Genomic DNA, 57,671 nt, shown 5'->3' on the forward strand with positions numbered 1-57,671 from the left:
AGTTTTAGAGGATCAGCCAGGGCAGTCCGCCAATGCATTGGAAGCTATCAAAAAAAGAGCAAAAAAAAATGCGACTACAGGTGGTGCATTAAAAAATCTTTTTACTAACATTGTCAATAATCCTCCACCCAGAAAAACAAGCAATTCTCAATCCAAAAAAAGCAATGATTCTGCTGATCTTATCAAAGCTCGCTCTCAAATCTCTGATCTTACACACAGTATCAACCAACTCGATTCAGCGATCCGAAATCTAAGAAGGCAAAATGAAGCTTTAAGATCAGAATTATTACTAACACAACGTTCCAGAGCTGAAATGCAATCTGCCCTCTCTGTCGTTCAAGAAAAGTCCCCTTTTAAAACTGTGTTAGTCATTGTATCTTTACTTTGTGGTTTATTTTTCGGTATTGCAGGTACTGCAGTCGTGAATACCGCCTTTAATCAACCTCATCAACCCGACAATACAATTTACCTTCATTAATGGATTTATTTATGGATACGAACAGCTTTATTCATGATCTGACAGCGATTGTCGGTACACAAGGAATTCTGATTAACCCAAAAGATACAAAAAGCTATAACACTGATTGGCGAGAAATCTTTCGGGGAAATAGTATTGCCGTTATTAGACCACAAAATACCCAAGAAGTAGCAAATATTGTCAAGTTATGTGCACAACGTAACGTCGCAATTATTCCTCAAGGTGGGAATACAAGCCTTGTAGGTGGTGCAACACCTCCAAAGCAAGGTAATCAAATTGTATTAAGCCTTAGTCGTATGAATAAAATTCGCAACATTGATAAAATTGATTCTACGATTACTTTGGAAGCTGGTGTTATCTTAGAAGAAGCACAAAATGCAGCCAAAAATGCTGGGTTATATCTACCCATCGTTATTTCCTCTCAAGGTTCAGCTCAAATTGGCGGTATTATTGCTACAAATGCTGGGGGTAATAATACTCTACGCTATGGAAATACCAGAGAATTTGTATTGGGGTTAGAAGTCGTTACAGCTGATGGACAGATCTTGCATAATTTGCGCAGGCTCAGGAAAGATAATACTGGCTATGCATTAAAACAGATTTTTATTGGTTCTGAAGGAACCTTAGGGATTATTACTGCTGCTGTATTGCATCTTCACCCTTATCCCCGTTCTACTGAAGTAGCTCTATGTGCTGTACCAGATTTAGATCATGCCTTAAAATTATTACATCTGTTTAACAACCATAATCCAGCCGCCTTACAAGCTTTTGAATATATCTCTCAAAAAGGCATGGATTTAGTTTTAAAGCAATTTCCAGAACTAAAATGTCCATTAGAAACAAAAGCACCTGTTTACATCGTAGTAGAATTAGCGCTTCCCGCGCAAGGTAATGGTTTAAGAGAACTCTTTGAAACAGTATTAGAACATGCTTTTGAGGAAGAAATTGTTTTAGATGCTGTGCTAGCAGAAAGTGAAACTCAACGCCAAAGCCTCTGGCGTTTTCGAGAAGAACAAGCAGAATCACAAAAACGCGCTGGCGCAAATATTAAAAATGATGTTTCTGTTCCAATATCTTCTGTTCATGAATTTATTACCCGTGCAACCAAAGCATGCGAAGATCTATGCCCTGGAATACAAGTCGTACCATTTGGGCATCTTGGAGATGGAAACATTCATTTCAATCTTGTTCAACCATCTAATGATAATGGAAATGATTTTATGAGTAAAAGTCATGACCTCATGGACGCGGTATGTGCAGTTGTTTATGATCTTGAAGGATCTTTTTCAGCAGAACATGGCATAGGACAGTTAAAGAACTATATGATGCCCTCTTGGCGCGGTGGTGCTGAACTTGAGCTTATGCAAAAAATCAAACAGAGCCTGGATCCTAGGAACCTTTTGAACCCTGGGAAAATATTTCCAGATACAAGCACATAAACCATAATATTGTCTTAATCTGAACTATATTAATATCGTTCAACTTTAACAATTGATTAGATTATATAAAAAATTACAAAGGCCTTCACTGTTGACTTAATGAAACGCAACAGTGAAATGTCTTTATTTAAGTATGTAATTTACAGTTTTTGTTTTCTTTTTCGACTTAATAATAGTAAAGAAGAAAGATCTAGGGAACAAGGTGGGATAATTTTCATATGCGTTTATTTACTTCCTTGCGTCTCCCTATGTTTGACCGCTACATTTTACATCAATTATTGATCGCGTTAGTGGCCACAACAGGAGGGTTGGCAGCATTAATTTGGCTTACACAATCTTTGCGTTTTGTATCATTGGTTGTGGACCGTGGTTTATCTTTAGGCGTTTTCCTAGAGCTGACAGGGTTACTAGTCCCTTCTTTTGTTGCTGTTATCTTACCCATTACCACTTTTGTCGTTGTTCAATTCATATATAATCGTCTAGCTGGGGACAGAGAAATTATTGTTATGCGGGCTGCTGGCATGTCTTCATTTGCTTTGGCAAAGCCTGGTATAATATGTGCAATAGCTGCAACGATTATATGTTATTTATTAAATATATGGATTGTACCTGCTGCTTATCACTCTTTTCGTAAAAACGAATTTAAAATTCGCAATAAGATGGCTGCTTTTATGTTGCAAGAAGGTGTTTTTACAAGTGTCTCTAATAACTTGACTGTTTATATTCGCTCCAAAGATCATAACGGCGTTCTTAAAGGCATTTTAGTAGAAGATGCTAGGCAACCAGATAATAAGGCTACAATCTTGGCCGAAAGTGGTAATATCGTTATTATTAACGATAAACCTCAAGTTGTCCTCCTTAACGGATCTCGTGAAGTTATTGATAAAAAAACAGGGCGCTTAAATGTATTAAATTTCGAACGTAATACGATTGATCTTTCCTCGAATAAAGAACAAACTGCGCGCCTCAAAGATGCTACCGAAATGTCTTTATATGAATTACTACATCCTGATCAACAAGCAGTATTCGATCGGGATTTTGGCAAGCTGGCAGTCGAAGCTCATCGGCGTTTAACTTCACCATTAACGATTTTATCGTTTACAATGATTGCCTTGGTAAGCGTATTAAAAGGCAATTTTGCTCGATATGGTAATATTTTAAGACCCTTGGGAGCAATTTTTACAATTGTTGGATTAATGTCATTGATTTTAATCGTACAAAATATTGCAACCAGAAATATGGCTGCTATTCCTTTGATATGGGTTATAGCAATTCTACCTGGTATTATCGCTTCATTTATTCTTTTTTTACCCGAGCTTAAAAGCAAAAACAATAATCCTGTCCTTTTATCTTCTACAAAAAAAGGCAGATAAAACATGTTAATTGCTCGTACAATTTCGATTTACATTGCAAAACAATTCAGTTTTGCCTCAGTATCTATGATACTTGCGTTAACCGCACTTGTATCTTTATTTGATTTTATTGATTTATTGCGTCGTGTTGCGACCAAACCACATGTTTCAACCAGTATTGCAACCTCTATTGCTTTATACCATATTCCCAATTTCTGTATGCAAATTCTCCCTTTTGGTATTCTATTGGGTGGGATTATTTGCTTTTGGCGATTAACACGTTCATCAGAATTAATCGTAACTCGCGCAGCTGGGATTTCTGCATGGCAATTTCTAACTGCTCCTGTAGTTTGCGCGTTTATGTTGGGACTATTTTCAATTATGGTAATATCACCAATATCTTCCAACCTATTTCGCAAAGCTGAAATTCTTGATCAAACCTATTTAAATACAAACGGAGGAAAATTAACAACCTTATCCGGTGGGTCTTTATGGGTTCGCCAATCTGATCAAGGGCTGGGCCTGAAAGGTGTTGCAATTTTACATGCTCAAAAGGTGAAAGTGCAGAATAATGTCCTTCATATGGAAGGAATCAGTATTTTCAGACTTGACGATAATGACCATTTACTGGTTCGTATTGAATCGCCTTCGGGATATTTAGAACATCAACATTATTGGGTATTAAATAATGCACGCTCTATTAAACCAGATAAACTGCCTGTCAATTTAGGAACCATTAAATTGCCAACAAATCTGTCATTATCAAATATAGAAGAAAGCTTCTCCTCACCTGATACCTTGTCATTTTGGTCTTTACCAGGGTTCATTCGTTTGCTAAACGAATCTGGATTTTCTTCTATCAGTCATCGCTTGCGTTTCCAAGCACTACTGGCACAACCATTACTGGCCTGTACAATGGCTTTGGTTGCTGCTGGATTTGCAACACGATCAACACGTAGAGGTGGTGTCGCAAGAATGATTGGCTCTGGAGTTGCTGCTGGATTTGCCTTGTTTACAATTTCGAAAATTGCAGAGCAATTTGGTGAATCTGGTGCTTTACCAGCTTTTATGGCAGCTTGGGCACCTACCGCTGCTGGACTTTGTTTAGCAATATCTCTTCTTATTCACTTGGAAGATGGCTGATGCGTAATTACTCTTCACCCGCACTCTTTAAAAAGTTAGCCAGAAAGTTGGCTCGTAAAAACAAACGTAAAACTTTGCTGTTAATCAGTATAGTCAGCGGATCTATTGGCAGCATTGGTTTGCTTGTTGATCAAGATGGTTTTGCTCAACAACAAATTCAAATTGCGACTTCTAATATTGGTAAAAATAGTGGAACACCCTTTTCTGGAAAGGATCCGATTACCTTTCAAGCAGATAACGTATCTTATGACTCCAAAACTGGAGAAGTTACTTGGCAAGGTGATGTACATATTTGGCAAAATGACCATATTTTGCGTGCAGACAAAGTTGTCTATAACCGTACCACGAATATTGCAACAGCCAACGGAAATGTTTCTATGGTTGAACCTGATGGGGAAATCTTATTTACCCAACATGTTCAATTAGGTGAAAATATGCGTGAAGGGGTCATGGATCAAGTTTATGCATTACTCGCGGATAATGGGAAACTAGCTGCTAATGGTGCTCGTCGTACTGGGGGAAAAGTTCACGATTTCAGCAGATCTGTTTATACAGCATGTCCAATTTGTGAAAAAGATCCTAAAAAGGCACCATTTTGGCAATTACGTTCCTATCAAGCCATTCGAGATATGGAAAATCAACGTATTGATTTTTCTGATACTTTTATTGATTTTTTTGGCATTCCTGTTTTTTATATGCCTTTCTTTTCAATCGTCGATCCTTCTGTTAAACGCCAAAGTGGTTTTTTAATCCCCAGTATTAACTTTAGTGGTAAATATATGGGGGCCTATACAACCATCCCTTATTACTGGGCCATGAACAAATGGTCAGACTTAACCTTTAATCCACTTTTTGCTACAAAAACAGGCCCTCAATTAAGCGCTATATATAGAGCCAGGTTTAATCAAGGCATGCTACGTGTTGAAGGTGGTATAGCTGACGATACAATTAACCATCGAAGAAGACAAAGAGAACTAGGCGATTATTCTACCCATAGTAAAGATAATGGTGCACAAGGATATTTATTCTTAAAGACAGAATGGGCGTTAAATCAGAATTGGCGCTATGGCGCTAATCTTAACCTTGCTACATCTTCTTTCTATATGCAAGATTACCGTATTAATGGATACGGGCAAGATACATTAAATTCCGATCTTTATTTAGAAGGTTTTGGTGAGGGCGCTTACTCCAAGGTCACTCTACAAGGCTATCAGGGTATCAATCATTATACTGTTAATAGCTCAGATCTTCCCTTCGTCCTTCCTCGATACACTTACAACTATTTTGGGCAACCTGATGCTTTAGGTGGTCGTTTTTCATTTAATACAACTAATTTTGTTCTCTATCGCTCTAATGGTGTCAGCGATCAAAGAGGTCAAGCATCTCTGAATTGGGATAGACCTTTTGATACTGATATAGGACAAAAGTGGCTTGTGACGCTGCATGTAGATTCAAACATTTACAATGCATCCCATTTATACGAACAACCACTTTATTTAAATGATAAACGTGGCAGGCAATTCTCAGGACAAGCCTTACCAACGTTAGCTGTTAAGATGAACTGGCCATTCCTGAGAGAATTTAAACTTGGTGATACAACAGGTACTCAAGTTATAGAACCTATTGTGCAATTAATTGCAGCACCTCACTCCAAAGGTGGACGCAACTGGAATATGCCTAACGAAGACAGCTTGGCCTATGAATTTTCCGATACAACCCTTTTTGCGCTTAATCGCTTTCAAGGAACTGACCGTTTAGATGGCGGTGCCAGAGCTAATGTTGGCGTTCATGGAAACTGGGCATGGGATGGCCGTCAAGTTGATTTCTTGGTAGGACAAAGCTATCTGGAACATGTAACAAAGAACTTGCCTGAAAATTCTGGTGTTAATCGTCATATGTCTGACGTCGTGGGTCGTTTACGTCTTAGCCCATCACAATACTTCAGCACAACTGGAAGAATGCGTGTAAGTCCATATGATGGAAAAGTTACATATGGTGAAGGCATATTTAACGTAGGTTTCAATCATTTCGGAATTAATGGTGGGTATATTTATGAGCCCATCACACCCTATTACTACTATTGGGGTAATCCTTTTAGCGCTCAAGGTCCATCTAATTTGTTTGATCAAAAAACAAGTGAACTTACATTGGGTGCATCTACGGATTGGAAGAACTGGCATGCATCAGCCTTCGGAAGACGAAGCCTATCCAGAAAAGAAAATGTTGCGATTGGTGGAACTGCTGGTTACAGAAATGACTGCTTTAGCATGGACGTAATCTATCTTAAACAATATACAATGATTAATGGTGAGCAAAATACAGATACAGTTTTATTTATGCTAACCTTTAAAACGCTTGGAACTTTTGGAATCAATGGATGATGTATAAAACACATAGTATCTCCTCTTTTCGCTCTCAATGTAAGTTAAGCCTTTGTCTAGCCATGATTGGAACCTTCCTAAGTTCAACAACCTCTATTGCCATAGCCGCCGAACATAAAAATCACCCATCTTCTTCAGGTGTCAATTCCAAAGCAATGGGTAAGAGTTATTCTATCCCTGATGCACAAGGAGATGCCGAGAGTAAAATTATTGCAATTATTAATGGCCAGCTTTTAACACAAAGAGACGTTAATAACAGAGAGCAATTATTCCAACTCACCGCTGGCATTCGCTTAACGCCTGATGTAATGCAACGCATGCGTCCTCAATTAATCAAGCAATTAATTACCGAGCGTTTACATACACAAGAAATGCTTAGAAGAAATATCAACATAGCTCCTGAACAAATTGCTGAAGCCATTGCTGATATTGAAAAGCGTAATGGCATGCCACCCAATGCGCTTAGGAATCAGCTCTCTTCTGACGGCGTTTCTATGAGCACATTAATTGATCAAATTCGCCTGCAGCTCGGTTGGGGACAAGTTATTCAACAAGAATTAGGCAGCCAAAATCGTATTACTGCTCAAGATGTAGAACAACGTCAAAAGGCATTAAAACAAGAGGTTGGGCAACCTGAATATTTACTTAATGAAATTTTTGTTCCTGTTGAAAATGCTCGTCATCCAGAACAAGAATTACAATTCACTCAAACTATTATTCAACAGTTAAGAAATGGTGCTCCCTTCCCTATTGTTGCAGCACAGTTTTCACAAGCTCAAAGTGCTCTACAAGGTGGTTCATTAGGATGGGTTCAAAAAGATAGTCTTGACCCAGAAGTTGCTACTTTGGCAAATAAAATGCCCGTTGGTGCTATTTCCAACCCCATTAAAGTGGCTGGTGGTTATATTATTGCAATGTTAAGTGGCAAACGAACAATCGGTAATGAAATGGGCACTCTGATGACTATCAGACAAGTTTTCTTGCCGTTCTCTTCTAAGTTGAATCCTAAAAATCCGACACCACAACAAATCAGCGTATTAAAGCAAGTTAATCAAATGCAACAATCTTTACATACGTGTCAACAAGTGGAAGAAGCAAACCAAAAAGCGGGCGGAACACGGCCTTCTGATCCAGGTCCGATGCAACTTGAACGTATGAATCCTGAAATGGGTAATGTTTTACAAGGCTTACAACCAGGGCAAGTCAGTAAACCTTTGGTTTCGATTGATGGTATTGCTCTGATCATGGTTTGCTCGAAAGAGAAGAAGAATATTGCTGATATTTCTGCAAGTGAAATTGCTAATCAACTGTTAAGCCAACGTGTAGAACAAGTTTCCCAACAATTAGATCGCGATTTACACCGTCAAGCAATTATTGAAATGCACACAAATACCAATGAATCTGCACCAAAACCAGCTACCCAGCCTAAAAGAAAGCATAAATAAGTATAATCTTCACGCCAAAAAATCACTGGGACAACATTTTTTACTAGATCCTATGATTAATCAGCAAATTATTGCTTTGGCTGGAGATTTAACCGATAAAAACGTTATAGAAGTTGGCCCTGGCCCTGGTGGACTAACCAGGGCTTTACTGGGAAGTCATGCTCAGAAAATTATCGGTGTTGAAGTTGATCAGCGCGCTTTACAATTACTTCACGAGCTACAAACTTATTACCCCAAACGGTTCACTATCGTTGAGCATGATGCTTTAAAGCTAGATTTAACCACTCTATGTGAAGCACCTCGACAAATTGTAGCCAATCTTCCTTATAATATTGGAACACCGTTATTACTTGGGTGGTTAAGGCAAGGACAGCAATGGAGCCGTTTGACGCTCATGTTCCAACAGGAAGTCGCTGAACGGGTATGTGCGGCTCCTAACACCGAATTTTATGGACGTTTATCCGTCATAGCGCAATGGGTTGCCCAATGTGTAATTGTCAAGCACATTCCCCCTGGCGCCTTTACACCACCTCCTAAAGTGTATTCTGCGGTCATTAATATCATTCCCAAAGCCGAGCAACCTTCAGCAGATCTTTTCAAAGCAATGGAAAAAGTGACAGCAGCAGCTTTTGGTCAACGCCGTAAAATGCTTAAAGGTGCTTTAAAAAACATTGGTGGAGAAGTGTTGCTTTCTGGTGCAAACATTGATGGCACAAGAAGAGCTGAAACGCTAACAATCTTAGAATTTGATCAACTTGCTCGTTTGTACCAACAAATGAATGGCTATGAGTCTAATTTACCTTCAACTTCAAACATATAATCACGTGTCATTGGTAAGGCATCAATACTCGGACTGATTTGCAACTGAAAATTCATGTGATTATGATAATAAAAAGATAACTCGCTTGCTGATAGATAAAAATCAAACATTCTGTAAAACCGTTCATCATACATTTGAATGATTTTTTCTTTTTCTTCTTTTACACGATCATGCCATAATCTTAGCGTTTTTGCGTAGTGAAGTCTTAATATTTCACAATCTGTAACCCATAAACCGCTTTTTTCAACTGAAGCAAAGACCTCGCTGAGCGATGGGGAATATCCACCAGGGAAAATATATTTATTGATCCAAGGATTGGTAGAGCCTGGACCATCAGAACGTCCGATAGAGTGTAAAAGCATTACACCATCAGGTTTTAAAATTTTATTAATATCTTTAAAAAACTCAACATAATAATTTACACCTACATGCTCAAACATACCGACTGAGACAATGCGATCAAACTTTTTTTCAACAAGTCGGTAATCACGTAACTCAAAGCAAACTTTATGCTCTAACCCTGCTTTTTTTGCGCGTTCTTTAGCTGCCTGCAATTGTTCTTGAGAAAGCGTAATTCCTGTTACATGAACATCAAACTCTTTGGCTAGAAATAAAGCCATCCCTCCCCAACCACAGCCAATATCCAGAACTTCTAGACCTGGCTGGTCTAGTTTTAATTTTGCCGCAATGTGCCTCTTTTTCGCTAGTTGTGCTTCATCCAAAGTTTCGTTTCCTGTACGAAAATATGCACAAGAATATTGTCGATCCTCATCTAAAAATAAACTATATAAAGCCCCATTAAGATCATAATGATGGGCAACATTTTTTTGAGAAGTTTTTAAACTATTTAATTGCGACCAAAATCGTTTACCAAATCTTAAAACAGAAGCTATTTTTTCTACATAATGTCCTTCAGCAAGATCATTTTGTAAAATCACATTCAACACATCATAAATAGAACAATTTATCGGTTTAATCGTTTCATCCATATATCCCTCGCCAAAAGCTAGCCCAGGATTTACTAATAAACGTAAACAGGTTTCTTGCGTTAAAATTTCGACTGCTGCGGAATCTTTTGCATTTTGATCACCATATATCTCGCGCCTTTTATCTGGATAAACGACCTCTAAACGACCTTTTTTTATAAGTTTTTTGAATACAGCTTTCAATAAACCAGACATGTTCAAGCTCCTAGGCATTAAGATATTTATAATTGATATCGTAATTGTCCTATTTTTTTTATAAAAAGACAAATAGGTAATGACTTATATGCCAAAAATTTTACATTTGATTATATAAAGCAAAAAAAGGCGAGAGTATAGCTCTCGCCTTTATTCACATTAAGAAAATGTATCGTGCATTTATTCAGCTGATTCAGCTGTTTCTTCTGCTACAGGTGCATTTTCTAACATTTCAGCATTAACATGTTCCACTGATGATGCATCAACGTGTGTTTCTGCAGCATCAACGTGTTGAACCTCGCCTTTTGCTTGACGTTCAGCTTCTTCAACAGAACGAGCAACATTAACTTTTGCATCCAAGTGAACTTCTGGATGAAGTTGTACTTTAACTTGATACAAGCCTAATGCTTTAATCGGATGTGAAATTTCCACTTGTTGACGAGAGAAGGTCACGCCTTCTTTCACAGCAGCCTCGGAAATATCACGAGCAGTTACAGAACCATATAGGTTTCCGCTTTCGCCAGCTTGACGAATAATAACTACTGACAATCCATGTAAACGTTCCAAGAGACGTTCTGCCTCTTCACGACGTTTAACATTGTGTGCTTCTAACTGACTACGTTCTCTTTCGAAACGATCACGATTAGCAGCCGTTGCACGGATTGCTTTACCTTGAGGAAGCAAATAGTTACGAGCAAATCCAGGTTTTACCTTAACGACATCACCCATTTGCCCTAGTTTTTCTACTCTTTGAAGCAGAATAACTTCAGTTGCAGCCATAATCTCTTCTCCCTCAGTCTTGAACGTAAGGCAATAGTGCTAAAAAGCGAGCACGTTTGATTGCCTGTGCCAATTCACGTTGTTTCTTTGCAGAAACTGCAGTGATACGACTTGGAACAATCTTGCCTCTTTCTGAAAGGAAACGAGACAATAAACGGATATCCTTGTAATCAATCTTTGATGCATTTGCAGATGAAAAAGGACATGTTTTACGTCTGCGATGAAAAGGACGACGTCCCCCCACAGCAATACGGCGTGCAGCTGGATTTACTTGAGCTGTTTCTGACATTGATTATGCCTCCACTTCTTCAGCTTGATCAACAGAGATATTACTGTTATCAGAGCTTAAATCGTCTTCTTCTGCATTTTTACGGCCACTATCATAGCGTCCAGATGGTTTAGAAGAGCGACTACTTGAAGAACGGTCAGAACGATCTGAACGGTCTCTGCTATCATCCCCTTTACGAGAAAGAATGGCAGATGGTGCTTCATCAATTTCTTCAATACGCAATGTCATAAATCGAAGAACATCTTCATTTAAATTAAATTGGCGTTCAATTTCTTTGATTGTTGTTGCTTTTGCATCAACACCCAATAGCATATAATGGCCTTTACGATTTTTCTTAACACGGTATGCTAAGTTGCGTAATCCCCAATATTCGCGCTTTTGTACAGAGCCTTCTTCACTTTCGATCAAAGAAGCAACTCCATTAGCGATCTCCTCAACTTGTTGTTGAGTGACATCATTACGTGCAATAAACACGCATTCGTATAATGGCATATTATCTCCCTTCGGCTGACTTCAACCCAATAAAACCAGTAAAATACCGATTATTCTTCCATTTTTTGGGTATAGCCAAGGCATAGCCGTACAACCTTGGCAGGGAAGAACTCTTTTAAAACCACAAATACATAAAGAATGCAAGAGTTTATCTTATTTTCTTCAAAAATTTTTTTGGAATAGGCAGGTTTAAAATATCAGGAATATTCCAAAGTTCTTGCTCTACTTTGAATGGTTCAAAACCAGCCTTTTTATATATCTCTAAAGCCCTAGGATGATCTAAATTACATGTATTAATTCTTACACAACTAGGATCTTTCTGCCAGGCTTTTCGCAATGCCTGATGAAAAAAACTGGTTCCTAACCCTTGCCCAACCAAATGAGGCATTAATCCAAAATAAGCAATATTAACGTTAGATTCTAATGTACAATCCAGCTCAAAAAAACCACAAACAACATTTTCATCATCTTTTAATAAATAAACTTCGATTAAAGGATTAGAAAATAATTGTTCTAGATATTGATCAGAAAGCACTCTGCGCATCCACCAACAACACTCCCTACCAACAGTCCCATAAACATACCTATATAAAGGAATAGGAACAACGGAAAGTTTCTCAACAGAATATCTCACTGGCAGCTCCAATAATGGCTGGATTGGAGGATGGTCCATTCGTAAAAAAGTAATTGAAACCGTTACAGGCGTAGCTGGGCGAATATTATTAAGGGGTGACATAAACTTACCACAAAAAACAGAAAGAGGGCAAAATGCCCTCCCTCCTTATAGTCAAAAAAAAATCGAAAAATCAATTATCATCCAAAAAAGAACGTAATTTGCGACTGCGACTTGGATGTTTTAATTTTCGTAAAGCCTTGGCTTCAATCTGACGAATACGTTCACGAGTCACATTAAATTGTTGCCCAACTTCTTCCAAAGTATGATCCGTATTCATTCCAATCCCAAAGCGCATCCGAAGAACACGTTCCTCTCTTGGGGTAAGGGATGCCAACACACGCGTTGTTGCCTCACGAAGATTGGTTTGAATGGCTGCATCCAGAGGAATAACAGCACTTTTATCTTCAATAAAGTCACCCAGATGGCTATCTTCTTCATCCCCAACAGGTATTTCCAAAGAAATTGGCTCTTTAGCGATTTTTAAAACTTTTCTGACTTTTTCCAAAGGCATACCAAGTTTTTCAGCTAATTCTTCTGGAGTAGGCTCTCTGCCAATTTCATGAAGCATCTGACGAGACGTACGAACTAATTTATTAATCGTTTCAATCATATGCACTGGAATACGAATCGTTCTCGCCTGATCAGCGATAGATCGTGTAATTGCCTGACGTATCCACCATGTTGCATAAGTAGAGAATTTATAACCTCGGCGATATTCAAACTTATCAACCGCCTTCATTAAGCCAATATTGCCTTCTTGAATTAAATCTAAGAATTGTAAGCCACAATTCGTATATTTTTTGGCAATAGAAATAACCAAACGCAAATTCGCTTCAATCATTTCTTTTTTAGCACGTGAAGCATCGCGTTCACCATAAGAAACGGTTGAGAACACGCGACGAAATTCACTAATTGGCAAGCCAACTCTTTGAGAAAGTTCGGCAATTTCATCACGACACTTATTGATATCGTCCTCATAGCGCTCAACAAAAAGTTTCCAATATTTTCCTGGTAAAGCACGAACGGCATCAATCCAATCTGGATTAAGTTCATAACCATGATATTTGGAGAGGAAATCATCACGAGATATTTTACATTTCTCTGCCATACGCAAGAGACCACCCTCTAACGTTGCTAATTTCTTAGAAACTGTTTTTAATTGCTCAACCAAGAATTCAATTTTATTACTTTGCAAATGAACTTGCTGAACTTCGATAATCAGCTTGTTTCTTAACTCTTCATATTCATTTTCAAATTTAGGGGTAAGCTTTTCACCTGCTTGCAATACATCTAAACGTTGAACCTGAAGCTGATAAACTTTTACATAAATTTTTTCAATTTCTTCGAAATGGCTAAAAACTTCATCTTTATATTTTTCTTCTAAGGCTGATAAGGAAAGATTATTTTCTTCGTTGGAATCCTCTCCATTTTCGTCTCCCTCTTCTTCACCTTCATTTTCAACAGTGTCATCAGTAACTACCAAAGACTCTTCCATTTCTGGCAAACCAGTCTGATCATATTCAATCTGTGTAGCTTCTAAATCAACAATGTCTCTAAGTAAAATATCGCCAGCTTGTAATTGCTCATGCCAGCCAATGATTGCCTTAAAAGTAAGTGGACTTTCACAAAGTCCACCAATCATCTGGTTGCGTCCAGCCTCAATTCTTTTAGCAATGGCAATTTCGCCTTCACGTGACAAAAGCTCAACAGCACCCATTTCACGCAAATACATACGAACGGGATCATCAGTTCTTCCTGCCGTGGATTCAACAGAAGCAACAGGACTTTCACTTTCCTCGTCAGATTCAGAAGAATCAGCCTCAGTCTCTGTGGCATCTCCTTCTTCTTCAGCGCTCTCCTCTTCATTTTCTTCGTGTTCAATAATTTGAATACTCATCTCTGAAAAAGCAGCCATAACATCTTCAATTTGCTCTGAAGACATCTTGTCCTGAGGAAGAATAGCATTTAACTCATCAAAAGTAACATATCCTCTTTCTTTACCTTTGCTGATCAATTTTTTTACATCTGCAGACCTGACATCTAGCAAACTCGTGTCATTATCACGATCATTCGCATTTCCATCATTTTTACCTGCTGCTTTTACAACCATGTTTCCGCCTCAAAGAAAAAATAGTTTACTACCTAATAGTTCTATTTTTTTATATTTATAATAACTTGACCAATAATATAGAACATACATTTGTTTGATTCTTTTTCTCGGCTCTTTTAACGCCCATACCATTAAAACCTACAACGGGCTAGCGGAACAACTATGTAGTCGAAAAAATGGAATCATTATTATAGATGATATTTTATTAAAATAAATCAAGACCTAAACCAAAATTATTATGAAACTTTCATCAAAACACTTCATTATACATCAAATTCTCCATGCTTTACCGCATCTAAAGCATTTAATCTGGCAATTAATGTGCGTTGATGAGCTTCATCTGGACATTTAATCCATGCTTGTTGTGCTTGTGTAACTTGCTCCTCTAATTCTTGGAGATTTAACCACCCGTAAAAATGCCACCATTGTTTTTCAAATAATTGAAAGTCAGTAACTTTATCGTAATTATTCTGATTTAACAAGTTTAAATTAGAATTGCTTGTAATTTTTTCTATTAGTTCTATCTTACCAATTTGCTTTAAATACAAATAAATATCTCCATAATCAAGGGGGAAATCCAACAATATTTCTCTGGCCATTGCCAGATCCTCTGGCAAATCTAAACGACATAGTGCTTCTTCAACACTTGGAATAATGCTGGGACAATGAAATAATAGAGCAATTAAAATACACATGCGCTCATATTCGACCTGCGTCTTCTGCAAGACCGGACGAACAATAGACACATTGGCAATTTTTTTTTGTTTTTTCTCAAATGTAGTTTTATTATCAAATCTATCATTCCGAGGATAAAACTGCGCATAAAACTGATCCAAAAGAACTTTGCGATATTCTTTTGCGAGATTTTGGTCTTTAATTTGTTCTGAAATTGAAATCAGACGTGCCCTCAATGCGGCCCTTTGCTCTGGAGAGCGATCTGTCATTGCCTCAACAGATAAATCATATAAAACATTACTTAAATTTTGTTTATGTCGGATAATTTCTAAAAAGGCTTCTGCGCCATTTTTTTGAATATAACTATCTGGATCCTCGCCATCTGGAAGTGAAATAAAATTCAAAGTCTGCTCTGGGGTTAAAATTGGCAGAGCTTCTTCGGCCGCATGCAGCATTGCCCTGCGTCCCGCCCCATCGCCATCAAAGGACAAAACAGGTTGAGCGCTTGCACGCCATAATAAAGCCAATTGGTCTTGCGTTAAAGCCGTTCCTAATGGCGCAACAGCACCATGAAAGCCAGCTTGATAAAGGGCAATAACATCCATATAGCCTTCAACGACTAATATTGTATTATAAAGTGGATCTATCTCTTTACGTGCATAAACCGAAGATAAATTATTTAATCCAAACAATACTCTACGTTTTGAAAATAAAGGTGTTTCTGGGCTGTTCAAGTATTTAGGCTGCCCATCACCAATAATTCGTCCACCAAAAGCAATAACGCGCCCTCTTCGATCACAAATAGGATATATTACCCGATTGAAAAAGAGCTCTCCTCCCCATTGCCCATCAGCTTGCTTTCTCAATAATCCAGCTTCTCCGATCATCTCCAAACTATATTCTTTAGATTTTAAATATTGTATCAGTCCTCCTCGACCATCGCCTGACCAGCAAAGACCAAAATGACGGATCGTTTGCGGTGTAATACCGCGATTTAATAAATAATCTCTAGCAATTTTGGCTTTATTCGTTTGAAATTCAGATAGATAATACTCATGAGTCGACGCCATTAACTCATATAAATTATGCTGCTGTTCTTGGCGTTGTTTTTGTTGTGGGGTTTGCTCTGGAACTTCTAAACCAGCCAAAGAGGCAAGTTCTGTAACAGCTTCATTAAACGTCCGACCTTCGTTTTGCATAACAAAGGAAATGACATCTCCATGAACACCGCAACCATAACAATGAAAATGATCGTCATAAATATAAAATGAAGGCGTCTTTTCCCCATGAAAAGGACAACACGCCTTCCAATGGCGACCTGATCGGGTAACTTTTACTTTTCTTGAAATTATACTATGTAAAGGAATGCGTTGCCGTAATTCCTCAAGAAAACGCTGATCAAACGCCACACATCACCTTAATATATTAAGAAAATTTAGCTTTAATTAATGGACCGACTTTAGAGAAATCTAACACAGCGCCATAATGTTCTTTTAAATAAGCCATGACTTTTCCCATTTCTTTCACAGAAGAAGCTCCTGTTTTTTCAATGGCTTCGTCCACAACTTTTGCAATGGCAGCATCATCTAACTGAGCAGGCAAGAATGTTTCAATGACTTGAATTTCACTTTCCTCTTTTTCTGCCAATTCAGGACGGTCGGCTTGCTTATACATTTCCACTGATTCGCGACGAGATTTAATCATACCTTTTAACATAGAAATGATTTCGTCTTCCCCAACAGCGTCGATCCCTTTTGGACGCGCATTAATATCCAAATCTTTCAATTTAGCACTAATCATTCGCAATGTTGACAGTTTTTCAGCTTCTTTGGCTTTCATCGCCACTTTAAGCTCTTCTTTAAAACGCTCGCGTAAATCCACAATATTTCTCCAATAATAATTAAAAGATTTTATAGCATGACTTTAGTCAGGAATAAAATTCCCACAATAAAAATTTTATAAATGCTCTGGGAATTTTTTTCCCAATGCTTTATATATACTATACGACATTCGTCCAGCAAAGGACATAAGGACATGATGGATATTGATACAATTATTTCTCGCCTTGGGGGGATTGAAAACGCCGCCCGCATTACAAAAGTCAGCACAGAGGCTATTCGCAAATGGAAACAAGCCCGTGCCATTCCATCCAAACATTGGACAACAATTATTCAAGAAACGGGTTTAACATTGTCTGATTTACAACCAAATGAACTTTCCGATTCTACCCCTCATACCTGCCCAACAGGTGCCAATGCCGTTCTCTTACTAGAAGACGGTACTTTTTTATGGGGGATCGGATTTGGGGCATTTTCCTCCAAAGATAATCTTTCTATTGGTGAAATTTGCTTTTCCACCAGCATGACTGGATATCAAGAAACATTGACAGATCCGTCTTTTGCTGGGCAACTCATTACCTTCACCTTTCCTCACATTGGAAATGTTGGCACAAATATTGATGATAACGAAGCCAATAAAATCGTTGCCAAAGGGTTAATTGTTAAACAACCCATTACAGAACCAGCCAATTGGCGGTCAACCAGTTCTTTACAAGAATGGTTGAAACAACATCACGTTTCTGGGATTTGTGGCATTGATACGCGTACTTTAACTTTACGCATTCGTGACCAAGGGCCACAAAATGCGTTATTATATTTCCCAGAAGATGGCATCTTTGATATTCCATTCTTACAAGAACAAGTAAAAGCTTGGCCTGGATTACAAGGTATGGATTTAGCCAAAGAAGTCACTTGTGCAACATCGCATCAATGGAAAAATGGGGTTTGGCATTGGGGTGACGAGACATCACCAAAACCAAGCAAAACATACAACGTGGTTGCGATTGATTATGGAGCCAAACATAATATTTTCCGTAATCTTGTCGAAGTTGGCTGTAACCTTACCGTTGTGCCTGCCACCGCTTCTGCTGAAGAAATCCTTAGCCATAATCCTGATGGCGTTTTCTTATCCAACGGCCCTGCCGATCCTGCAGCAACTGCACATTATACTGTGCCTGTCTTAAAAACATTGCTTGAAAAACGCATTCCTATTTTTGGGATTTGTCTGGGACATCAGCTTTTAGCTCATGCTTTGGGTGGCAAAACCTATAAACTGGATCAAGGACATCGTGGTGCTAATCAACCTGTCAAAGATTTAAAAACAGGTCGCGTAGAAATTACCAGCCAAAATCATGGCTTTGCCGTTGATCCAAAAAGCCTGCCATCGGATGCGCATCCGACTCATATTAATTTATTTGATGGATCAAATGAAGGCATTGCTTCGGACAAATATCCTGCATTTTCTGTGCAATATCATCCAGAAGCCAGCCCTGGCCCTACCGATAGCCATTATTTATTCCAACGCTTTGCGGAATTAATGGACCAACACTCTCCTAACAAAAAACAATAAGGTGTTCCTATGCCTAAACGGACAGACATATCCTCTATTATGATTATTGGTGCTGGACCGATTGTGATCGGTCAGGCATGTGAATTCGATTATTCTGGTGCTCAAGCTTGTAAAGCCTTGAGAGAAGAAGGCTATCGCGTTATTTTGGTTAACTCTAACCCTGCCACGATCATGACTGATCCTGATATGGCTGATGCAACCTATATTGAGCCTATTACGCCAGAAACCGTTGAGAAAATTATTCTTAAAGAAAAACCAGATGCAATCCTTCCAACAATGGGTGGGCAAACCGCTTTAAATACAGCAATGGCACTGGATAAATCAGGGTTCTTACAAAAGCATAATGTTGAGCTCATCGGTGCCAAAGCAGACGTGATTGATCGTGCTGAAGATCGTTTAAAATTCCGTGAAACGATGGAAAAAATCGGCATCGAAAGCCCTCGCAGCACCATTGCCCATACCATTGAAGAAGCCAGAGAAGCATTGAAATTCACAGGGCTTCCCGCTGTTATTCGTCCCTCCTTTACCCTTGGCGGTTCTGGTGGCGGTATTGCTTATAATAAAGATGAGTTTGAACAAATTGTTACCTCTGGTTTGGATGCATCGCCTACAACAGAAGTTCTGATCGAAGAAAGTATTCTTGGTTGGAAAGAATTTGAAATGGAAGTTGTTCGCGACAGTGCGGATAATTGTATCATTATTTGTTCCATTGAAAATATCGACCCTATGGGGATTCACACAGGCGATTCAATCACGGTTGCCCCAGCCCTGACATTAACCGACAAAGAATATCAACGCATGCGCGATGCATCAATTGCATGTTTGCGCGCTATTGGGGTCGATACGGGTGGATCAAACGTTCAGTTCGGGTTAAATCCTGTTGATGGGCGTATGGTTGTTATTGAGATGAATCCTCGTGTGTCTCGCTCTTCTGCACTGGCTTCGAAAGCTACAGGGTTTCCAATTGCAAAAATTGCTGCGAAATTGGCAATCGGCTATACACTAGACGAATTAAAAAACGATATTACCAAAACAACACCGGCCTCTTTTGAGCCTACAATTGATTATGTCGTTGTTAAAATTCCTCGTTTCACCTTTGAAAAATTCCCTGGAACGCCGGCATTACTGAGCACCAGCATGAAGTCTGTTGGTGAGGCTATGGCAATTGGTCGTTCTTTCCCAGAGGCCTTACAAAAAGGTCTACGTTCAATGGAAATTGGGCTTTCTGGGCTTGATCCTGTTGAAGTTCCTGGTGATGGAGATATTGATTCGTTCCGCGGTGCGCTTTCTCAGCCCCGCCCTAATCGTATTTTAATGGCAGCACAAGCTATTCGTGCAGGTATTTCTTTGGAAAGCATTCACGAAGCGTGTCGTTTAGACCCTTGGTTCTTACGTGAGCTTGAAAAAATCATTCATGTTGAAAAAGAGCTTCAAGCCAATGGGCTACCAAATGACACCTATCAACTAAGATCAATCAAAGCGCTTGGCTTCTCTGATAAGCAACTTGCACAATTAACAAATAAAACAGAAGCAGAAATCGCACAGCATCGTGCAAATTTAAAAGTTTTGCCTGTATATAAACGTATTGATACTTGTGCAGGAGAATTTGCCTCTTCTACTTCGTATATGTATTCAACTTATGAAGGCAGCTTTAATACACCTGTTTGTGAAAGCAATCCAACAGACCGTGAAAAAATCATTATTTTAGGTGGTGGGCCCAACCGTATTGGGCAAGGGATTGAATTCGATTATTGCTGTGTTCATGCTTCTTATGCGCTTAGAGAAGCGGGTTACGAAACCATCATGGTTAATTGTAACCCTGAAACAGTATCAACAGATTATGATACTTCTGATCGGTTATATTTTGAGCCTTTGACCAACGAAGATGTTATTTCTTTGATACGTCGTGAGCAAGAAAGCGGGACTGTCAAAGGTTGTATTGTGCAATATGGTGGTCAAACCCCCTTAAAACTTTCAAAAGCCCTTGAAGATGCTGGTATTCCATTACTTGGCACCCCTGCTGATGCAATTGATTTGGCTGAAGACCGTGAACGTTTCCAAGTTTTATTAAAAAAGCTCGGCTTACGCCAACCTTCAAACGGAATTGCACGCAATGGCGAAGAAGCGGAACAGATCGCTGAAGAAATCGGCTATCCTGTAGTTGTACGCCCTTCATACGTCTTGGGTGGACGGGCGATGGAAATCGTTTATGATAAAAACAGTCTGCATCGTTATTTACGTGAAGTCTTACAATCTGCTGGTATTGATGTCAGTTCTGGCCCATTATTAATTGACCAATATCTAAGCGATGCAATAGAAACAGATGTTGATTGTTTATCTGATGGTGAGGATGTTTACGTTGCTGGCGTTATGGAACATATTGAACAAGCAGGTATCCATTCTGGAGACAGTGCATGTTCTATTCCCCCATATACCCTAGCCCCTTCAATCGTAACTGAACTTAAAGCACAGACATCTACCCTAGCCAAGGCTTTAGGCATTGTTGGCTTAATGAATGTCCAATATGCCATTAAGAATAACGAGGTCTTTATTCTTGAGGTAAATCCTCGTGCATCCAGAACGGTTCCTTTTGTTGCCAAAGCAACGGGTGTTCCCGTAGCAAAAATCGGTGCTCGCGTTATGGCTGGCGAGAAATTGAGCTCTTTTGGTCTAACTGAACGTTCTATTTCTGGTCATGTTGCGGTCAAAGAAGCTGTATTCCCCTTCGCTCGTTTTCCCAATGTGGATATTATCTTGGGGCCAGAAATGCGTTCAACAGGTGAGGTTATGGGAATTGATACGTCCTTTGAACGTGCTTTTGCAAAATCTCAATTAGGCGCTGGGGTGACCTTACCTTTATCTGGCAATGTTTTTCTCTCTGTACGTCACAATGATCGTGTTTCTTTACCCTCTATAGGGCGTAAATTAACCGAAATGGGCTTTACAATTCTTGCAACGCGGGGAACTGCTGAGACCTTAAAGCAAGCTGGCATTGAAGCAAAAATTGTCAATAAAGTTCTAGAGGGTCGTCCTCATTGTATTGACGCAATTCTCTCTGGGGAAGTCCAACTGATTATCAATACGGTTCAAGGTGCGCAAGCTACTGCAGACAGTTTTGATATTCGTCATTCTGCATTAACTCATGCTATACCCTATTATACAACCATGGCTGGTGCCATGGCGGCGGTTCATGCAATCTCTGCATTACGTGCAGGACAATTAGATGTAGCACCTTTACAATCTTATTTTAAGCATTAAACTATACTTAGGGAAAAGATATAATATCTTTTCCCTAGATCAAACATCTTATTTATTTCAAGTAATTACAACTTATTTCCTATAATAAAATAAATCATTTCTTATTTGTAATAAATAAAGTATAGAATATATGTATGTTCTATGAGTATTAAAGGAAATTTCTATGTCAACTTTTGATAGAAAAGATCTCTCATATTTTCTAGGTAAACAACTTATGTTTACTTATGATAATGGTTGGAATTATGAACTTTATATAAAAAACGAACAGCTCGTTGATTATCGAATTCATTACGGTATTGTTGGTCAAAAATGGGTTAAAAATCAACCCGTTAGTATCGCTCGCATTGGAGAAGAAATCTGCAAAATTTCATGGACAGAACCAACAGGCATTAATGTAGGGATCGTTATTAATCTACAAGATAACTTCTATCAAGGCACCATCTTTTTCCCTCGTTGGGTTATTAACCACCCAGAAAGATGCAAAGGCTTTCAAAATGATCAAATTGCTCTAATGGAATTTTACCGCGAGGCTGGACCAACCTACCCAATTGAAATTATTGATGAATTTGCCAATATTACTTTCATCAAGGATCGTGGGATAAATAATGAAAGCGTCATTGCATGTGCAGCAAGTGAATTACCTGCAGACTTTCCTCACAATTTAAACTTATAAATATGTTATATCAGGTTACAAAGTAAATTTATGAAGATAGTAAAGAAATAATACTATGTTTATAAATTTGCCTTCCAAAATTCTGGCAAGAATATTTCTTGTACAAGGATTGTCTGTGTATTGCTTTTAAAGCAGGATCGCCTTGCCCACAAATAGGTATGGATATATTCTAAAGAGATAATTTCTTTGGGATAACGGGTTACCTCTATAATAGACCTATTGAAACTTCCTCTATTAAACAACATGGACCCAAGAGGTTGTTTTCCTATATTTTTCAAAGTCTCTGGATCATTTTCTTTTATAGAATCTGATAAAATAATACTGCGTGCATAAACCCATGGGGTATCATTTCCTTTTAAAATAACCTCTCTCACCCATGCTTGTTGTAAAGAGGAAATATTTAAAATTGTATATTCATCCTCTCTTAGAAATTGTTTTTTTTCTGATAATATTTCTAGCGAAAATGCATTCTGGCTTAATTCTATTAATCTTTTTGTTAAAGAACCCTTATCAAACAGCCAATCCTTTTCAACAATAGAAAGTTGATCCTTAATCTCATTATAATTTTGCCAGCATAGTTTGATCATTTTATGCACTCAAAACCTATTTAACAGTGGTAACATAAGTTGGTAAATTCCAAGCTCCACCGGCTTCAATATTACGACAAATTCCACTATTACCATCATATGCTTTAACAAAATTCTTACCATTCCATATCCAAGATTTATGAGACCAACAGTCCCCTATTCCTCTATCTTTACTGCTTGATGAAATTTCATCACCTTCTATAATATCATCAATAGCACCATCCGCCATAGTTGTGATTAGTTTAGGTTGGTAAGGTTCTTGTTGATTAATTATCCAATAACCATAAACTTCATTGTAGGCTCCTCTCGCACATAAACCACTAATTAATAATTGGTTATTTGGTAATATAGCGACCACTTTTGGATCAAATTTATTATATTCACTGTCACCCTTTATCAATAGATCACAAGAATTATAATCTCCTCTTTCCTTATCTGGACCAAGATCCTTACCGTTTGACAGTTTTTGTTTTAGAACATACCAATTAACTTTAGATTGCCATGATTTTGGATCCCCTTTTATTAAAGGCTTCTGAAATATTACAGGCTTTGGTAATGCAGGTAAAACTTTACTCTCAGGTTGGTTTCCTTTTTTAATCAAAGCTGAGCTCGTACCAACACGCCCTTGTACTTCATCCATTTTTAACAAAACTGCAACGGCACCATCTCCAGGCAATACCCATTCTTCATTTTTATCAACAAAAGCAATCTTGGAAGTGCCTTTAAGTGCTAATATTAATATTTGTGTTTGTTCTTTTGTTAAAGAATTTGTGGTTTGCTTATCATTAATATCTTGGATAGATTCTGATCCCAGTTTACCATAGGATTTATCTGCAATTTTTAACGTTACTTTATTGGTAGTTTTAACAGTTTGATCATCTATATCTGCAAACTTAACCAAAGCAGAAACATCCTGCCCTATTCCTGCTTTTCGAACTAACAAAACAGTAACTCGATTTTTTGCATCTTCAACAGAGTATCCAGCTGCACGGCATGTAAGCGTATTATCACAAACGATTTGCCAATCTTTATGCTCAAAAGATATCCCATCCGCATAAGCTGTTGATCCAAGATACAACCAAAAACCGATTATTAAGAAAAAACTTTTACAAAAATTCATTTAGATATGTATCCCTATCAACATCGTAATCATATTATAAATATATTTGACAATCTTTTAGGAATTAATAACATATTTAAAATATCTAAATTTGTTTCTTTAGAAAGCTATTTATTATTACAATTACTTTCGCTATACTACTCTATTGTTCGTTTTTTTAAGGATAGTTAATCTTGCAAAAATTTCCAATGACGGCTCAGGGGCTTCAACGTCTGGAGGAAGAGCTTCGTCGTCTCAAAGATAAGGAACGCCCTGAAATTATTCGTGCAATTGCAGAAGCACGCAGCCATGGTGATTTATCTGAAAACGCAGAATATGATGCGGCTCGTGATCGCCAATCGTTTACAGAAGGACGTATTTTAGAGCTTGAGCAAATTATTTCTTCTGCACAAGTTATTGATCCATCAACTTTATCTGGAAATACCGTTAAATTCGGTGCAAAAATTTTGTTAGTTGATGAAGAAACCGACAAAGAAATTACCTATCAAATCGTAGGTGTTCATGAAGCTGATATTAAGTTAGGGTTACTTTCTATTTCTTCCCCTCTGGCAAAAGCCCTGATCGGTAAAGAAAAAGGATCGACAGTTTCCGTCCCTGCACCTGGCGGAGATCGCTCTTATGAAATCCTTGATATAACTTATGGTGCTTAGGTCTGGTTTAAAATAATGCTTTCTATTGATGATATCTATGCCGCCGCTGAACGGATTAAAGGCCGCGTTGTTCGTACTCCTACGATTGCTTGTCAATCTTTGTCCAAACGCATTAATGCTAATGTTACTTTAAAGCTTGAAAACCTGCAATCTGTTGGTTCTTTTAAAGAAAGAGGTGCGGCAAATCGGTTGGCCATGCTTACCGAGGACGAGAAGAAACGTGGGATAATTACTGTATCAGCGGGAAATCATGCCCAAGGTGTCGCTCGACATTCACAATTAATGGGCATAGATGCCGTCATCGTTATGCCTAAATTTACCCCTGTTTCCAAAGTCAATCGTACGGCTGCATGGGGTGCGAAAATTATTTTAGAAGGTGAAGATTTTACACAAGCTTCTTTATTCGCAGATCAACTGGCGGCCAAAGATGGTCGCATTTTTGTTCATCCTTATGATGACATTGGGGTTATGGCTGGACAAGGTACAGCAGCATTAGAGATTTTTGAAGATGCCCCTGGAGATATTGATTATTTGCTTGTCCCTGTTGGAGGGGGTGGATTAATTTCTGGTTTTGCCGTAGCTGCCGCAGCTTTACGCCCATATACAAAAGTTATTGGCGTACAGAGTGATCAATTTTTCTCTTATTCTATTGCTCAGAACAAAGATTTACCTGTATTAGGTGGCGCAACCATTGCCGAAGGTACTGCCGTTCGTAAATTAGGACAACATACTTCTGAAGTTATTAAGAAATACGTTCATGATATTATTTCTGTCCCTGAGCAAGCTATTGAAGATGCGATCACTTTGACCGCTGAACATGCCAAGCAAGTGACGGAAGGGTCTGGAGCCAATGCTTTGGCTGCGATTTTAACCTATCCAGAACGATTTAAAAACAAAAATATTGCTTATCCAATCAGCGGGGCAAATATTGATACACGTATTTTAGCCAATACATTATTACGCACCCTTTTACGTGAAGGGCGTTTGCTAAGATTACGGTTCTTTATTCCTGATCGCCCTGGTGTTTTGGCTGATATATCTCATATTATCGGGACTGAAATGAATGGCAATATCATAGAAGTTTCTCATCAACGTCTTTTCACAACCTCCAGCGTGCAATCAGCAGTTCTGGAAATTATGATTGAAGCACGTAGTGCCGAACATTCTCAAGAAATTGTAGAGTATTTACAAGCAAAATATACAGTGGAAAGAATATAATCCTTTTACAAACATAGAGTTTCTCAATAACTCTATGTTCTTACTCATGATATCTAATTTTATCTATAATATTTAATTTCAACCCTGAAGTCGGCGTATTTTTGTTTTGCAACTTTATCTGATTTTCTGCCCAAAAATCAATTAGCAAATCTGCAAAATGCACAATTGTTAACAATTCATCTTCATCATATTCTATATATTTGTCATAGATTCCGGATTGATCAATTATTTCAAAAGAAAGTGACATTACTTCTGCACATTCTTCTACTAAAGGTGGCAAATCAAATTCATCAGGATCAGATAAAGGAACTATTAACGCAGGAAGAAACTCGTTATCTGACCAAAAGATATTCTTATATCGATAACATACCTCATAAATTTTTTTACGCCATAATTGGCGCTCTTGAGGCTGCACATCACAAGCCAACTCATTACGATGTTTATTTATGATCAATAAAATAATTTCTATAAATAATTTAATTGTTAATCCTGGATTTCCACGCCTGATAAAAAAATTTTAATATATTTTATGAAAGCTATCGCCTCAATCAAGAAAAATAAAGGTAATACAAAGAAGCCCATACCTGTACCTTCGCCTATAAAAAAAGTTATGATTGCTAAAACAAAAATTGCAATCCCCATCATCACTAACCCAGCAGATTTCCAAGTTATAAAATAACGATCATACGGAAAAACACGTCGCAACAAAGTCATAGATATGCCTGTATCATCAGCAATACGCGCCAATATCATATGAATTTGTTCTGAATCTAACATATGCTGACCTTTATTTATAATAAGATCAGGCGTAACATTCTCTGAAGGAAGCTTTAGTTCATGCGAAATAAAATCTGTAATTTTTAAAGAGAATTGTTCTCGTTCATCCGAACACATTTCATCCATTACCGTTCTCTATTCTATAATATAAATCAATATATTATTTACCAATAAAGCAACCTTACCAAAAACAAGTAAGAGATACTATATTCATCAAATAGTATCTCCTACCTTAACATTGATGCGTTTTAAAAACCTAATCTACTCTGATCTCCACACTATCGTTACTTACACGTACGTCATAAGCTTTAATATTATACGCAACATCTTCTAAACAAACACCATCCTTCAGTCGAAAACGTTGCTTTTTCAAAGGGCTGGCAACCCATAAATCACCTTTATGCTCACCAATCAAACCTCTTGATAACACGCTCGCTTTTGCAAAAGGATCAATATTACTGATCGCGTATAATTCTTTATTTTCTGTTGGTCGAAATATCGCTACATGCTCATTTTTAACTAAAGCACATATTCCTGTCTGAGGTATAAGATCATTAATTTGGCAGATTGTTATCCATTCACTCATTATTCTTCTCCTCTTTAACTAAAAATACGTTCTTCTGGTTTTGCAGGACGATGTTGCTGACGTTCAGAGACCATTTGCACAAAATTATCAGGTAAGTCACTATTCATAAAATGTGCAAATCGTTTCTGATATTGTGGATTTTCAACAGTTTCTTTCCATTCACATTTAAATTGTTCGCGTAAACCTGTTATATCCTTTTCCAACTCAGCATTAATTCCTAATTTATCATCAATAATCACACTGCGTAAGTAATCAATGCCACCTTCTAAGGATTGTAACCATACCGCAGTTCTCTGTAATTTATCAGCGGTACGAATATAGAACATCATAAAACGATCCATATATTTTACAACAGTTTCACGGTCTAAATTCCCAGCTAATAAATCAGCATGACGAGGTGTCATTCCACCGTTTCCACAAACATATAAGTTCCACCCCTTTTCGGTTGCTATCAAGCCAATATCTTTACCCTGAGCCTCGGCACATTCACGAGTACACCCTGAAACACCAATTTTCATCTTATGAGGTGTTCTGATTCCTTTATATCTATTCTCAATTTCTACGCCAAAGGCAACACTGTCACCAACACCAAATCGACACCATTCACTGCCAACACATGTTTTTGCCATTCGTAATGCTTTGGCATAAGCATGTCCTGTTTCAAATCCAGCAGCAATTAAGGCTTTCCAAATTTCTGGTAACTCATTTAATTTCGCACCAAACAACGCTATTCGTTGAGAGCCCGTGATCTTAGAATATAAATTATATTTTTTAGCAATTTCACCCACAGCAATTAATCCATCAGGTGTTATTTCCCCTCCAGCAGAGCGAGGAATTATAGAATAGGTGCCGTCTTTTTGGATATTTCCTAAAAAATTATCATTAGAATCTTGTAACGAAACTAATTCAGGTTTCAAAACATATTCATTCCAACAAGAAGCAAATAAAGATGCTGCTGTTGGTTTACAAATCTCACAACCATAACCCTGACCATGTTTCTTAAGAAGCTCTTGGAATGTTTTAATATTACCAACTTTGATTAAATGGTATAGCTCTTGTCTTGTATAAGCAAAATGAGCACAAAGTTGTTTCTTAACCTCGATTCCCTGCTTACTTAACTCTGCATTCAAAACTTGTGTAACCATTGGGATACACCCACCACATCCAGTTCCAGCTTTTGTGGTTGCTTTGATTTCATCTACTGTATGACATCCCGCTTGAATAGCGGCAACAATTTGGCCTTTTGTCACATCCAGACAAGAGCAAATGGGCGCACTATCTGGTAAAGATTCAACACCAATAATAGGTTTGCTTCCTGTATAAGAAGGTAAAATCAATGCATCAGGATGTTCTGGCAAGTCAATTTGGTTCAACATTAATTGTAACAAATTACCGTAATCAGATGTATCCCCTACTAAGACAGCACCCAATAGTTTTTTATTATCCCCACTTACAATGAGACGTTTATAAATTTCTTGTTTTTCATCTAAGTAAATATAACTATTTGCTGATGGTGTTCGACCTTTTGCATCACCAATACTTCCAACATCTACGCCTAATAATTTTAATTTGGCACTCATATCTGCACCAACAAACGGGGCTGTATCCTCACCCAATAAGTGATCAATTGCAATTTGTGCCATTTTATACCCTGGTGCAACTAAGCCAAAAATCTGACTATTCCAGACCGCACATTCTCCAATCGCATAAATATCGGGATTAGAAGTCTGACAATATTCATTAATCTGAATACCACCTTTTTGACCTATCAAAAGCTGACTTTGTTTTGCCAAAGCATCATTTGGACGAATACCTGTCGCAAAAACAATAAAGTCAATTGCAATGGATGAACCGTCTGCAAATTGCATTATCTTACCATGCTCGGCATCAATAATCTGTTTGGTATTTTTATGCGTGTGAATAGTGATATCCATTGCTTCTATTTTTTTACGAAGAAGCTGACCACCCATTTCATCAAGCTGTTCACACATCAAAATAGGTGCAAATTCTACAACATGAGTCTCAATTCGTAATTTTCGTAAAGCTCCTGCTGCTTCTAGTCCTAACAAACCACCACCAACAACGGCGCCTACTTTACTACGTTTGGCACAATCAGCAATCTTATCCAGATCAGTTAAGCTTCGATAAACAAAACAATCTTTACCATCAGCCCCAGGAATAGGCGGAACATAAGCATTGGAGCCTGTCGCAATAACTAATTTATCATATGGAACTATACAACCTGAAGCACCATAGACTTCTTTCTTTTGGCAATCGATAGAGACCGCTTGCTCTCCAAGCAGAAGTTGGACATGATGATTTTCATAAAATCCCTGGGGAACCAAAGATAAAGATGAAGCTTGATAATCTGAAAAATATGATGAGAGATGAACACGATCATAAGCAACATATGGTTCTGCACAAAATATAGTAACATCAAACTGGTTCTGATCTGCTTTATTATACAGCTCATCAACAAATTTATGCCCTACCATTCCATTTCCAATAATAATCAATTTAATCGGATCCATAATTGCCTCACTTTGATGAAAAAATTCAAACAATGTTAATCATTAGTTATAGTAACCAAAATGTTACCACTCATATTTACATAGAACAATAATCACAAAGTATAGTTCTATAGCTTATCAAAAGTGATTATTTGTAAATAAGTATATCTCGGTTTTTGTTTATAAATATTGTATTTAAAAATATTTACGAATTACTATGAGCTATTACACCAACACTATTTATTTATAGAAAATATTGCAGTATGAACATGATACCACTAAACTTGCTCAATTTTTTCATTTCTGATGTTCGCGATGGGCTTGGGCCTTTTTTAGCTGTGTTCTTACAGCAAAACCATTGGGAAGTAGACCAGATTGGTTGGGTAATGACGATCAGTGGTTTGACAGGTATGATTATTACCGCCCCTATCAGCACCTTGGCTGATATTATTCATACGAAACGTGCAATAATTATAATTTCAGCACTGATAATTATTTTAGCCTGCTGTTTAAACTATTATTATCCCTTTTTTTACGTGACTTTATCTACACAGATCCTGACCGCTATTGCCGGAGCTGCCATTCCTCCAGCCATTAATGCTATTACGCTTGGGCTGGTTGGACAAAAAGGATTTGATCATCAATTGGGACGCAATGAATCTTATAATCATGGTGGCAATGCATGTTCAGCAATGATGACTGGGATCTTCAGTTATTATTTTGGGTTAAAAGCTGTCTTTGCCTTAATGGTTATTTGGACAATATTATCCATCATCACGATTCAATTTATTCGCCCCGAGAAAATTGATTATAAAGCTGCCAGAGGACTGAATGAAACCCAAAAAGACCCCAGACCTATTTCCGATCTTTTGAAAAATACACATCTTTTAGTATTAGCAATTACGGTTACTTTGTTTCACCTAGCTAATGCTGCAATGTTGCCTTTATTAAGTCAAGCTATGGTAGCCAGAGGCACTGCTGGAAATGCTGGGACTTACACTGCATTAACTATTATTATCGCCCAAATGACCATGATCCCTATGGCGTTACTGGCATCTCAAATGGCGCAAACTAAAGGTTACAAATCTATTTTTATCTTTGCCTTAATCGCATTACCAATCAGAGGGTTATTAGCAGGCATGATCCAACATCCTTTTATTCTAATCCCTGTGCAAATGTTGGACGGCATAGGCGCTGGATTGATGGGAGTTGCAGTTCCCGGCCTTACGGCTAAAATCCTAAGTGGATCGGGGCGTATTAATAGTGGAATAGGAATTATTATGACCGTTCAAGGGATTGGTGCCTCTCTCAGTCCTTCTATCGCAGGTATAATAGCAAAACACTACCATTATAACATGGCTTTTCTTGCATTATCTTTGATTGCCGTCATTGGACTCTGCTTCTGGCTGGTCGCCAATAACAGCAACTCTCCCTATAAAATCTCTTAAATATCAAACATTTTCTTTTTTAAACTTCAAGGAAACACCATTAATACAATAACGTTCACCTGTAGGCATAGGGCCATCAGGGAAAATATGGCCTAAATGTGCTTTGCAACGCGCGCAATGAACCTCAGTTCTGGTCATATGGTGACTATGATCAATCTCCATCTCAACCGCTCCCTCTATAACAGTAAAAAAAGCAGGCCATCCACAACCACTGTCATATTTCATATCCCCATGAAACAAAGGGGTCTGACACCCCGCACAATAATATGTGCCAGGGCGCTTTTCGTAATTTAAAGGGCTGCTTCCAGGAGGCTCGGTTCCATGATCGCGCATTACGTTTAATTGTTCACAAGATAAGTCAGAGAACCATAAATGTTCTTTTGCTATTTGATCTGTCATTTATAAAACTTTGCATACTTAAAATATTTATTTATATATATTTTATATATGTTTTATCAAAATGGAAATAATCAAGTATTCTTTTTTTAAGCCATAAAATTAAAAGGAAATGCACTCAAAAAATATATTAAACTATCGATTTAAAGCTATAATTTTATGAAGATCCTCACCTTTAAAATAGTGAATTGAACTTTCGATATTATCTCAAGCAGCAATTAACCTCAATTTTTATATCCAATACAGATTTTCTCTAATATATTTAAACATAATGCTATGAGCGCCTTATCTGCTTTTTGCAAAAATCTTAGATTTTCAAGTAATTCTAGGTTATAATTTGAAAAACTTTTTATTACATCTTGCATATCACAACCATATACCTAATAATTATATTATCTATTGATAAACACATTCAAAACACACTTTTACTATATAAAAACATTTACTATTTTTATAAAAAATTCACAAGCAATGTCTGTTATTATGTTATAGTGGTATCCATAATATTCTTATCAGCTCATTCTATAATGCACATTACAAAACATTTATTTAATTTTTTACTTGTTTCAATGAATAGGATATAAAATGTCTCAAACAAAATATCGTCCCGTTATGTTAACCATTCTTGATGGGTTTGGATATAATCCAGAACACAAAAATAATGCTATTGCAAATGCCAATACTCCTAACTTGGATTATCTCCTAAATGAATGCCCTCATGCTTTACTTGAAGCTAGTGGTGAAGATGTTGGTCTTCCCGAAGGGCAAATGGGAAATTCAGAAGTAGGACATATGAATATTGGTGCGGGCCGCATCATTATGCAAGAGCTCCCTAAAATCGGTAAAGCTGTCAAAGATGGTTCTATTCTTCAAAGACCTTTGATGGTTGATTTTATTGAAACGTTAAAGAAAAATGGTGGGACTTGCCATTTACTTGGATTGTTCTCTCCTGGTGGGGTTCATTCTCATCAAGACCATGCTGTCGGTCTTGCAAAATCTTTGCATGCAGCAGGAATCAAAGTAACTTTACATGTATTTACAGATGGACGTGATACCCCACCTGAATCAGCCAAAGATTTTATATCAGAAGCTTTAAAAGAACTCCCCAAAGAAGTTAAAATTGCAACTGTCTCTGGGCGTTATTATGCTATGGACCGTGATAACCGTTGGGATCGAGTAAGCAAAGCTTATGATGCTTTGGTTTCTGGCGAAGGGCCTCATAAATCAGATGCGTTATCTGCCATTACAGATTCTTACAAAGAAAAAATTACTGATGAATTCATCCTTCCTACTGTGATTGGTGATTATCAAGGTATGAACGATAATGATGGTATTTTGTCCTTCAACTTCCGTGCAGACCGTATTCGCCAACTAATGGATGCGTTTTTGTTCCCTGACTTTGATGGATTTAAACGTTCTAAAATCGTTAAATTTTCTAAAGTTCTGGGGATGACACAATATAGTGACGTATTAACCAAATATATGGGCGTATTATTCCCACCTGATTCTTATGAAAATGTCATTGGTGAAATCGTTTCTAAAGCTGGGTTAAAACAACTTCGTTCAGCGGAAACAGAAAAATACCCACATGTTACTTATTTCTTTAATGGTGGACGTGAAGAACCTTTCCCTGGTGAAGATCGTATTTTGGTTAACTCTCCAAAAGTTGCGACCTATGACCTACAACCAGAAATGTCTGCGCCAGAACTTACTTCAAAAATTGTTCAAGCAATTAGCAGTGCAAAATATGATTTGATCGTTGTTAATTTCGCTAATCCAGACATGGTTGGACACACAGGAAAGCTAGATGCGGCTATTAGAGCAGTTGAAGCCGTTGACAAAAGTTTAGGTGAAATTGTAAAAGCCATTAAAGGACAAAATGGTGCTTTGTTAATTACCGCCGATCATGGTAACTGTGAAATTATGGTAGACCCAATTACTGGGGAACCTCATACACAACATACTTTGGACAAAGTTCCTGTGATTTTAGAGGGGGTTCCTGGGGTTCAATTACGTGATGGTCGTTTGGCAGATTTGTCACCGACAATATTAAAATTGTTGAATTTACCTCAACCCAAAGAAATGACAGGAAAGTCACTGATTAAAGAATAATATGAGGGCTTTCTGAAACGAGTTGCACAACATACCCCTTTTACTTTTAAACGATCTGTAAAAATCGTTTTAAGGGGCAGTTGTGCCCTTTTTCTTGTTGCCTTTTTCACAAATTATCCTGCCGCAGCAGAAAAAAATACTTCTGCCAAAGAAGCTTTCGAACAAGCTAAAGAAGCGCAAATAAAACTGCAACAACAAAAACAACAAACCGCCAACCAACTTAAAAATTTACAGCAACAAAAAGCTGATGCTGTTAAAAAGGCCTCTGAAGATCGTAAAAAAGCAGAGCAACTCAATCAAGAAATGCTCAAAGCTTCACAGACTTTACAGACTACCGAAAAAAAATCTGTATTATTAGCAGAACAAATAGAAGATTTTAAAAAGAAAATTGCTCTTTTAGATCAAAAACTCCAAGAAGAATCTAAGCATTTTTCTAAGTTCTTACCTGTTATGGAACGGCTTTCTCTGTATCCAACCGATACATTACTGGCAGCTCCACAATCATCACGCTCCACCCTTGGTCTTTCTGTCATTAAAGGCATTTCTGCTCAGCTAGAGCAAAAAGCGCAACTTATCAAAAAACACAAAACAGAGTTGGATGAATTAAAAAATAAACTGACTGAAGAAACAAAAAAACTAGAAGCACTACATAAAGAACAAGAACAACAACGCAATCAACTAGCCAAAGCTACAGAAGAAGCCAGAGCTATTCAAAAACGTTCTGCTTCAGCTGCGTTTAAAGTTTCCCAAGATGCAGCCCAAGCTGCGGCCAAAGCCAGCAACATCAATGATGCTATTCGTAAAATCACGGCCTCAAGACAAGCAGCAGAAAATCGTTTAAGAGCCGAAGCGCTGGCAGCAGAACGTTTAAAAAACCAAGCCAAAGCTGAATCTGCAAGAAAAGAAATTAAAACTATTACCCAAAGTAATGATGGCCCAGGACTCAGTTCCAATAGTAAAGAAGCCCCCGTTGCAGGACGCGTCGTTTCTTTGTGGGGCAGTTCAACCGATACTGGACCAGCCCAAGGGACAACCTATGCACCTCAATCTATGGCCTCGGTTCGTGCGCCTTGCAATGGACAAATTGAATTCGCCAGCCCGTTTCGTGGATATGGTCAAATGGTTATTCTGAATTGCGGCAAAAATTACCGTTTTGTCTTGGCTGGTATGGGTGCTTTAAATGTAGGTGTTGGACAAAGTATCAGCAAAGGCGTCGCCATAGGTCGAATGCCTGTGTGGTCTGGAGGTGGTAACACGGGGCGACCAACATTATTTGTACAGCTAAGACATGGTGAGCGCGCAATTAATCCATCACCATTTTTATAAGTCGATTTTTTTCTAATTTTATACTAGAAAGAATATACATAAAGAATACAATAAGATTTTGGATTTCATTATTCACGTTAATCCTCCCTTAAGGGATAGGTCATCAGGAGAAAATCAGCATGAAGTTCCGTAAAGGGCTGCTTGTTAGTACTGGATTATTAATTGTTGGGCTTGGAATTGGATCCCAATTGGGACAATGGTCTTCTTTTTCGAATAACCATCTCATTGTCCAAGCCTTGGCTCAAGAAGTAAAAAAAGACCAAACAAATGCTGATAAAAGTGCTGAAACCTATCGTTTACTAACCTTGTTTGGTGATGTTTTTGAACGGGTTCGCGCTAATTATGTTGAGCCTGTTTCCGATCGCGATCTGATTACCAATGCCTTAAACGGGATGTTAACAGGGCTTGATCCACACAGCTCTTATATGACTGAAAAGCAATATCATAATATGGAAATCCAAACCAAAGGTGAATTTGGTGGATTAGGCTTGGAAGTCCAAGAAGAAGACGGCCATATTAAAGTCGTTTCTCCAATTGATGGCACCCCTGCTGCTAGAGCTGGTATCAAAGCTGGAGATTATATTATCGCTATTGATGGTAAAAATATTGATGGTACACCTTTGAATGCCGCTGTTGACAAAATGCGCGGAAAGCCCAACACCCCTATTACACTGACTTTGTTAAGGTTAAAAACACCTAAACCTATCAAAGTCACAATGACGCGTGAGATCATTCATATTCAAGTCATTAAATCAGCTTTATACGGAAAAATCGGTTATATTCGCATTTCTCAGTTCAACGAAGAAACCGAAAAAGGTATGTTAAAAGCGTATGAAAAACTTCAAAAAGAAGCTGGTGGCAAACTCGCTGGATTAATTATAGATCTTCGAAACGACCCTGGTGGACTATTAGACCAAGCCATTGCAGTAAGTCGTGACTTTATCAAAGATGGCGCAATTGTTTCAACAAAAGCCCGTGACCCCAAAGAAAGTCAACGTTGGAATGCCAGTGGAAAAGATATTACGAATGGTCTTCCGATTGTTGTTTTAACCAATGGTGGTTCGGCCTCTGCAAGTGAAATTGTTTCAGGTGCACTGCAAGATCATCGTAGAGCGATCATTCTGGGTGGCAAAACTTTTGGTAAAGGTTCTGTACAATCTATTATGCCAATTCCAGGAAACGGGGCTATTCGTTTAACCATTGCACGTTATTATACCCCTTCTGGTCGTTCTATCCAAGGACTGGGCATTACCCCTGACATTCCTGTTCAAGATAGTTACGATGAACCAGAATTCAGCATTCGTGAAGCTGATCTTGACCACATTATCAAAAATGAAGGGGGTAACAAAGAAAAACCACCTGTCAGAAATGATCTTCCCGCAATTGCCGGTTCTATTCCAAAACAGCCACCTAAAAACTGGCCTAAATATGATTACGCCAATCCAGCCACAGATTTTCAATTGCAGCAAGGATTAAAGGTCGTACGTTCTATGGCCGGATTACCTGTTGAAAAAGACACACCAATTCCTGTCATTAAACCTGATCCTGTCATGCACCCTGAGGTATGGAAAAAAAATAAAGATCAGAGCAAACCATTACCACCAGCAGCAAAAACACCAAAACCTGCAAACGAAAACAAACCTGCTAATAATGAGCAAAAACCACCTCAAAACAACGTTCCTGCTGCTCACTAATTCATAGGATATAAATCATGACTGACCTTCCTTATCGCCGCAATGTTGCAGCAATTATTTTTAACCCTAAGGGAAAAATCTTTATTGCACTGCGCCATGATTTGGCTCAGGAAGGAATTTGGTCTTTCCCTCAGGGGGGGATTGATGCCAATGAAGACCCTTGTGAAGCAATTAAACGCGAATTATTCGAGGAAATTGGCACAGACCAAATCGAAGTTTTAGAAGAATATCCAGAGTGGCTGGCTTATGATTTTCCACCTGATGTTATTAAAAATCCTTTGAAAGGTAAATTTAAAGGACAAACCCAAAAATGGTTTGCAGTTCGTTTTACTGGCAAAGATTCTGATATCAATCTGGACAGCGATATTGAAAAAGAATTCGATGAATGGAAATGGATTGATATTACCGAGTTAGATCGCATTAAAACTGGATACAAGCACACTATATATTGTAAAATAGCAGATCATTTTAAGAAATATACTCAAGACTAATTTTTAATAATAATCATAATAAAAAAGACATTCCTTTAAAAGTGAATGTCTTTTTTTATAGCGTTTATCTATTTTTTTTCTTTCTGGCTGTATAACCATCTAGAAAAAAACAAAAAGGCACTAAAAGAAACGCACAAAAACCAATAATTATAAAAACGTCATTATAGGCTAATATCGCCGTTTGTTTTTGAAAATCCTTATATAAAGCACTCATCGCAAAAGTTGCTTGATCTTGCGCTGCATAACCAAGCTGCTGAGCTACTGCTTTCATGTGCGCTAGATATTCATTATATGGCTGATTTAAGGGACTCATATGATGAACAATATGTGCTTGATCAGCTTGCCTGGTTTCAGTGACCAAAGCGGTTGCGCCTGAAATACACAACGCTCCTAAAACATTCCTTACCATACTAAATAATGCTGACGCATCGGCATTATATTTGGCAGGAATAGTCATAAACGCAATCGTAGATAAAGGAACAAACAAAAATGCTAAACAAGCTGTTTGTGAGATTCTATATAAAACTAAATGATCAAAATCTAATGTTGGGGTAAGATGTGCCGATATAAACATTGAACACCCCATCCAAAAAAAACCAAATGCAATGACATATCGAATTTGCACATAGTTAATAAGGCGACCGACAAGAGGAATTAAAAATACAATCACTATTCCTCCTGGGGTTAAAACTAGTCCTGAAAGAAACGCTGTATAGCCCATAATTTGTTGCGAGAATTGCGGAACAATAATAGCCGAAGCGTATAAGCAACCACCCAACCCTGCCATTAAAATACAGCTGACCGCAAAATTACGATCTTTGAAAGCCCGCAAATCAACAACAGGGTCTTTGGCTTTTAGTAACCAGAAAATCGCACCAACAATCCCAATAACAGCAAAAAATGCCAACCAACAAATGGAGGTTGATCCGAACCAATCGGCATCCTCTCCACGATCCACCATGACCTCAAGGCACGCCAGCCCAACAGTAATTAACGTTAATCCAATGACATCAACACGTTCTTTGCGTTTTTTAGCCCAAGGAGGGTCTTCTAATAACATCATAACAGCAAAAACCGTCACAATACCAATAGGAACATTCAGATAAAAAACCCAACGCCAAGAATAACTATCTGTAATCCATCCTCCTAATGAGGGGCCTAAAATAGGCGCAACAACTGTTGCCATCGCTGTTAAGCCAAAAGCTGCTCCTCTTTTATCAGGAGGAAAGATGTCAAGAATAATGGATTGCTGGTTAGGTTGCAGCCCCCCTCCAAAAAAACCTTGCATCAAGCGAAATAGAATTAGCTCTCCCAAACTACTGGCCATTCCACAAAGGAAAGAAGATAGAGTGAACATAATAATACAAATCAAGAAATAACGCTTACGCCCTAAGACTCGCCCTAACCATCCAGAGATTGTTAAGACAATTGCATTTGCTGCAAGATAAGCCGTTAAAGACCAAGTTGCATTATCATAAGTTGTTGATAACGTTCCTGCAATATGAGGTAAAGACACATTCACAATTGTCGTATCCAAAACTTCCATAAATGCAGCAAGCGTTACAACAACAGCAATCAACCATGGATTGTGTTTTGGTTTCCAGTCCTCACGATCAACTTCTTGTGCAATCGCTTGGCTCATTTTGTATAGACCGTAGGTACAACAGAAAGTCCTAAAGCCAATGGGATTTTAGGATCTAACCCTTCATCAATCAAAATTTTAACAGGAACACGTTGAACAATTTTAACATAGTTACCCGTTGCATTTTCAGGAGGAAATGCACTGAACACAGCCCCTGTACCAGCTTGAATAGAATCGATATGACCCTTGAGATTTAAAAATGGATAAGCATCAACATCAATTTTAACTTTTTGTCCAGGACGCATATTTGTAATTTGAGTTTCTTTATAATTCGCAATCACCCAAACTTCGGGTTCAACAATAGCCATAATCGATTGGCCTGTTGTAACATAATTCCCTTGTTCAACATTACGTTTAGAAATCCAACCATCATGAGGTGCCCTAAGCTCGGTCCATCCTAAATTAAGCTCTGCCTGCCTTAATTTAGCTTCTGCGGCTTCCAGCGCACCTTTTTGTTCATTTATTTGACTATTACTCGTTTGAATATTAGCTTCAACTGGTTCGGCAATTAATAAATTACCTTCTGCCTTTGTAATTTCTGCTTTAGCTTGATCATAAGCCGCCGTAGAATAATCAATCGCTTGTTGAGTTGTCGCAGCTTTAACAATACTGTGCTGTCTGACATATTCTGTTTTAGCTTTAAAGGCCTGAGATTTAGCAATACCCAAATCCCCTTGAGCAACTTTGAGTTGACCTGGATAGTTCTTTTTGGCCACTTCTAACATATATTGAGAAGCAATATATTGACCTTGAGCTCTAATTAAATTGCCTTCTGCTTCTTTTTTTGCTGCTTGATAATCTCTAGGGTCAATTTTCAGTAATAACTGACCTTTATGAACGAACTGGTTATCATTAATTAAAAGGTCAGTTACGTATCCATTAACATGAGGGGCGATATACACAATTCGCCCTGCAGTAAAGGCGTCATCTGTATCAATATCATGCCGCGTTAACCACCAATAAATCGCAGCACCAAAAATTAAAATTATAGATAAACAAATAATTATATATTTTTTAAAAGAACGCTTTTTTTTATTTTGTATATCTTCTGTTGCAGAAGCGGATTGCTGATCCGCCCCTTCCTCCGCATCTGTCATTTATTTTCCCTTAAGCCTATCACATTTTTAAAATAAGTATTTAATACATATAATCAAAAATTAACGATTTAAATCCTGAGTTTGAACTAATCTTGCATATAATCCATTATAATCCATTAATGCTTCATGATTTCCACACTCTGCGACCAAACCATCATGCATCACAATAATTAAATCAGCAGCACGTACTGTAGATAAACGATGCGCAACAATTAATGTCGTGCGATCTTTGCGTAACTTTACCAGAGCTTGTTGAACCATATATTCACTTTCTGTATCCAAAGCACTCGTTGCTTCATCTAACAATAATAAACGTGGATTTCGTAATAAAGCTCTGGCCAAAGCAACACGTTGCCTTTGTCCCCCAGACAATAATTGGCCACCATGTCCTACTCTGGTATTAACTCCTTGAGGCAAATTATGAAGAAATGATGTCACCGCAGCTCCATCAAGAACTTGTTGTATTTCCTCTTGTGTTGCTTCAGGTTTCCCTATCAAAATATTTTCTAATACGGACATATCAAATAATAATGGGTCCTGAGGAACATAAGCAATTGCAGAACGTAATTCACCCATAGCAATATCACGCAAATCAACACCATCAAAAAGGATGCGCCCTTTTTGTACATCATGTAACCTGGGAATCAAAGTTAACGCTGTTGATTTCCCTGCACCAGAAGGCCCTACTAAAGCCACTGTTAGTCCTGGCTCTACATTAAAATCAAGACCTTGCAAACCCAATTCACGGCCAGGATAAATAAAGTGAACATCCTCGAATTTAATGTTTCCTTGCCCTGCTGGCAAAGGAGTTACCTCTTTTTTATCAATAATTTCAATAGGCTCATCAATCATTTTAAAAATACGATCAAGACCAGAAATTCCCTCTTGCATAGCTGCACTCAAAGAGCCCAATGCGCGCAAGGGACGCGCTGCCAAAAGCAATGCTGCTACAAACCCGGAAAAATCACCTAGCGTGGCGCCACCCATAGCAGCCCGCCAGCCTGCAAACCCTAATACAGCAGCCACGGCAGTACCACCTAAAACTTCCATAATTGGATCGACTCTGGCTCGACCACTAATAATTTTGAGCGTCGCATCGTAAAGCTGATCAAAAGAATGCCCGGCACGTTCAATTTCACGCTTTTCCATGCCATAAACACGTACAGTTCTGGCCTGAGCGAAAGTTTCATTCAATAAAGCGGCAGTTTTACCCACTTGTTCTTGCATATTACCAGACGCTCTACGAACTCTTTTCCCTAGTTTTTGAATAGGTACCGCAGCAATTGGATATAAAAGAGCCGCAATCAAACTGAGCTCCCAATCCATGTAAAACATAGAGGCAACTAAACCAACCACGGTGATGCTATCACCAAAAGCATTCACTACTCGGATCATTGCTTCACGAATAGAAAGTGCATCCGTGGTGAAACGAGATGCTAGCTGTGCAGGGGCCTCTTTTTCAACCTTGGCAATATCCGTATGAACTAAATGCAAAAACATTTTATTTTGCAAACCACGAATAACAACCAAAACCAATCCTTGAATAGCCAAGCTTTGGCCATATTGAGAGGCTGCTTTGGCCGCTGTTACGATGACTACCAACAAAGGCACTTGATATAAAATTCGAGGGTCATTATCCTTAAACATATCAAGGGCACGCTTAATTACTAATGGATATAAAGCCGTTAATCCCGCCATTATAAGTGTTAAAATAATAATGATAACAATACGCCTAGGATGAAAACGGATTTCTTCCTTCCATAAACGCTGCATAAAAGGAAAGCTTGGATTATTTCCAAACAATGATGAAAAAAACGGTTTTTTATTTTTTTTGATTGGTTTTTCTAAAATAGTAGGCACTATATATTTTCTTTAAAATTACAAAAATAATCGTATATCACGATATCATCGTTCTTTATTTAACCCATTTAGCAACAAGAATTAAACGTTTTAATTTATTCTTTTATCTCTGTGGCTTTTAAACCACTTTAAACACTCTTGTTGATCTGCATAGCAACCATGATGCAACCACCATTCTTGTATTGTTTTTAAAGCTTTTCCTATATCAGGACCTGGTTGAATACCAATATTAATTAAATCCTGCCCCATAACGGGAAAAATAGGCTGTTCCATATCCATCAAAGAGTGCCGCCATAAACTCCAAGTTTGCGATTTATTATGAGACGGCATGGTTTGTAGCAACCAACTTTTCCCTATAAGTAATTCCAAATCATATTTAGTACGCAATTGTCTTTTTTGAATTTCAGTATTCAAAGGATCAATCTCATAATCTTTTTGCAATCCCCATAATAACTTTTCTTGTTTACGTGATAACCGCAATTTCTTAGCAACCACTTGACTGGAAGCTGTAACTAATCCAGCCAGTCGCAAGACCGCTTGAGGGGGAGCTCCAATCTGAACAAATTTTTGAAAAAAAAACAAATTATAACCAAAGGGCATTAACTCAGGCAAAACATCATACTGATCCATCATTCCTATAATTTGATCAGCAATCGGTCCCATTAGAATCTTTTGTAATTCTGACCATACACGTTCCGCGGACAAGTTTGAGATTAAACTATTTAAAGATTGAATGGCAGTAATGGCTTCACTATCAGGTTTTCCCTTACCATATCGCGCGTAAAAACGAAAAAAACGTAATATACGTAAAACATCTTCTTGGATCCGCTCCTTAGCATTACCAATAAAGCGAATAATGCCAGCTTTTAAATCTGCTTGCCCATGATGGAAATCCCAAATATGGCCCTCTTTATCACAATACATCGCGTTAATCGTAAAGTCTCTACGTGCGGCATCTTCTTCCCAACTATTACTCCAAACAACCTGAGCGTGACGACCATCTGTCACAACATCTTTACGTAAAGTCGTAATTTCATACGGGCAATGATTGATCACCGCAGTAACAGTCCCATGTGATAATCCTGTCGGAATCACAGAAATACCTTTATTTTTCAAAGTCTCCATCACTTTTTCAGGAGGCTCGGAAGTGGCAAGATCAATATCAGCAATAGGTTTGTTTGCCAACAAATCTCTGACAACTCCCCCCACCAAGCGCGCATCGGGCAAAGAATTCCATATTTGATTTAAATCATCTAAGCATGGTATTTTCTCTATGATACCCATTTCATAGCCTTTTTCATCAAAAAATTCGTTTTTATATATAAATATAACTAAAATATTTTACAAAACTTGCAGTATGCTCATACAATCTTTTATACTGCAACCGAGTAGATCTTTGTTATACTTTTATCTTCAATCTTAACCCTTTATGATGCACATGACCTCTTTAGACAATAATTCTATGAATGCCGAGCACCTTCCCCTTACCTCTGATGATATACAGCTGGCAGATGAGTTGGCTCCACATCTAGCCAATATCATTACCGAAACAAGCCGCGTTATTTTCGGACAACAAGAAGAAATAAAGCAAATCCTCGCCAGTGTTTTAAGTGGAGGACATGCTTTATTAGTGGGTGCACCTGGTCTTGGCAAAACCAAATTGGTCAGCACTTTGGCAACGGTAATGGGGTTATCTGCCAAACGCGTTCAATTTACACCCGACCTCATGCCTGCGGATATCACAGGAAGTGAAATCTTAGACGAAGATTCTGAAGGCAAACGCAGTTTTCGCTTTGTTCCTGGCCCTGTATTTTGTCAGCTTTTAATGGCTGATGAAATTAACCGTGCCAGCCCCAGAACCCAATCTGCTTTGCTTCAGGCTATGCAAGAAAAATATATATCTATTGCTGGCAAAGATTATTCTTTACCAAAACCATTTCATGTATTGGCAACACAAAATCCAATTGAGCAAGAAGGCACCTATCCTCTACCCGAAGCACAATTAGATCGCTTCATGGTGCAAGTAAACTTGGGTTACCCTGATCAACAAACTGAAAAAGCCATGTTATTGGCAACCACAGGAGATCACGAAACTCAAGCACAACAAGTTATGACCCCAGAAATGTTAATCAAAACACAATCTTTGGTCAGACGCTTACCCATTGGTGAAAATTTAGTTAATAGTATTCTTAATCTAGTACGTAACGCTCGCCCAGAAACCAGTGATGATCCCTTTATTCAACAAAATATTGCTTGGGGCCCAGGATCCAGAGCTGCTCAGGCTTTGGTCTTATTATTACGTGCTCGTGCCTTACTTGATGGACGTTTAGCACCTAATCACGAAGATCTGGTCGCATTAGCCCCTGCTGTTTTAAGGCATCGTATTGCACTCACATTTGCAGCCAGGGCAGAGAATATACAGTTGAATGATATTATCCAAACTCTTTTGCAAAAAGCGATTTAATGATGGTGGAGCGCTCTTGGTGGTCGCAAATTTTACAAATAAAGTCTAATAAAAAATCGCAAAGATCGCCTCTTGCTTCTGCACAGCAATCGCATGAGCCCTCCCTTACGTCTATTGTTCCCTCGTCCGAACATTTAGCACATACTTTACCTGATTTATTATTGGCTTCTCATAAAATTGCCCGAAGTGTTCTTGCAGGCAGTCATGGCTGTAAACGTGCTGGGCAAGGCAGCCAATTTTGGCAATATCGTCATGCTTTACCTGGGGAATCAATTCAAACGATTGATTGGCGCAAATCTGCCCAAAGTAATAAAGCCTATGTCAAAGAAACAGAAGAAGAAAATACTCAAACTTTATATTTATGGTGTGATGTATCAGGATCTATGCATTGGCGATCCAGGCAAGATTTACCTACCAAACAAAACAGAGCTTTTTTATTGGGATTAACCCTGAGTTCTTTATTACTTAATGGTGGAGAACGTGTCAGATTATTACTGCCCAATCAGCAAATTAATGGCTTTCGAGGCACGCACCAGCTTTACCCACTTGCGGAGCAGTTAACACAATCTAACAGTTTTTCCTCTACCAGCCCTTTTCCAATGCCAGAGCAAGTTTCACCACATGCTTGGACGGTATTAATCAGCGATTTTTTATACCCTTATGATCAACTTGCGAACTTCTTGAAGAAAATGGCCGAGCGTCCCAGCCATCTTTTGTTAATACTAGTCGCTGACCCTGCCGAAAAAACACTTCCCTTCAAAGGGCGTATTGAATTTAGGGGGTTGGAGGGCGAAGAAGGATTGATTTTATCCAATAATGCACAATCCTCAAGTGATTACGAAACGTTATGGGCTGAGCATCAAAAAAAGCTTAAAAATCTCAGCCAAAATGCAGGTATTCCCTTATTGTATGATTTCTCTGATCAACATGCTGCTCAAACTTTATTGCAAGCATGGAATATTTTATCAAATAAAACCAACCCAAGATTAACATGATCTTTCTTAGCCCCTACCTCTTATTCGCACTTTTATTACTTCCTTTAATTTGGTTCTTTTTACGAGCAACCCCACCTCGTCCCAAAGCCCAATCTTTCCCACCTATTCGATTGTTACATCAATTACAAACCAAAGTTCAAGAATCAGTTCATGCGCCTTGGTGGTTAATACTAATGCGATTGCTTGCTGTAGCGTTACTTATTTTTGGGCTGGCAAGACCTGTATTTCCATCCAAGGATTTATCGATCCAACATTCCAAAGAACCTATTTTATTAATAATTGATAACGGATGGGCTTCGGCACCTCAATGGCAACATTTTTTAAATAATGCGTCACAAATTTTAACGCAGGCTCAACAAAAAAATACACCTGTGCATTTGTTATTAACAGCTCATGATGAACAAAATAACGCACTAATCATTAAACCATTATCCGCCAACACCAGCTCTTCAGTGCAATTTAACCCTTTACATCCAATGCCTTGGTCTGTTGATCATCAAAAAGCTGCTGACCTTATTCAAAACGCATCCCATTATAAAACGATCTATTATCTTACAGATGGAATTGAACATCCTCAGGATCAACTGTTTCAAAAAATCATAACAAAAAACTCTAATCTTTATGAAATACGCCCTCAAGAGGGAAATTTATCGCCGATCTTGTTAACGAAAAATACACAGACTCAAAATGGGTTCAAGCAATCCATTACGCTCCTATCCCAAGCGCTTCCTCAAGAAATGACCATGCAAGCTTTTACGCAACAGGGTGAATTAATCACAACGATCAAAAAGATCATACCAGCACATACAACCAAGGCCGATATTGAATTTACTTTGCCCTTAGAAGCACGTAATAAAATCGATTACATACAAATTGCCAATCATACTGGGGCTGGCAGTATTTATCTACTTGATGAGCGTGATCGTAAACATATTATCGGCTTTATTTCTAGCTCAAATAATACCAACACACCGTTCACGGGGTCTTTATATTACCTTAAGAAAGCCTTGGAGCCGCTTGGAGAAATAAAAGAAGGTTCTGTTCACGAATTACTAACGCAACCTTTATCCGTGCTTGTTGCCCCAGATACTGTTTTTTCCGATCCCAAAACTGAAAAAGAACTGCAACAATGGGTAGAAAAAGGAGGCATGTTGATCCGTTTTTCTGGAGACATTTTGGCAGGCAGTGCTTTGAATCAACAAGAAACACTTTTAATCCCCTTGCCTATGTTACAAGGAGCCAGAGAACTTGGCGGTGCTATGACGTGGGAAAAACCCCAAAAAATCGCGCCTTTTCCCAAAGAATCTCCATTTAATGGACTGAACATCCCTAAGGATGTCACCATTAGTAAACAAGTTCTAGTTAAACCTGCTCTTGATAATGATCAATATGTATGGGCGAAGCTAGAGGATGGAACGCCTTTGGTTACCCACCGCTCGACTGGTAAAGGACAGGTTATATTATTTCATACGAATAGCACACCAGATTGGTCTTCGTTACCTTTATCTAGCCTGTTTGAAGATATGTTAAATCGTCTAATTCAAATCTCTTTTGGCGTGCAATCTACACAAGCAGGAGAAATATTAAATCCAATCTTAATGTTAAATGGCAATGGATCGTTACAAGCTCCTACGCCTTATGCCAAAGCACTTTCTTTTGAAGCATTGCAAAAAGCAACCATTTCCCCCGAACATCCTCCTGGATTATATGGAAATAACGGCACAACTGTTGCTTTTAATCTGGGAGAGCATATACCTGATTTAAAAGCTTCAGCTCCTATTGGTAAGGTCATCAATTTAGGAACTGTGTCTTTATCTTATACGCTGGGCAGCCTATTTATTGTCCTCAGTATTGCTTTGTTCTTGCTTGATGTTTTAGTGAGTTTATTTCTACGAGGATATTTAAGAAAAACCACAGCAGCAAGCTCAATGACAATCATTGCTTTGTGCTGTTTAAGCTTTCATGGGTTTGCACAAACCCCCTCATCTGTTCCTGATGCAGCCCTGCATACCAGATTGGCTTATATTCATACTTCGGATCCAACAATTAATGCTGCTTCAAAGCAAGGACTTGAAGGTCTATCTAAATTTATCAATGAAAGAACTTCTTTACAATTAGCCAGCCCACAAGAGGTTGATCCAAGCAAAGATAATCTGGCCTTTTACCCTATTCTCTATTGGCCTATTACAGCGGATATTCAGCCTAATCCACAACGTAATGATGCGCTAAATGATTATATTGCTCATGGTGGATTATTGGTTTTAGATACACAAGGCCATGATTCCAATTCGTCCATTGAACCATCGCATGCGGATCAATTTGCAGGAGAAGCCTCTGGCACATCACAAGCCCTGAAAATTGCAACTGAAGGTCTAAAAATCCCTGCATTATCACGTTTATCAGACAAAGACCTTCTCAGTAGAACTTTTTATATTTTACATGAATTTCCTGGACGTTATAATGCTATGCCTGTTTGGATCGCGCAAAGTAATCCTTTGGTCAATGATGGTGTAAGTTCTGTCATCGTTGGAGAAAATGATTGGGCACATGCTTGGGCTGTTAACCCAGATGCATCCCATACTTATCCCATTTTCCCCAATACCGAGGAACAGCGCAATTTGAGTTTTCGTTTTGGTTTAAATCTGGTCATGTACGCCTTAACAGGCAGTTATAAAGCCGATCAAGTCCATGTTTCTGCTTTGCTAAAGCAATTAGGAAAACAACAATAATGTTTCAATCTCTTTCCTCATTGAACCTTCATTTTGATCCATTATTGCCTGTCTGGGGAATTATTGCCCTGGCGATTGCTTGTGTTCTTGTATTGGCTTTCAGTCTTTTTAACCAATCTTACAAGGGATTAATTTGGCGTTTTATTGCTTTATTAGTTTTTTTGGTGTGGCTAGCAGGGCCTATTATTTTAAAAAATCACCGCGAAATTTTACCTCAAACGATTTTAATGGTCATGGATCAATCTGAATCTATGTCAATTGGAAAACGCACCGAAATTGCTAATCAAGCATTACAGCAATTACAAGATAAAATCCCTGCCAATACACGTGTGAAAATTATTAATTTGCATAATATTTCCCAACAAGGCACACAGCTTTTTCAAGCACTACAAAAAGCAACGAATGAAATCCCAGCCTCTCAATTAGGAGGGATCGTCTTAATTACAGATGGGCAGGTGCATGATGTCCCCAAAGAGTTCCCCAAATTCCTAACGCTACCTAATAAAAAAACTATTCCTTTATATGCATTATTACCTGCCTCCAAAGAGCAAACAGACCGTAATCTTAAAATTATCCATGCACCTGCTTATACAATTGTTGGTAAAGAGGCCAAGATTCAACTTCAAGTTAACGATACAGGTGATGCCCATGAGAAATCTGCTCATTTAACCATTGTACAAGAGGACAAACAACCTATTACAATGGAGGTTCCCGTTGGTAAGCCAGAAACAATTACTGTACCTGTCATGCATACTGGGAAAAATCTTATCGGACTTTCTGTTTCTCCGCTCAAGGATGAAATTACAGCAATCAATAATCATCAAACACTTTATATTAATGGTATCCGCGATAAATTAAGAGTGTTATTAGTTTCCAGCTCTCCAAACCAAGGAGAACGCACATGGAGAAGCTTACTAAAATCTGATCCTTCTGTAGATTTAGTACATTTTACGATTTTACGGTCAGGTGAGCAAAATGAAAATATCCCTGATTCAGAGCTTGCATTAATACCTTTTCCTATTAATGAGCTTTTCATGCAAAAAATCGACCAGTTTGATTTGATTATTTTAGATAATTTTGAAAATCGCTTTGCTTTACCACCTTATTATATTGCCTCTATTGCAAATTATGTAAAAAATGGTGGTGGTCTTTTACTGATTGCTGGGCCTGAATATGCAAGCCAGTTCTCTTTACAAAACTCTCCTTTACGTTCTATATTGCCCGCCACGGTTTCCTCATCAAAAGACGTAATCAATCAAGAATTTAAACCCGAATTAACAGAGTTAGGTAAAAAACATCCTATTACCCACGATCTAGATAGAAATAATACACAATGGGGGTCATGGTTTAGACACCTCAAAGCCAACCATACCAAAGGCCAAATTTTAATGCAGGCCCCAAATCAATCACCTTTACTGATTTTGAATCATGTAGATAAAGGTCGTATTGCATTACTTTTATCCGATCAAATCTGGTTGTGGTCAAAAGGAACTAATCAAAATGGTCCTCAGGCCGAATTGTTACGTAGGTTATCTCATTGGTTAATGAAAGAGCCTGAACTAGAAGAGGAAAGGCTTAGTGCTTTTATTAAAGATCAAAAACTTACTATTGAGCTTCATACACTCGAAAATGATGTGGGCAATAAAGAGTTTACAGTAACTTCCCCCTCAGGAACTTTGCAGCCTATTCAGCTAATCATGCACCAAAATGGTAAAGCCACCGCAACGCTTTCCACCAAAGAAGAGGGTTTGTGGAAAATAACCAACGGTAATTTAACGGCTTATGCTGCCTCTCAATCCACTGATCCTATAGAAATGACAGAATTGGCGGTTACTGGGCAGAAGCTTGCGCCCTTATTAGATAATTATGGACGTATTTATTGGTTAGGAGATGAACCCAATCAATTAAAAGTTCCTGGAATTAAAATTGTAAAAAAAGACAAAGCCAGTAATACTGCAAGCTCTATGGAATTCCCAGAACGTGTCACTTATACATCAACAAAGCAATCTATTCACCATATTTTATCGCCATGGTTGGCCTTAATACTTGGATTGGGAAGCATTTTTATGGCATGGTATAAAGAAAGTTTTTCTTAAACCAACCATCAGATTAGGACTTGATTTGATACAAAGAAAAAACTACTGTCTAGGATCGATTGTAATGCCATGGGAATTAGCATCATGACTTCTCAACCTCGTTTATTGCCTCTCTTCTCCTTATTGCTAGGATCTGCCTGTATGACAATGTTGTTTGCACCTGCAAATGCACAAACCGTCACAGGGCATCCCCATGCACAAAACAACAAACATCAACAACATCAACCCAAACAACAAAATTCTGATGATGAAGATGGGGATGATAATGCAAATCCAGGAAATAAAGATAAAAACCCAACCCAAGCTTTGTTTGATGCCATCAACACTGGCAATCTTCGCCTAGCTCAAGATGCAGTGGGTAGAGGGGCTGATTTATATGCTGAGAATATTTTAGGACAAACACCACTAGAAATGTCTGTTGATCTTAACAGAGATCGAATTACATTCTTACTGTTATCTATGCGTGGATATAATAATTCGCCTCAACAACTTTCCAGCGTATCAACTGAAGCCTCAGGTGTTACTGTTAAAAATGGTAAGGCAAAAATGTCAGTTAAAGGTAAAAATAAACACGGCACGTTGACTGCTGTAAATGGTTCGGGATCTCATCTTCAAAACAGCGGAATTCCTAAGCCAGAAGTTGGATTCTTAGGATTCCAAAACAAATAATTTAAACCCTAAAAATTAATTTTTACTTTCCATAACTTGGTTATATTTGGTGCGCAACACATCCAATGCGTGTAAAGCACCATCTTGTTCGAAATGCCAGAACGTCCATCCATTACAAGATGGTGCATTCGTTACTACAGCGCCTATTTTATGGATAGAACCTCTATTATTTCCGCTAACAATTGTACTATCAGAAGTTATTGTTGCGAAAACACGTCTTTGCCGATCCATTAACACTGTTCCTGGTTGAATATAGCCTTGCTCTATCAAATTCCCAAACGGTACTCTTGGAATTTCACGTTTTGTAGGCGAAAGTTTAATATCTTTTACAGGAAGTGGCGTTTCTGTTTCAAGACGAGCTTTAATAGCCTTTAAATAGTCAGGGTGACGCTCTATTCCTATAAAACGGCGTTGCAGACGTTTTGCTACAGCTAATGTCGTTCCTGTCCCTGCAAAAGGATCTAAGATAACATCGTCAATATTCGTCGAAGACAAAAGCACTCGATATAAAAGGCTTTCAGGTTTTTGTGTAGGATGAAGTTTCAATCCATGCTCATTACGAAGACGTTCATTCCCTGTACATAAAGGTAAAAACCAGTCTGAACGCATTTGAAGATCGTCATTCAGCGTTTTCATCGCCTGATAATTAAAGCGATATTTACTATCTGCACCTTTGGCTGCCCAAATTAAAGTTTCATGAGCATTTGTAAAACGACGCCCTTTAAAATTGGGCATAGGGTTTGATTTGCGCCAAATAATATCATTTAAAATCCAAAAGCCAAGATCTTGTAGAATTGTACCAATACGAAAAATATTATGATAAGAACCAATGACCCAAATCGTTCCATCTTTACGTAATAAACGATGACATTCCTTTAACCAATCCCTGCAAAATTGATCATAAGTTCCAAAGCTTTGGAACTTATCCCACTCCTCAGTTACCCCGTCAACTACAGTATCATCAGGTCGACGCAACTCGCCTTGCAGCTGTAAATTGTAAGGTGGATCAGCAAAAATACAATCAATCGATGCCGATGGCAGCTTTTTCATTACCTGAACGCACTCCCCTTTGACCACTTGATCCAAAGGAAGATCTAACATGACAGCACCACTCATAACATTTTCGACACGAATGCCGCCTTTTTATTTAGAAAATTCATTTGAAAAGAAAGCTGTTTTACAGTAATAAAGCCTTGGCGATGATGTGGAGAACATCCATACTCTTTCAAAGCTTGACGATGAAAAACCGTTGGATAACCAACATTTTTATCCCAACCATAAGCAGGCCATTTTTTGGATAATCGCGCCATTAAACGATCACGAATAACTTTGGCAACAATAGAAGCTGCTGCAATAGAAAAAGATAATCCATCCCCTTTGATAATCGGTTGCGCCATACATCCAAAATCAGGAGAGGAATTCCCATCAACTAGCACAAGTTTAGGCGATAAAGAGAGTTTATGAACAGCTCTTTGCATAGCCAAACCTGCGGCTTTTTTAATATTCAATACTAAAATTTCAGCAACAGAGGCAGCTGCAATCCCAATGTAAGTTTGGGGCAAGTTCATAAGTTGCATAAAAATTTGCTCTCTCAAAGCTATTTTTACTTTTTTTGAATCATCTAAACGGCATCGTAACTCTTTCGGTATAAGACCTTGGAACATTACTGCTGCGGCCACAACAGGGCCCGCAATACATCCAACGCCCACCTCATCAACGCCTGCTATTTCAATTGCATAGTGCATTTGTGCTTGAATACTCTGTATCGGTTTTTAATAAAACCATAATATACTCAACGAGTCGCAAAAAAATAGAGGGAAAATAAAAAAAAGCTATTTTTCTTAAAAAAAGAAAAATAGCTACTTATATATTTAAATCGTATATAATAGATAGTTTGATAAAATTAGGTTATTTATGACCACAACATCTGATCATCTTCGTTAAAACTATACCTACTAACGCTGCAACACCCAAAGAAAGAAATGGACGATCACGCACAAAATTAACCATAGATTCTAATTTTCCTTCATCGCCATATAAACGGTTAAATTCATCTTCGGCAGTAGCAGCAAAATCTTCAGCTTTACCTTGAAAACCAGAAAAATGATCATTTGCTTTATTTTTTAAATCATGAAAGCTATCTTTGGCATCATTTTTAAGATCGTGGTAACTGTCCTTGGCATCGTTTTTAAAATCATGCAAACTATCTTTTGCCTTATCAGCTGTATCTTTTAATGTGTCTTTTCCTTGGTCAATAGCAGTATCAACTTTGTCACTGACTTCTTTAACTGTATCTTTTAGATCTTTACTCATAATAAGACATTCCTCTTAAAAAAAACGTTAGATATATCTTCGATACTTTAATTATGGCAACACTCTTTAACAAAGTCCATACTCAATCCATAAAATCCTTAATTTTCAATAGAAAAATATATAAAACACTGTTCTTTATCTTCGCCAAACACTATATCTTTAAGCAAAATTATGATTTATTGGTTTTTATGTAAGCTCTGTCATAAAAAAATCATTATTTTTATGCAAATAAGCCTTTAAAATACACTCGATTAAAATATAATTTTAATAAACCTCTTTTAAAAGATCGTAAAATTAATGACGCCGACCAACTCATCACAAAATGATCATCACTCAGAAACTTCAATATCCGCTCCTCCTCGTCATTATCGATGGATTAAAAGAATTTTATTACTGATTATTTTGCTTATTATTTTGGTTATTGGATATCGTTTTATTCACTCTGCCTTTTCAAGCTCAGAGAAAAAAATAGAGGCTCTGCCCAAACCTGTTGCCATAGCGGTAGCAAAAAATACAGATATCCCCGTTATTTTTACTGAACTCGGTACCGTCATCCCCATTGCCAATATTACCGTTCCAGCCAGAACATCTGGATACTTACAAGATGTTTATTTTACAGAGGGACAAAAAGTTAAAAAAGGCGATTTACTTGCTTTGATTGATCCTCGTCCATATGAAGCGCTAAAAGCACAATATGAAGGTACATTAAAAGCAGACCAAGCATTACTTAAACAAGCCAAACTTGATAATGCACGCTATCAACAGCTATTAAAACAAAATAGCATCGCCCCCATGACTGCTCAGGATCAACAATATAAAGTTGCCCAACTTGAGGGACAAATCAAAGCTGATGAAGCCTTAATCAAGCAACAAGAGTTGAATATTATGTATTCTCATATTCGCGCATCTGCCGATGGACGAATTGGAATTAGGCAAGTTGATGCTGGAAATTATGTAACCGAGGGTCAAAGTAATGGAATTGCTATTTTAACGCAAATGACCCCTATTTCTGTTATTTTAACTGTACCAGAAAATAAACTAAGTATGGTATTAGATGCTTTAAAAAAACAACCTGAACTCTCTGTAGAAGCATGGAATAGCGATAACACAACCAAACTTGCCGATGGGAAGACCAGCGTTATTGATAGTCAAATTGATACTTCAACAGGCACAGTAAGGATGCGTGCAATTTTCCCAAATGCTAATTGGGAATTATTCCCCAATCAATTTGTAAATGCACATATTTTAGTAGAAACCCTTCATAACGTGCTAACCGTGCCGAATAATGCTATTCAAACAGGACCTGATGGGTCTTTTGTCTATACCGTTCAGGATAATTCTACAGTCAAGCTGCAAAATATTAAAACAGGATATAATGACGGAGAATATACTGTTATTGAAACTGGGTTAAAATTAAATGATAAAGTCGTTACAGACGGCATTGATCAGCTGCGTAACGGTGCAAAAGTAACCATTCCCCAAGATCCTCAATAATTTTATTACTCGTTAAGTTTGGATAATTCTGATGAATCCTTCACGCCTTTTTATTCTGCGCCCCGTAGCAACAACTTTGCTCATGCTTGCTATTCTGATTTGTGGAATATTAGGCTACCGTTTTTTACCTTTATCTGCTTTGCCTCAGGTAGATTATCCAACAATTGTAGTTTCGACGTTTTATCCAGGTGCTAGCTCAGAGGTTATGATGACTTCTGTCACTGCCCCTTTGGAAACACAGCTGGGGAAAATACCAGGCTTGGATGAAATGACCTCTCAATCTTCTGGAGGTGCATCCGTTATTACTCTGCGTTTTAATTTGAACATGTCCATGGATGTTGCTTCACAAGAAGTGCAAGAGGGAATTAACCAAGCCAATTCTTTACTCCCTTCTGATCTACCAACACCCCCTATTTACGCCAAGGTCAACCCTGCAGATACACCTATTTTTACCCTAGGCATCACGTCCTCAACGCTCCCTTTGACCGAGGTCGAAGATTACGTCAACACAAGGTTAGCAGCTAAAATAAGTCAAATCTCTGGCGTAGGTTTGGTTACCCTGTCAGGTGGTCAACGCAAAGCCATTCGCGTGCAGATGAATATTCCCAAATTAACATCCTATGGTATTGATTTGGACAGTGTGCGTACAACTATCGGCAATGTTAATGTCAATTCACCCACAGGGAATTTCGACGGCCCACAACGTTCCATTACCTTACAAGTCAATGGACAAATTAAAAGCCCAGAGCAACTCTTAAATCAAATTATTGCCTATAGTAATGGTGGACCCATTCGTCTAAGAGACGTGGCAACAGTTGTACAAGGGCCAGAAAACACTCAACTGCAAGCATGGGCGAATAAAACCCCTGCCTTAATTTTAAATGTGCAACGCCAACCGAGTGCTAATGTTGTTAATGTGGTTGATAATATCAAAGCTATTCTGCCACAACTAGAAAACTCTTTACCTACTGGAATCTCTATTATTCCATTAACAGATCGTACAATAACCATTCGGGCTTCTATTCACGATGTAAAATTAGAATTGTTTCTGGCTGTGCTCTTGGTTATTGGGGTTATTTTCATTTTTTTAAAAAATATTCCTGCTACCATCATCCCTAGTCTTTCTGTGCCTTTATCCTTAATCGGAACCTTGGCTATTATGTATTTGCTGGGATTTTCACTGGATAACTTATCCTTAATGGCATTAACCATTGCAACTGGGTTTGTTGTAGATGATGCCATCGTTATGATTGAAAATATCAGCCGTTATATTGAAATGGGTGAAGATCGAATGACCGCAGCTCTTAAAGGATCTGCTGAAATTGGATTTACTATTATTTCTTTGACCATTTCACTCATTGCAGTTTTAATCCCTTTACTGTTCATGGGAGATGTTATTGGACGGTTATTTTATGAATTTGCAGTCACTTTATCTGTAACTATCATGATCTCTGCAATTGTCTCCTTGACCCTTGTGCCGATGTTATGCGCACGTATGTTAAAAGAACAACACGAAGTTCATCAAAAAGACACATTCTTTGACCGTTTGATTCACAAGACAATTGCCCTTTATGATCGTGGATTGCAATTTGTTTTTCGCCATCAACCTGCTACTTTAACTGTTACTATTTGTACTTTATTCCTGACTTTTATTTTAGCTTATTATATCCCCAAAGGATTTTTCCCAGTTCAAGATAATGGCATCTTGCAAGGAATGTCTGTAATGTCACAGACGTCTTCTTTGCAGATTGTATCTAAAAAACAACAAGAGCTGGCAAATGTTATTTTAAAAGACCCTGATGTTGTCAGTCTTTCCTCTTTTATAGGAATTGATGGACAAAACATGACCATCAATCAGGGACGTTTTTTAGTCAATTTAAAAGAACGCAGTAAGCGCTCTGCTACCGCCGAAGAGATCTCTAAAAGAATTAGTCTAGCTGCACACCAAGTCATTGGTACACAACTTTATCTTCAACCTGTTCAAGATTTATCTCTTGAAACATCCTTTAGTGCCACACAATATCAATTTCTACTAGAGAACCCCGATTATGACCAATTTAAAGTATGGGTTCCTCGTATTGTTGAAAAACTCAAACAAAACCCTATTTTAACAGATATTACCTCTGATCTTCAATCAGAAGGTCTGGTTGCCAACGTTCTCTTAGACCGTACCACCGGAGCAAGATACTCTATCACACCTCAAACTATTGATAATGTTCTCTATGATTCATTTGGCCAGCGTCAGATTTCTACAATTTATACTCAGTCCAATCAATACAGGATTATTCTTGAATCGGAACCAAAATTCCAAAAACAAATTAAATCCTTAAGTCAACTATATCTTCCTGGGATTAGTGGTGGCTCTACCAGCACCAGTGGCCCAACACGAAATCCAACTGCTGGTTTGGTCCCATTACTTGGGGTTACCAGGGTTGAATACTCAACAGCACCTTTATTGTTGACACATTACAAGCAATTCCCTGCTACAACCATTTCATTTAACGTTGCTAATCACGCATCTTTAGGAGAGGCAACAAGAGCTATTACCCAAGCAGAAAAAGAGCTTAACCTACCCAAAAGTTTCGTTACCAACTTTCAAGGGATAGCATCAGCTTTTGAAAAAAGCCTAAGTAATGAACTATTTTTAATTATCGCTGCTGTAGTCGCTGTTTATATCGTGCTGGGAATTTTATACGAAAGCTTTATCCATCCTATTACTATTCTTTCCACCCTGCCTTCTGCTGCTATTGGGGCGTTATTTGCATTGTGGATAGATGGCAGTAACCTCGATATTATG

General features: G+C 38.1%; 46 protein-coding genes (2 of these 46 cut by a window edge). 24 read left to right on the forward strand and 22 right to left on the reverse strand.

Going from position 1 to position 57,671, the window contains the following annotated elements:
- The 7 genes from QMN76_RS04460 to rsmA all read left to right on the forward strand — a co-directional run.
- Positions 1-478, forward strand: partial view of a hypothetical protein gene (locus QMN76_RS04460; protein WP_034335941.1) — the 3' portion only. It extends 56 nt beyond the left edge of the window; only the last 478 of its 534 coding nucleotides appear in the window; its start codon lies beyond the left edge, outside the window; its stop codon occupies positions 476-478.
- 11 nt (positions 479-489) lie between these two features.
- Complete coding sequence (locus QMN76_RS04465) at positions 490-1,917, forward strand: FAD-binding oxidoreductase (RefSeq protein WP_282023662.1); 1,428 nt, start codon at positions 490-492, stop codon at positions 1,915-1,917.
- 218 nt (positions 1,918-2,135) lie between these two features.
- Positions 2,136-3,290 carry an LPS export ABC transporter permease LptF gene (lptF, locus tag QMN76_RS04470; RefSeq protein ID WP_282023661.1) on the forward strand — a complete coding sequence of 385 codons (1,155 nt, stop codon included), beginning with the start codon at positions 2,136-2,138 and terminating at the stop codon, positions 3,288-3,290.
- 3 nt (positions 3,291-3,293) lie between these two features.
- Positions 3,294-4,412, forward strand: a complete 1,119-nt coding sequence (lptG, locus tag QMN76_RS04475) for an LPS export ABC transporter permease LptG (protein WP_034335936.1) — start codon at positions 3,294-3,296, stop codon at positions 4,410-4,412.
- Complete coding sequence (locus QMN76_RS04480) at positions 4,412-6,793, forward strand: LPS-assembly protein LptD (protein WP_282023660.1); 2,382 nt, start codon at positions 4,412-4,414, stop codon at positions 6,791-6,793. Before lptG ends, QMN76_RS04480 begins: the two co-directional genes overlap by 1 nt.
- The gene (locus QMN76_RS04485) at positions 6,790-8,238 is read left to right on the forward strand and encodes a peptidylprolyl isomerase (protein WP_282023659.1); all 1,449 of its coding nucleotides are present in this window, start codon (positions 6,790-6,792) and stop codon (positions 8,236-8,238) included. Before QMN76_RS04480 ends, QMN76_RS04485 begins: the two co-directional genes overlap by 4 nt.
- Entirely contained in the window at positions 8,189-9,058 is an 870-nt protein-coding gene (gene rsmA, locus QMN76_RS04490) for a 16S rRNA (adenine(1518)-N(6)/adenine(1519)-N(6))-dimethyltransferase RsmA (RefSeq protein WP_282023658.1), read from the forward strand. The genes QMN76_RS04485 and rsmA overlap by 50 nt, the downstream gene beginning before the upstream one ends.
- Here rsmA and QMN76_RS04495 read toward each other — a convergent pair.
- The 8 genes from QMN76_RS04495 to QMN76_RS04530 form a co-directional block, all read right to left on the reverse strand.
- Positions 9,022-10,239 (reverse strand): SAM-dependent methyltransferase, encoded by a 1,218-nt coding sequence (locus QMN76_RS04495; RefSeq protein ID WP_282023657.1) that lies wholly within the window; start codon positions 10,237-10,239, stop codon positions 9,022-9,024. The two genes, rsmA and QMN76_RS04495, sit on opposite strands and share 37 nt — an antisense overlap.
- A gap of 180 nt (positions 10,240-10,419) precedes the next feature.
- Positions 10,420-11,019 carry a 50S ribosomal protein L9 gene (rplI, locus tag QMN76_RS04500; protein WP_034335932.1) on the reverse strand — a complete coding sequence of 200 codons (600 nt, stop codon included), beginning with the start codon at positions 11,017-11,019 and terminating at the stop codon, positions 10,420-10,422.
- A gap of 13 nt (positions 11,020-11,032) precedes the next feature.
- Positions 11,033-11,308: a 30S ribosomal protein S18 gene (gene rpsR / locus QMN76_RS04505; RefSeq protein WP_034335929.1), complete on the reverse strand. Its 276-nt coding sequence runs from the start codon at positions 11,306-11,308 to the stop codon at positions 11,033-11,035.
- 3 nt (positions 11,309-11,311) lie between these two features.
- Complete coding sequence (rpsF, locus tag QMN76_RS04510) at positions 11,312-11,800, reverse strand: 30S ribosomal protein S6 (protein ID WP_034335926.1); 489 nt, start codon at positions 11,798-11,800, stop codon at positions 11,312-11,314.
- Between the two features lie 148 nt (positions 11,801-11,948).
- Positions 11,949-12,536: a GNAT family N-acetyltransferase gene (locus QMN76_RS04515; RefSeq protein WP_034335923.1), complete on the reverse strand. Its 588-nt coding sequence runs from the start codon at positions 12,534-12,536 to the stop codon at positions 11,949-11,951.
- Between the two features lie 70 nt (positions 12,537-12,606).
- Positions 12,607-14,586: an RNA polymerase sigma factor RpoD gene (rpoD, locus tag QMN76_RS04520; RefSeq protein ID WP_282023656.1), complete on the reverse strand. Its 1,980-nt coding sequence runs from the start codon at positions 14,584-14,586 to the stop codon at positions 12,607-12,609.
- 263 nt (positions 14,587-14,849) lie between these two features.
- On the reverse strand, positions 14,850-16,670 hold the full coding sequence (gene dnaG / locus QMN76_RS04525; RefSeq protein ID WP_282023655.1) for a DNA primase: 1,821 nt from the start codon (positions 16,668-16,670) through the stop codon (positions 14,850-14,852).
- 16 nt (positions 16,671-16,686) lie between these two features.
- The gene (locus QMN76_RS04530) at positions 16,687-17,142 is read right to left on the reverse strand and encodes a GatB/YqeY domain-containing protein (protein ID WP_282023654.1); all 456 of its coding nucleotides are present in this window, start codon (positions 17,140-17,142) and stop codon (positions 16,687-16,689) included.
- A 153-nt stretch (positions 17,143-17,295) separates the two neighbouring features.
- Here QMN76_RS04530 and carA point away from each other — a divergent pair, with 153 nt between their 5' ends.
- The 3 genes from carA (at position 17,296) to QMN76_RS04545 (ending at position 22,600) form a co-directional block, all read left to right on the forward strand.
- Positions 17,296-18,669 carry a glutamine-hydrolyzing carbamoyl-phosphate synthase small subunit gene (carA, locus tag QMN76_RS04535; RefSeq protein ID WP_271832283.1) on the forward strand — a complete coding sequence of 458 codons (1,374 nt, stop codon included), beginning with the start codon at positions 17,296-17,298 and terminating at the stop codon, positions 18,667-18,669.
- Positions 18,670-18,678: 9 nt separating this feature from the next.
- The gene (carB, locus tag QMN76_RS04540) at positions 18,679-21,927 is read left to right on the forward strand and encodes a carbamoyl-phosphate synthase large subunit (RefSeq protein WP_282023653.1); all 3,249 of its coding nucleotides are present in this window, start codon (positions 18,679-18,681) and stop codon (positions 21,925-21,927) included.
- A gap of 163 nt (positions 21,928-22,090) precedes the next feature.
- Positions 22,091-22,600: a phenolic acid decarboxylase gene (locus tag QMN76_RS04545; RefSeq protein ID WP_034335907.1), complete on the forward strand. Its 510-nt coding sequence runs from the start codon at positions 22,091-22,093 to the stop codon at positions 22,598-22,600.
- A 59-nt stretch (positions 22,601-22,659) separates the two neighbouring features.
- Here QMN76_RS04545 and QMN76_RS04550 read toward each other — a convergent pair whose 3' ends face one another.
- Complete coding sequence (locus QMN76_RS04550; RefSeq protein ID WP_034335899.1) at positions 22,660-23,187, reverse strand: chorismate--pyruvate lyase family protein; 528 nt, start codon at positions 23,185-23,187, stop codon at positions 22,660-22,662.
- A 16-nt stretch (positions 23,188-23,203) separates the two neighbouring features.
- Complete coding sequence (locus tag QMN76_RS04555) at positions 23,204-24,307, reverse strand: DUF1176 domain-containing protein (RefSeq protein ID WP_034335896.1); 1,104 nt, start codon at positions 24,305-24,307, stop codon at positions 23,204-23,206.
- Between the two features lie 173 nt (positions 24,308-24,480).
- On the opposite strand from QMN76_RS04555, the gene greA reads away from it, so the two are divergent.
- Entirely contained in the window at positions 24,481-24,957 is a 477-nt protein-coding gene (greA, locus tag QMN76_RS04560; protein WP_034335892.1) for a transcription elongation factor GreA, read from the forward strand.
- 15 nt (positions 24,958-24,972) lie between these two features.
- The gene (locus tag QMN76_RS04565; RefSeq protein WP_282023652.1) at positions 24,973-26,175 is read left to right on the forward strand and encodes a threonine ammonia-lyase; all 1,203 of its coding nucleotides are present in this window, start codon (positions 24,973-24,975) and stop codon (positions 26,173-26,175) included.
- A gap of 40 nt (positions 26,176-26,215) precedes the next feature.
- Here the strand turns inward: QMN76_RS04565 and QMN76_RS04570 are convergent, their stop codons facing one another.
- From QMN76_RS04570 to nirB, 4 genes are all read right to left on the reverse strand, one after another.
- Positions 26,216-26,629 carry a hypothetical protein gene (locus QMN76_RS04570; RefSeq protein WP_282023651.1) on the reverse strand — a complete coding sequence of 138 codons (414 nt, stop codon included), beginning with the start codon at positions 26,627-26,629 and terminating at the stop codon, positions 26,216-26,218.
- Positions 26,630-26,658: 29 nt separating this feature from the next.
- Positions 26,659-27,078 (reverse strand): hypothetical protein, encoded by a 420-nt coding sequence (locus tag QMN76_RS04575; RefSeq protein WP_282023650.1) that lies wholly within the window; start codon positions 27,076-27,078, stop codon positions 26,659-26,661.
- Positions 27,079-27,208: 130 nt separating this feature from the next.
- Entirely contained in the window at positions 27,209-27,538 is a 330-nt protein-coding gene (nirD, locus tag QMN76_RS10960; RefSeq protein WP_034335885.1) for a nitrite reductase small subunit NirD, read from the reverse strand.
- A gap of 14 nt (positions 27,539-27,552) precedes the next feature.
- The gene (gene nirB, locus QMN76_RS04580) at positions 27,553-30,069 is read right to left on the reverse strand and encodes a nitrite reductase large subunit NirB (RefSeq protein ID WP_328517258.1); all 2,517 of its coding nucleotides are present in this window, start codon (positions 30,067-30,069) and stop codon (positions 27,553-27,555) included.
- A 248-nt stretch (positions 30,070-30,317) separates the two neighbouring features.
- Here nirB and QMN76_RS04585 point away from each other — a divergent pair, with 248 nt between their 5' ends.
- Entirely contained in the window at positions 30,318-31,496 is a 1,179-nt protein-coding gene (locus QMN76_RS04585; RefSeq protein ID WP_282023649.1) for an MFS transporter, read from the forward strand.
- 3 nt (positions 31,497-31,499) lie between these two features.
- Here the strand turns inward: QMN76_RS04585 and msrB are convergent, their stop codons facing one another.
- A complete protein-coding gene (msrB, locus tag QMN76_RS04590) occupies positions 31,500-31,895 on the reverse strand; it encodes a peptide-methionine (R)-S-oxide reductase MsrB (protein ID WP_282023648.1) in 396 nt (131 codons plus the stop codon).
- Between the two features lie 582 nt (positions 31,896-32,477).
- Here msrB and gpmI point away from each other — a divergent pair.
- From gpmI to QMN76_RS04610, 4 genes are all read left to right on the forward strand, one after another.
- Positions 32,478-34,004, forward strand: coding sequence for a 2,3-bisphosphoglycerate-independent phosphoglycerate mutase (gpmI, locus tag QMN76_RS04595; protein ID WP_282023647.1), 1,527 nt, complete (start codon positions 32,478-32,480; stop codon positions 34,002-34,004).
- Positions 34,005-34,307: 303 nt separating this feature from the next.
- Complete coding sequence (locus QMN76_RS04600; protein ID WP_282065766.1) at positions 34,308-35,330, forward strand: murein hydrolase activator EnvC family protein; 1,023 nt, start codon at positions 34,308-34,310, stop codon at positions 35,328-35,330.
- Between the two features lie 119 nt (positions 35,331-35,449).
- A complete protein-coding gene (locus QMN76_RS04605) occupies positions 35,450-37,024 on the forward strand; it encodes a S41 family peptidase (RefSeq protein WP_034335875.1) in 1,575 nt (524 codons plus the stop codon).
- A gap of 17 nt (positions 37,025-37,041) precedes the next feature.
- Complete coding sequence (locus QMN76_RS04610) at positions 37,042-37,515, forward strand: RNA pyrophosphohydrolase (protein ID WP_034335872.1); 474 nt, start codon at positions 37,042-37,044, stop codon at positions 37,513-37,515.
- A 64-nt stretch (positions 37,516-37,579) separates the two neighbouring features.
- Here QMN76_RS04610 and QMN76_RS04615 read toward each other — a convergent pair whose 3' ends face one another.
- From QMN76_RS04615 to QMN76_RS04630, 4 genes are all read right to left on the reverse strand, one after another.
- Positions 37,580-39,157, reverse strand: coding sequence for a DHA2 family efflux MFS transporter permease subunit (locus QMN76_RS04615; RefSeq protein WP_282023644.1), 1,578 nt, complete (start codon positions 39,155-39,157; stop codon positions 37,580-37,582).
- On the reverse strand, positions 39,154-40,254 hold the full coding sequence (locus QMN76_RS04620) for an HlyD family secretion protein (RefSeq protein WP_282023643.1): 1,101 nt from the start codon (positions 40,252-40,254) through the stop codon (positions 39,154-39,156). The genes QMN76_RS04615 and QMN76_RS04620 overlap by 4 nt, the downstream gene beginning before the upstream one ends.
- A 60-nt stretch (positions 40,255-40,314) precedes the next feature.
- The gene (locus tag QMN76_RS04625) at positions 40,315-42,027 is read right to left on the reverse strand and encodes an ABC transporter ATP-binding protein (protein WP_282023891.1); all 1,713 of its coding nucleotides are present in this window, start codon (positions 42,025-42,027) and stop codon (positions 40,315-40,317) included.
- A gap of 177 nt (positions 42,028-42,204) precedes the next feature.
- Positions 42,205-43,398: a CCA tRNA nucleotidyltransferase gene (locus QMN76_RS04630; RefSeq protein ID WP_282023642.1), complete on the reverse strand. Its 1,194-nt coding sequence runs from the start codon at positions 43,396-43,398 to the stop codon at positions 42,205-42,207.
- Between the two features lie 145 nt (positions 43,399-43,543).
- Between QMN76_RS04630 and QMN76_RS04635 the strand changes: the two genes are divergently transcribed.
- The 5 genes from QMN76_RS04635 (at position 43,544) to QMN76_RS04655 (ending at position 51,067) form a co-directional block, all read left to right on the forward strand.
- Positions 43,544-44,578 carry an AAA family ATPase gene (locus tag QMN76_RS04635; protein ID WP_034335860.1) on the forward strand — a complete coding sequence of 345 codons (1,035 nt, stop codon included), beginning with the start codon at positions 43,544-43,546 and terminating at the stop codon, positions 44,576-44,578.
- Complete coding sequence (locus QMN76_RS04640; protein ID WP_282065768.1) at positions 44,578-45,573, forward strand: DUF58 domain-containing protein; 996 nt, start codon at positions 44,578-44,580, stop codon at positions 45,571-45,573. Before QMN76_RS04635 ends, QMN76_RS04640 begins: the two co-directional genes overlap by 1 nt.
- A complete protein-coding gene (locus QMN76_RS04645) occupies positions 45,570-48,302 on the forward strand; it encodes a DUF4159 domain-containing protein (RefSeq protein ID WP_282023640.1) in 2,733 nt (910 codons plus the stop codon). Before QMN76_RS04640 ends, QMN76_RS04645 begins: the two co-directional genes overlap by 4 nt.
- Positions 48,302-50,398, forward strand: coding sequence for a VWA domain-containing protein (locus tag QMN76_RS04650; RefSeq protein ID WP_282023639.1), 2,097 nt, complete (start codon positions 48,302-48,304; stop codon positions 50,396-50,398). Before QMN76_RS04645 ends, QMN76_RS04650 begins: the two co-directional genes overlap by 1 nt.
- Positions 50,399-50,482: 84 nt before the next feature.
- Positions 50,483-51,067, forward strand: coding sequence for a hypothetical protein (locus QMN76_RS04655; protein ID WP_051461748.1), 585 nt, complete (start codon positions 50,483-50,485; stop codon positions 51,065-51,067).
- A gap of 15 nt (positions 51,068-51,082) precedes the next feature.
- Here QMN76_RS04655 and QMN76_RS04660 read toward each other — a convergent pair whose 3' ends face one another.
- The 3 genes from QMN76_RS04660 to QMN76_RS04670 form a co-directional block, all read right to left on the reverse strand.
- Complete coding sequence (locus tag QMN76_RS04660; RefSeq protein ID WP_282023638.1) at positions 51,083-52,183, reverse strand: site-specific DNA-methyltransferase; 1,101 nt, start codon at positions 52,181-52,183, stop codon at positions 51,083-51,085.
- Positions 52,180-52,812, reverse strand: a complete 633-nt coding sequence (locus QMN76_RS04665; protein ID WP_034335848.1) for a ribonuclease HII — start codon at positions 52,810-52,812, stop codon at positions 52,180-52,182. Before QMN76_RS04665 ends, QMN76_RS04660 begins: the two co-directional genes overlap by 4 nt.
- 163 nt (positions 52,813-52,975) lie before the next feature.
- Entirely contained in the window at positions 52,976-53,380 is a 405-nt protein-coding gene (locus QMN76_RS04670; RefSeq protein ID WP_051461747.1) for an ElaB/YgaM/YqjD family protein, read from the reverse strand.
- A gap of 297 nt (positions 53,381-53,677) precedes the next feature.
- Between QMN76_RS04670 and QMN76_RS04675 the strand changes: the two genes are divergently transcribed.
- Both QMN76_RS04675 and QMN76_RS04680 read left to right on the forward strand, forming a co-directional pair.
- Positions 53,678-54,874, forward strand: coding sequence for an efflux RND transporter periplasmic adaptor subunit (locus QMN76_RS04675; protein WP_282023637.1), 1,197 nt, complete (start codon positions 53,678-53,680; stop codon positions 54,872-54,874).
- Between the two features lie 31 nt (positions 54,875-54,905).
- Positions 54,906-57,671, forward strand: the 5' portion of a protein-coding gene (locus tag QMN76_RS04680) for an efflux RND transporter permease subunit (RefSeq protein ID WP_282023636.1). Its footprint extends 390 nt past the window's final position; 2,766 of the gene's 3,156 nt are visible here — the first part of the coding sequence; the start codon lies at positions 54,906-54,908; the stop codon falls past the right edge of the window.

It is taken from the genome of Commensalibacter papalotli (ex Botero et al. 2024) (assembly GCF_947179115.1).
Lineage (GTDB): Bacteria > Pseudomonadota > Alphaproteobacteria > Acetobacterales > Acetobacteraceae > Commensalibacter > Commensalibacter papalotli.

Excerpts from the sequence above, each read along its gene's own strand:
- QMN76_RS04675 (WP_282023637.1), top strand. The coding sequence starts at position 53,678 with ATGACGCCGACCAACTCATCACAAAATGATCATCACTCAGAAACTTCA.
- gpmI (WP_282023647.1), top strand. The coding sequence starts at position 32,478 with ATGTCTCAAACAAAATATCGTCCCGTTATGTTAACCATTCTTGATGGG.
- QMN76_RS04625 (WP_282023891.1), bottom strand. The coding sequence starts at position 42,027 with ATGCAGCGTTTATGGAAGGAAGAAATCCGTTTTCATCCTAGGCGTATT.
- QMN76_RS04670 (WP_051461747.1), bottom strand. The coding sequence starts at position 53,380 with ATGAGTAAAGATCTAAAAGATACAGTTAAAGAAGTCAGTGACAAAGTT.
- QMN76_RS04635 (WP_034335860.1), top strand. The coding sequence starts at position 43,544 with ATGATGCACATGACCTCTTTAGACAATAATTCTATGAATGCCGAGCAC.
- carA (WP_271832283.1), top strand. The coding sequence starts at position 17,296 with ATGATGGATATTGATACAATTATTTCTCGCCTTGGGGGGATTGAAAAC.
- lptF (WP_282023661.1), top strand. The coding sequence starts at position 2,136 with ATGCGTTTATTTACTTCCTTGCGTCTCCCTATGTTTGACCGCTACATT.
- msrB (WP_282023648.1), bottom strand. The coding sequence starts at position 31,895 with ATGACAGATCAAATAGCAAAAGAACATTTATGGTTCTCTGACTTATCT.
- QMN76_RS04650 (WP_282023639.1), top strand. The coding sequence starts at position 48,302 with ATGTTTCAATCTCTTTCCTCATTGAACCTTCATTTTGATCCATTATTG.
- QMN76_RS04620 (WP_282023643.1), bottom strand. The coding sequence starts at position 40,254 with ATGACAGATGCGGAGGAAGGGGCGGATCAGCAATCCGCTTCTGCAACA.
- QMN76_RS04485 (WP_282023659.1), top strand. The coding sequence starts at position 6,790 with ATGATGTATAAAACACATAGTATCTCCTCTTTTCGCTCTCAATGTAAG.
- QMN76_RS04600 (WP_282065766.1), top strand. The coding sequence starts at position 34,308 with ATGCTCAAAGCTTCACAGACTTTACAGACTACCGAAAAAAAATCTGTA.
- QMN76_RS04550 (WP_034335899.1), bottom strand. The coding sequence starts at position 23,187 with ATGATCAAACTATGCTGGCAAAATTATAATGAGATTAAGGATCAACTT.
- nirD (WP_034335885.1), bottom strand. The coding sequence starts at position 27,538 with ATGAGTGAATGGATAACAATCTGCCAAATTAATGATCTTATACCTCAG.
- QMN76_RS04605 (WP_034335875.1), top strand. The coding sequence starts at position 35,450 with ATGAAGTTCCGTAAAGGGCTGCTTGTTAGTACTGGATTATTAATTGTT.
- QMN76_RS04660 (WP_282023638.1), bottom strand. The coding sequence starts at position 52,183 with ATGAGTGGTGCTGTCATGTTAGATCTTCCTTTGGATCAAGTGGTCAAA.
- QMN76_RS04610 (WP_034335872.1), top strand. The coding sequence starts at position 37,042 with ATGACTGACCTTCCTTATCGCCGCAATGTTGCAGCAATTATTTTTAAC.
- rplI (WP_034335932.1), bottom strand. The coding sequence starts at position 11,019 with ATGGCTGCAACTGAAGTTATTCTGCTTCAAAGAGTAGAAAAACTAGGG.
- QMN76_RS04555 (WP_034335896.1), bottom strand. The coding sequence starts at position 24,307 with ATGAATTTTTGTAAAAGTTTTTTCTTAATAATCGGTTTTTGGTTGTAT.
- rsmA (WP_282023658.1), top strand. The coding sequence starts at position 8,189 with ATGAATCTGCACCAAAACCAGCTACCCAGCCTAAAAGAAAGCATAAAT.
- QMN76_RS04575 (WP_282023650.1), bottom strand. The coding sequence starts at position 27,078 with ATGGATGAAATGTGTTCGGATGAACGAGAACAATTCTCTTTAAAAATT.
- nirB (WP_328517258.1), bottom strand. The coding sequence starts at position 30,069 with ATGGATCCGATTAAATTGATTATTATTGGAAATGGAATGGTAGGGCAT.
- QMN76_RS04655 (WP_051461748.1), top strand. The coding sequence starts at position 50,483 with ATGACTTCTCAACCTCGTTTATTGCCTCTCTTCTCCTTATTGCTAGGA.
- rpsR (WP_034335929.1), bottom strand. The coding sequence starts at position 11,308 with ATGTCAGAAACAGCTCAAGTAAATCCAGCTGCACGCCGTATTGCTGTG.
- QMN76_RS04640 (WP_282065768.1), top strand. The coding sequence starts at position 44,578 with ATGATGGTGGAGCGCTCTTGGTGGTCGCAAATTTTACAAATAAAGTCT.
- rpsF (WP_034335926.1), bottom strand. The coding sequence starts at position 11,800 with ATGCCATTATACGAATGCGTGTTTATTGCACGTAATGATGTCACTCAA.
- QMN76_RS04515 (WP_034335923.1), bottom strand. The coding sequence starts at position 12,536 with ATGTCACCCCTTAATAATATTCGCCCAGCTACGCCTGTAACGGTTTCA.
- QMN76_RS04495 (WP_282023657.1), bottom strand. The coding sequence starts at position 10,239 with ATGTCTGGTTTATTGAAAGCTGTATTCAAAAAACTTATAAAAAAAGGT.
- QMN76_RS04545 (WP_034335907.1), top strand. The coding sequence starts at position 22,091 with ATGTCAACTTTTGATAGAAAAGATCTCTCATATTTTCTAGGTAAACAA.
- QMN76_RS04630 (WP_282023642.1), bottom strand. The coding sequence starts at position 43,398 with ATGGGTATCATAGAGAAAATACCATGCTTAGATGATTTAAATCAAATA.
- QMN76_RS04585 (WP_282023649.1), top strand. The coding sequence starts at position 30,318 with ATGATACCACTAAACTTGCTCAATTTTTTCATTTCTGATGTTCGCGAT.
- rpoD (WP_282023656.1), bottom strand. The coding sequence starts at position 14,586 with ATGGTTGTAAAAGCAGCAGGTAAAAATGATGGAAATGCGAATGATCGT.
- QMN76_RS04480 (WP_282023660.1), top strand. The coding sequence starts at position 4,412 with ATGCGTAATTACTCTTCACCCGCACTCTTTAAAAAGTTAGCCAGAAAG.
- QMN76_RS04615 (WP_282023644.1), bottom strand. The coding sequence starts at position 39,157 with ATGAGCCAAGCGATTGCACAAGAAGTTGATCGTGAGGACTGGAAACCA.
- QMN76_RS04665 (WP_034335848.1), bottom strand. The coding sequence starts at position 52,812 with ATGCACTATGCAATTGAAATAGCAGGCGTTGATGAGGTGGGCGTTGGA.
- carB (WP_282023653.1), top strand. The coding sequence starts at position 18,679 with ATGCCTAAACGGACAGACATATCCTCTATTATGATTATTGGTGCTGGA.
- QMN76_RS04565 (WP_282023652.1), top strand. The coding sequence starts at position 24,973 with ATGCTTTCTATTGATGATATCTATGCCGCCGCTGAACGGATTAAAGGC.
- lptG (WP_034335936.1), top strand. The coding sequence starts at position 3,294 with ATGTTAATTGCTCGTACAATTTCGATTTACATTGCAAAACAATTCAGT.
- QMN76_RS04465 (WP_282023662.1), top strand. The coding sequence starts at position 490 with ATGGATACGAACAGCTTTATTCATGATCTGACAGCGATTGTCGGTACA.
- QMN76_RS04645 (WP_282023640.1), top strand. The coding sequence starts at position 45,570 with ATGATCTTTCTTAGCCCCTACCTCTTATTCGCACTTTTATTACTTCCT.